Annotated in this window: 52 protein-coding genes (1 of these 52 cut by a window edge); 27 read left to right on the top strand and 25 right to left on the bottom strand. The window is 42.0% G+C overall.

Annotated elements, in window-relative coordinates; translation table 11 throughout:
* Positions 1 to 364: 364 nt before the first annotated feature.
* The 6 genes from AB3N61_RS02670 to prfB all read left to right on the top strand — a co-directional run bounded on the left by AB3N61_RS02670 (position 365) and on the right by prfB (position 7,807).
* The gene (locus tag AB3N61_RS02670; RefSeq protein ID WP_367898415.1) at positions 365 to 1,102 is read left to right on the top strand and encodes a TetR/AcrR family transcriptional regulator; all 738 of its coding nucleotides are present in this window, start codon (positions 365 to 367) and stop codon (positions 1,100 to 1,102) included.
* A gap of 31 nt (positions 1,103 to 1,133) precedes the next feature.
* The gene (locus AB3N61_RS02665; protein ID WP_020768674.1) at positions 1,134 to 1,514 is read left to right on the top strand and encodes an iron chaperone; all 381 of its coding nucleotides are present in this window, start codon (positions 1,134 to 1,136) and stop codon (positions 1,512 to 1,514) included.
* Between the two features lie 307 nt (positions 1,515 to 1,821).
* Positions 1,822 to 4,470, top strand: coding sequence for a valine--tRNA ligase (locus tag AB3N61_RS02660; RefSeq protein ID WP_367898414.1), 2,649 nt, complete (start codon positions 1,822 to 1,824; stop codon positions 4,468 to 4,470).
* Between the two features lie 31 nt (positions 4,471 to 4,501).
* A complete protein-coding gene (purD, locus tag AB3N61_RS02655) occupies positions 4,502 to 5,773 on the top strand; it encodes a phosphoribosylamine--glycine ligase (RefSeq protein WP_020768638.1) in 1,272 nt (423 codons plus the stop codon).
* Positions 5,774 to 5,775: 2 nt separating this feature from the next.
* Positions 5,776 to 6,621 (top strand): hypothetical protein, encoded by an 846-nt coding sequence (locus AB3N61_RS02650; RefSeq protein ID WP_020768587.1) that lies wholly within the window; start codon positions 5,776 to 5,778, stop codon positions 6,619 to 6,621.
* 82 nt (positions 6,622 to 6,703) lie between these two features.
* Positions 6,704 to 7,807 (top strand): peptide chain release factor 2, encoded by a 1,104-nt coding sequence (prfB, locus tag AB3N61_RS02645; RefSeq protein WP_020768639.1) that lies wholly within the window; start codon positions 6,704 to 6,706, stop codon positions 7,805 to 7,807.
* On the opposite strand, the gene AB3N61_RS02640 is transcribed toward prfB, so the two are convergent.
* Genes AB3N61_RS02640 through AB3N61_RS02625 form a run of 4 tightly spaced genes read right to left on the bottom strand, consistent with a single transcriptional unit; the run spans position 7,804 to position 11,104 of the window.
* Positions 7,804 to 8,367, bottom strand: a complete 564-nt coding sequence (locus tag AB3N61_RS02640; RefSeq protein ID WP_367898413.1) for a TetR/AcrR family transcriptional regulator — start codon at positions 8,365 to 8,367, stop codon at positions 7,804 to 7,806. The two genes, prfB and AB3N61_RS02640, sit on opposite strands and share 4 nt — an antisense overlap.
* The gene (locus AB3N61_RS02635) at positions 8,364 to 9,038 is read right to left on the bottom strand and encodes an ABC transporter ATP-binding protein (protein WP_367898412.1); all 675 of its coding nucleotides are present in this window, start codon (positions 9,036 to 9,038) and stop codon (positions 8,364 to 8,366) included. Before AB3N61_RS02635 ends, AB3N61_RS02640 begins: the two co-directional genes overlap by 4 nt.
* The gene (locus AB3N61_RS02630) at positions 9,038 to 10,285 is read right to left on the bottom strand and encodes an ABC transporter permease (RefSeq protein ID WP_367898411.1); all 1,248 of its coding nucleotides are present in this window, start codon (positions 10,283 to 10,285) and stop codon (positions 9,038 to 9,040) included. The genes AB3N61_RS02635 and AB3N61_RS02630 overlap by 1 nt, the downstream gene beginning before the upstream one ends.
* A complete protein-coding gene (locus AB3N61_RS02625; protein ID WP_020768530.1) occupies positions 10,286 to 11,104 on the bottom strand; it encodes an efflux RND transporter periplasmic adaptor subunit in 819 nt (272 codons plus the stop codon). It lies immediately after the preceding gene.
* 256 nt (positions 11,105 to 11,360) lie between these two features.
* Here AB3N61_RS02625 and AB3N61_RS02620 point away from each other — a divergent pair, with 256 nt between their 5' ends.
* Positions 11,361 to 11,732, top strand: coding sequence for a DoxX family protein (locus AB3N61_RS02620; protein ID WP_020768630.1), 372 nt, complete (start codon positions 11,361 to 11,363; stop codon positions 11,730 to 11,732).
* Positions 11,733 to 12,132: 400 nt separating this feature from the next.
* On the opposite strand, the gene AB3N61_RS02615 is transcribed toward AB3N61_RS02620, so the two are convergent.
* From AB3N61_RS02615 to add, 4 genes are all read right to left on the bottom strand, one after another.
* Complete coding sequence (locus AB3N61_RS02615) at positions 12,133 to 13,491, bottom strand: adenylate/guanylate cyclase domain-containing protein (protein ID WP_020768580.1); 1,359 nt, start codon at positions 13,489 to 13,491, stop codon at positions 12,133 to 12,135.
* A gap of 88 nt (positions 13,492 to 13,579) precedes the next feature.
* Positions 13,580 to 14,956, bottom strand: coding sequence for a hypothetical protein (locus tag AB3N61_RS02610; protein ID WP_367898410.1), 1,377 nt, complete (start codon positions 14,954 to 14,956; stop codon positions 13,580 to 13,582).
* 19 nt (positions 14,957 to 14,975) lie between these two features.
* Positions 14,976 to 15,527: a GyrI-like domain-containing protein gene (locus tag AB3N61_RS02605; protein WP_367898409.1), complete on the bottom strand. Its 552-nt coding sequence runs from the start codon at positions 15,525 to 15,527 to the stop codon at positions 14,976 to 14,978.
* A 105-nt stretch (positions 15,528 to 15,632) separates the two neighbouring features.
* On the bottom strand, positions 15,633 to 16,967 hold the full coding sequence (gene add, locus AB3N61_RS02600) for an adenosine deaminase (RefSeq protein WP_036088954.1): 1,335 nt from the start codon (positions 16,965 to 16,967) through the stop codon (positions 15,633 to 15,635).
* A 119-nt stretch (positions 16,968 to 17,086) separates the two neighbouring features.
* Here add and AB3N61_RS02595 point away from each other — a divergent pair, with 119 nt between their 5' ends.
* Complete coding sequence (locus AB3N61_RS02595; RefSeq protein ID WP_367898408.1) at positions 17,087 to 18,283, top strand: DegT/DnrJ/EryC1/StrS family aminotransferase; 1,197 nt, start codon at positions 17,087 to 17,089, stop codon at positions 18,281 to 18,283.
* 49 nt (positions 18,284 to 18,332) lie between these two features.
* Here AB3N61_RS02595 and AB3N61_RS02590 read toward each other — a convergent pair whose 3' ends face one another.
* Positions 18,333 to 18,932, bottom strand: coding sequence for a hypothetical protein (locus tag AB3N61_RS02590; RefSeq protein WP_367898407.1), 600 nt, complete (start codon positions 18,930 to 18,932; stop codon positions 18,333 to 18,335).
* Between the two features lie 94 nt (positions 18,933 to 19,026).
* On the opposite strand from AB3N61_RS02590, the gene AB3N61_RS02585 reads away from it, so the two are divergent.
* Positions 19,027 to 19,842, top strand: a complete 816-nt coding sequence (locus AB3N61_RS02585) for a carbon-nitrogen hydrolase family protein (RefSeq protein WP_367898406.1) — start codon at positions 19,027 to 19,029, stop codon at positions 19,840 to 19,842.
* Positions 19,843 to 19,850: 8 nt separating this feature from the next.
* A complete protein-coding gene (locus AB3N61_RS02580; RefSeq protein WP_367898405.1) occupies positions 19,851 to 20,660 on the top strand; it encodes an SDR family NAD(P)-dependent oxidoreductase in 810 nt (269 codons plus the stop codon).
* Between the two features lie 3 nt (positions 20,661 to 20,663).
* Here AB3N61_RS02580 and AB3N61_RS02575 read toward each other — a convergent pair whose 3' ends face one another.
* The 3 genes from AB3N61_RS02575 to AB3N61_RS02565 all read right to left on the bottom strand — a co-directional run bounded on the left by AB3N61_RS02575 (position 20,664) and on the right by AB3N61_RS02565 (position 23,930).
* Positions 20,664 to 21,629, bottom strand: a complete 966-nt coding sequence (locus AB3N61_RS02575; protein ID WP_367898404.1) for an MBL fold metallo-hydrolase — start codon at positions 21,627 to 21,629, stop codon at positions 20,664 to 20,666.
* Positions 21,630 to 21,631: 2 nt separating this feature from the next.
* Positions 21,632 to 22,162, bottom strand: a complete 531-nt coding sequence (locus tag AB3N61_RS02570) for a TetR/AcrR family transcriptional regulator (protein ID WP_367898403.1) — start codon at positions 22,160 to 22,162, stop codon at positions 21,632 to 21,634.
* A 178-nt stretch (positions 22,163 to 22,340) separates the two neighbouring features.
* On the bottom strand, positions 22,341 to 23,930 hold the full coding sequence (locus AB3N61_RS02565; RefSeq protein WP_367898402.1) for an exonuclease: 1,590 nt from the start codon (positions 23,928 to 23,930) through the stop codon (positions 22,341 to 22,343).
* Between the two features lie 336 nt (positions 23,931 to 24,266).
* Here AB3N61_RS02565 and AB3N61_RS02560 point away from each other — a divergent pair, with 336 nt between their 5' ends.
* Complete coding sequence (locus AB3N61_RS02560) at positions 24,267 to 24,803, top strand: inorganic diphosphatase (protein ID WP_036089002.1); 537 nt, start codon at positions 24,267 to 24,269, stop codon at positions 24,801 to 24,803.
* A gap of 2 nt (positions 24,804 to 24,805) precedes the next feature.
* Here AB3N61_RS02560 and AB3N61_RS02555 read toward each other — a convergent pair whose 3' ends face one another.
* On the bottom strand, positions 24,806 to 26,713 hold the full coding sequence (locus tag AB3N61_RS02555) for an adenylate/guanylate cyclase domain-containing protein (RefSeq protein ID WP_367898401.1): 1,908 nt from the start codon (positions 26,711 to 26,713) through the stop codon (positions 24,806 to 24,808).
* Positions 26,714 to 26,954: 241 nt separating this feature from the next.
* On the bottom strand, positions 26,955 to 27,776 hold the full coding sequence (locus AB3N61_RS02550; RefSeq protein WP_367898400.1) for an alpha/beta fold hydrolase: 822 nt from the start codon (positions 27,774 to 27,776) through the stop codon (positions 26,955 to 26,957).
* 64 nt (positions 27,777 to 27,840) lie between these two features.
* On the opposite strand from AB3N61_RS02550, the gene AB3N61_RS02545 reads away from it, so the two are divergent.
* Positions 27,841 to 28,791, top strand: a complete 951-nt coding sequence (locus tag AB3N61_RS02545; protein WP_020768598.1) for a helix-turn-helix transcriptional regulator — start codon at positions 27,841 to 27,843, stop codon at positions 28,789 to 28,791.
* An 88-nt stretch (positions 28,792 to 28,879) separates the two neighbouring features.
* Positions 28,880 to 29,725 (top strand): diguanylate cyclase, encoded by an 846-nt coding sequence (locus AB3N61_RS02540; protein WP_367898399.1) that lies wholly within the window; start codon positions 28,880 to 28,882, stop codon positions 29,723 to 29,725.
* Position 29,726: 1 nt separating this feature from the next.
* Here the strand turns inward: AB3N61_RS02540 and AB3N61_RS02535 are convergent, their stop codons facing one another.
* A complete protein-coding gene (locus AB3N61_RS02535; RefSeq protein ID WP_020768538.1) occupies positions 29,727 to 30,266 on the bottom strand; it encodes a DUF4442 domain-containing protein in 540 nt (179 codons plus the stop codon).
* A 358-nt stretch (positions 30,267 to 30,624) separates the two neighbouring features.
* Here AB3N61_RS02535 and AB3N61_RS02530 point away from each other — a divergent pair, with 358 nt between their 5' ends.
* A complete protein-coding gene (locus tag AB3N61_RS02530; protein WP_367898398.1) occupies positions 30,625 to 32,556 on the top strand; it encodes a ricin-type beta-trefoil lectin domain protein in 1,932 nt (643 codons plus the stop codon).
* An 18-nt stretch (positions 32,557 to 32,574) separates the two neighbouring features.
* Here AB3N61_RS02530 and AB3N61_RS02525 read toward each other — a convergent pair whose 3' ends face one another.
* Positions 32,575 to 33,780 carry an FAD-dependent oxidoreductase gene (locus AB3N61_RS02525; protein ID WP_367898397.1) on the bottom strand — a complete coding sequence of 402 codons (1,206 nt, stop codon included), beginning with the start codon at positions 33,778 to 33,780 and terminating at the stop codon, positions 32,575 to 32,577.
* A 198-nt stretch (positions 33,781 to 33,978) separates the two neighbouring features.
* Between AB3N61_RS02525 and AB3N61_RS02520 the strand changes: the two genes are divergently transcribed.
* From AB3N61_RS02520 to AB3N61_RS02500, 5 genes are all read left to right on the top strand, one after another.
* Positions 33,979 to 34,434: a MarR family winged helix-turn-helix transcriptional regulator gene (locus AB3N61_RS02520; protein ID WP_367899045.1), complete on the top strand. Its 456-nt coding sequence runs from the start codon at positions 33,979 to 33,981 to the stop codon at positions 34,432 to 34,434.
* A gap of 174 nt (positions 34,435 to 34,608) precedes the next feature.
* On the top strand, positions 34,609 to 35,349 hold the full coding sequence (locus AB3N61_RS02515) for an SDR family NAD(P)-dependent oxidoreductase (RefSeq protein WP_020768531.1): 741 nt from the start codon (positions 34,609 to 34,611) through the stop codon (positions 35,347 to 35,349).
* Positions 35,350 to 35,357: 8 nt separating this feature from the next.
* The gene (locus AB3N61_RS02510) at positions 35,358 to 36,077 is read left to right on the top strand and encodes an MIP/aquaporin family protein (RefSeq protein WP_020768605.1); all 720 of its coding nucleotides are present in this window, start codon (positions 35,358 to 35,360) and stop codon (positions 36,075 to 36,077) included.
* A 101-nt stretch (positions 36,078 to 36,178) separates the two neighbouring features.
* The gene (locus AB3N61_RS02505) at positions 36,179 to 37,135 is read left to right on the top strand and encodes a glycerophosphodiester phosphodiesterase (protein ID WP_020768544.1); all 957 of its coding nucleotides are present in this window, start codon (positions 36,179 to 36,181) and stop codon (positions 37,133 to 37,135) included.
* Between the two features lie 33 nt (positions 37,136 to 37,168).
* The gene (locus tag AB3N61_RS02500) at positions 37,169 to 39,208 is read left to right on the top strand and encodes a PP2C family protein-serine/threonine phosphatase (protein WP_367898396.1); all 2,040 of its coding nucleotides are present in this window, start codon (positions 37,169 to 37,171) and stop codon (positions 39,206 to 39,208) included.
* Here the strand turns inward: AB3N61_RS02500 and AB3N61_RS02495 are convergent, their stop codons facing one another.
* Positions 39,209 to 39,670, bottom strand: a complete 462-nt coding sequence (locus AB3N61_RS02495; protein ID WP_367898395.1) for a GNAT family N-acetyltransferase — start codon at positions 39,668 to 39,670, stop codon at positions 39,209 to 39,211.
* A 127-nt stretch (positions 39,671 to 39,797) separates the two neighbouring features.
* Here AB3N61_RS02495 and AB3N61_RS02490 point away from each other — a divergent pair, with 127 nt between their 5' ends.
* Positions 39,798 to 41,039, top strand: coding sequence for a TCR/Tet family MFS transporter (locus AB3N61_RS02490; protein WP_020768596.1), 1,242 nt, complete (start codon positions 39,798 to 39,800; stop codon positions 41,037 to 41,039).
* 1 nt (position 41,040) lies between these two features.
* Here the strand turns inward: AB3N61_RS02490 and AB3N61_RS02485 are convergent, their stop codons facing one another.
* On the bottom strand, positions 41,041 to 41,688 hold the full coding sequence (locus AB3N61_RS02485) for a hypothetical protein (RefSeq protein ID WP_367898394.1): 648 nt from the start codon (positions 41,686 to 41,688) through the stop codon (positions 41,041 to 41,043).
* A gap of 142 nt (positions 41,689 to 41,830) precedes the next feature.
* Here AB3N61_RS02485 and AB3N61_RS02480 point away from each other — a divergent pair, with 142 nt between their 5' ends.
* From AB3N61_RS02480 to AB3N61_RS02455, 6 genes are all read left to right on the top strand, one after another.
* Complete coding sequence (locus AB3N61_RS02480) at positions 41,831 to 42,832, top strand: hypothetical protein (RefSeq protein WP_367898393.1); 1,002 nt, start codon at positions 41,831 to 41,833, stop codon at positions 42,830 to 42,832.
* 338 nt (positions 42,833 to 43,170) lie between these two features.
* A complete protein-coding gene (locus AB3N61_RS02475; RefSeq protein ID WP_367898392.1) occupies positions 43,171 to 44,484 on the top strand; it encodes an imelysin family protein in 1,314 nt (437 codons plus the stop codon).
* A 249-nt stretch (positions 44,485 to 44,733) separates the two neighbouring features.
* Positions 44,734 to 46,125: a di-heme oxidoredictase family protein gene (locus tag AB3N61_RS02470; protein WP_412758401.1), complete on the top strand. Its 1,392-nt coding sequence runs from the start codon at positions 44,734 to 44,736 to the stop codon at positions 46,123 to 46,125.
* An 11-nt stretch (positions 46,126 to 46,136) separates the two neighbouring features.
* Positions 46,137 to 47,393: an imelysin family protein gene (locus tag AB3N61_RS02465; protein WP_367898391.1), complete on the top strand. Its 1,257-nt coding sequence runs from the start codon at positions 46,137 to 46,139 to the stop codon at positions 47,391 to 47,393.
* 126 nt (positions 47,394 to 47,519) lie between these two features.
* Positions 47,520 to 47,936, top strand: a complete 417-nt coding sequence (locus tag AB3N61_RS02460; RefSeq protein ID WP_020768589.1) for an MAPEG family protein — start codon at positions 47,520 to 47,522, stop codon at positions 47,934 to 47,936.
* Positions 47,937 to 48,133: 197 nt separating this feature from the next.
* Positions 48,134 to 48,853 (top strand): phosphate signaling complex PhoU family protein, encoded by a 720-nt coding sequence (locus AB3N61_RS02455; protein WP_020768570.1) that lies wholly within the window; start codon positions 48,134 to 48,136, stop codon positions 48,851 to 48,853.
* A gap of 20 nt (positions 48,854 to 48,873) precedes the next feature.
* Here AB3N61_RS02455 and AB3N61_RS02450 read toward each other — a convergent pair whose 3' ends face one another.
* From AB3N61_RS02450 to AB3N61_RS02440, 3 genes are all read right to left on the bottom strand, one after another.
* Positions 48,874 to 49,374: a DUF1554 domain-containing protein gene (locus AB3N61_RS02450; RefSeq protein WP_367899044.1), complete on the bottom strand. Its 501-nt coding sequence runs from the start codon at positions 49,372 to 49,374 to the stop codon at positions 48,874 to 48,876.
* A 65-nt stretch (positions 49,375 to 49,439) separates the two neighbouring features.
* The gene (locus AB3N61_RS02445) at positions 49,440 to 50,150 is read right to left on the bottom strand and encodes a hypothetical protein (protein WP_020768655.1); all 711 of its coding nucleotides are present in this window, start codon (positions 50,148 to 50,150) and stop codon (positions 49,440 to 49,442) included.
* Entirely contained in the window at positions 50,147 to 50,845 is a 699-nt protein-coding gene (locus tag AB3N61_RS02440; RefSeq protein ID WP_257588081.1) for an alpha/beta hydrolase, read from the bottom strand. The genes AB3N61_RS02445 and AB3N61_RS02440 overlap by 4 nt, the downstream gene beginning before the upstream one ends.
* A gap of 204 nt (positions 50,846 to 51,049) precedes the next feature.
* On the opposite strand from AB3N61_RS02440, the gene AB3N61_RS02435 reads away from it, so the two are divergent.
* The gene (locus AB3N61_RS02435; protein WP_367898390.1) at positions 51,050 to 51,823 is read left to right on the top strand and encodes a LamG domain-containing protein; all 774 of its coding nucleotides are present in this window, start codon (positions 51,050 to 51,052) and stop codon (positions 51,821 to 51,823) included.
* Between the two features lie 31 nt (positions 51,824 to 51,854).
* Here the strand turns inward: AB3N61_RS02435 and AB3N61_RS02430 are convergent, their stop codons facing one another.
* The 4 genes from AB3N61_RS02430 to AB3N61_RS02415 form a co-directional block, all read right to left on the bottom strand.
* A complete protein-coding gene (locus tag AB3N61_RS02430; RefSeq protein WP_367898389.1) occupies positions 51,855 to 53,018 on the bottom strand; it encodes a YheT family hydrolase in 1,164 nt (387 codons plus the stop codon).
* Between the two features lie 268 nt (positions 53,019 to 53,286).
* On the bottom strand, positions 53,287 to 53,661 hold the full coding sequence (locus AB3N61_RS02425; protein ID WP_020768669.1) for a TIGR04452 family lipoprotein: 375 nt from the start codon (positions 53,659 to 53,661) through the stop codon (positions 53,287 to 53,289).
* 1,179 nt (positions 53,662 to 54,840) lie between these two features.
* Positions 54,841 to 55,320 (bottom strand): ankyrin repeat domain-containing protein, encoded by a 480-nt coding sequence (locus AB3N61_RS02420; protein ID WP_367898388.1) that lies wholly within the window; start codon positions 55,318 to 55,320, stop codon positions 54,841 to 54,843.
* Positions 55,317 to 57,671, bottom strand: the final stretch of a protein-coding gene (locus AB3N61_RS02415) for a GH-E family nuclease (RefSeq protein ID WP_412758400.1). It continues 5,280 nt past the right edge of the window; the window shows 2,355 of its 7,635 coding nt (coding positions 5,281-7,635); its start codon lies off the right edge, out of view; its stop codon occupies positions 55,317 to 55,319. The genes AB3N61_RS02420 and AB3N61_RS02415 overlap by 4 nt, the downstream gene beginning before the upstream one ends.

The raw sequence follows: 57,671 nt of genomic DNA, 5'->3' as shown, positions 1-57,671 counted from the left end.
ACCGCGAGGGATCGAGCCGGGGTCATAAAAATCGTGAATACGATTTTTTGACCGAAGGCGAGAGCCCGACCCGAGCTCGCGAGGGACGCGGCCAAGAGTAACTAACGTGCCCAGGTTAGGGCAATGTATGATTCGGAAGCTGCGCGGAATTTAGATTCCGCTGGATCTCCATTCCCGGCAAGCCTATAGACCGACCGCCGGTTTTTCCGCCAGAAAGTCAGGAAACATTTTTCATTTTATTTGTTTCCTTTGTTGATTTTTTTGGCCTTTGTTTAGAAATATGTTTGACCGACGCATAGTCGGATGTATTGTCAAAACCGACTAACGGTCTATACCGACCGTCGGTTTAGCAGGAGGAACCACAATGATCCCAGCAAAAATCTCCACAAAAGAAAGAATTCTCAACGAATCCAGACGGCTATTCTTTGAAAAAGGGTACGAAACCACATCCATCCAGGATATTCTATCCGCTTTAGATATAGCTAAAGGAACCTTTTACCACCACTTCCAATCTAAAGAAGAACTTTTAGAAGAGATCGCAGTGCAATTCGCAAAAGAAGGCCACGCCGCGATGCAAGCAGAGATTGGAGATTTGGGATCTGAAGGCACCGGTTTGGAAAAACTCCGCCAAGCGCTCATAGTTGCAAGAAACTGGAAAAAAGGAAAATCAGAAGAGATCCGTTTTCTTCTAGAATCTCTTTTCTCCGCCAGCAATCTTCAATTAAGGGATAAGATAAGACGCAAATCCGTAGACTTAAGTTTTCCGTTATTCGCTTCTTTGATCGTAGAAGGCCAACAGGACGGTTCTCTCAAAAGCCAATTGAGAGCAGACCACCTGACGTCCATCGTTTTCGACCTAAGCGATGCTTTGGGAGAAAAAGTAGCCTTCTACCTTTTAGGAAAAAGTAAAGATTCGGAAGAGGATATCTACGATCTGATGCTTTCTTATCACAAGACGATAGAAGATCTGCTCGGCTGTCCGGAAGGCGGATTGGATTATTTTAGCAGAGAAGATTGGAGCGAACTCGCTCGACTTTTCAAAGGTGGTGCCGTTTCTACCCCAAGCTTGGAACCGTTACCATTAGTTGCGAACGCAGGTTAAGTGAAATAGGGTCCTGCCCCTAGGACAAAATATGTTACTTTATGCTTTAGTTCCCACACTCCCCAGATTGGATTCTAATTCAAATCCGGACGTGGAGGACTATTTAGAAAAAACTCCTTCCATGAGGAGTGAAAAATTAAAGGATTTGGTGGATTCGATCCGCGAAGAATTTTCGGATCTAAGAGAAAGTCTGAAATATGGTATGCCTACTTTCGAGAGGAATGGGCGATGGGTCGCATTCTCGAACCATAAAAACCATCTTTCTGTCTATTTCTGCGAAGAATCTTTTGTCAGGGCATTTCGTGCCAAGTTTCCCAAGTCGGAAAACGGTAAGAATTGTGTATTGATCAAGGATAAGGAGAAGTTCCCTTCTTCTTATTTGAAAACCTTGCTAAAAAAGACCTTACAATAAGGAAAGACCGACGATCTAGTATAGAGTCTATCTCAAAAATACTGTTAAATAGCATGGAATGTATTCTTAGCCTGAGAGCGAAGCCAGGATGGCAAAGCGACCCGAAGTTCTGCACAGGATATGCAGGCGAAAGGGAAGGTAGAGAATACATTCCAGAAATTGTTTTGTACAGATCTTGAGCTAGACGCTCGTCAGATGTAAGGCCCTGGAATCCATCTTGGCGTTTTATTGAGTATTCCTGCTTTATTACAGGACCAGTACGACTTGACCTCATCCTTCTACGGAAAATTCTATCCGAACGAAGGCTATGAAGAAACAAATCAGCGATCGTTACGAACCTACCAGTGTAGAACCGAAATGGATCTCTCTCTGGGAGAAGGAAAAAAGTTTTGAGCCGAACCTCAAAGCAGACCAATCTTTTACCATCGTTCTTCCTCCCCCTAATGTGACCGGAAGCCTTCATATCGGTCACGCACTCAATCATACGATCCAAGATATTCTGATCCGAATTGAGCGTAAAAAAGGAAAATCCGCTCTTTGGGTACCAGGCACCGACCACGCCGGGATCGCTACCCAAGTAGTTGTAGAGAGAGAACTCGCAAAAGAAGGCAAAAAAAGAACCGACTTCACCAGAGAAGAATTCGAAAAAAAAGTTTGGGATTGGAAGGAACACTCAGGTGGAATGATCCAAAACCAGCAAAGGCTTTTGGGAGAATCGGTAGATTGGTCCCGCGCCAGATTTACCATGGACGAAGGATTGTCCAAAGCCGTTTTCAAGGTTTTCAAGACATTATATGACGAAGGTTTAATATACAGGGGAGAAAGGATCATCAACTGGTGTCCTAAAACTCTGACCGCTATTTCCGATCTGGAAGTGGAATATAGAGAAGTAAAGGGCAAACTTTACCATTTACGTTATCCTATCGTCGGTCAACCGGGCAAATACCTGATCGTTGCCACTACAAGACCGGAAACAATGTTCGGAGACGTCGCAGTTGCGGCTCATCCTGACGATGAAAGATATAAATCCTTAAAAGGTGCGGAGTTGGAACTCCCACTTACGGATAGAAAGATCCCGCTCTTATTCGATTCTTTCGTAGATAAAGAATTCGGATCAGGATTGGTTAAGATCACTCCCGCTCACGATCCGAACGACTTTGAAGCAGGACAAAGATTAGGGCTTAAACCATTACTAGTGATGAATCCGAATGCGACCCTGAACGAGAACGCAGGAAAATACGCAGGATTAGAAAGATTTGTCGCTCGTAAAAAAGTCATCGATGATTTGCAAGCTTTGGGTCTCGTAGAAAAGATAGAAGAACATACTCATTCGATCGGTCATAACTCCAGAGGCGGGGAAATTATAGAACCTTACTTATCCACTCAATGGTTCTGCAAAATGAAACCTCTTGCCGAACTCGCTATCCAAGCGGTTCAATCCGGAGAAACCGAATTTGTTCCGAAACTCTGGGAAAAAACTTTCTTCGAATGGATGAACAATATTAGAGATTGGTGCATTTCTCGCCAATTATGGTGGGGACATCGTATCCCAGCTTACCATTGCAAAAATTGCAAACATATAGAAGTTTCCGAAACAAAAGTAAACAACTGTCCTAAATGTAATTCCACGGAAGTGGAACAAGACACGGATGTTTTAGACACTTGGTTCTCTTCTCAGCTTTGGCCATTCTCTACTTTAGGTTGGCCTGAAAATACGGAAGATCTCAAAAAATTCTATCCCACTTCGGTCCTCGTAACCGGATTCGATATCATATTCTTCTGGGTTGCCAGAATGATCATGATGGGTAAAAAATTTACCGGCAAGACCCCTTTTGCGAAAGTGATCATTCACGGATTAGTAAGAGATAAAGAAGGTAAGAAGTTTTCCAAATCCATAGGGAACGTTATCGATCCTTTGGATATGATGAATAAATACGGAACGGATTCTTTCCGCTTCTTCTTGGCCGCTACTTTACCGGAAGCTAAAGACGTCCTATTCGACGAAAGCAGGTTGGACGGTTATCGTTCATTCTGTAATAAGATCTGGAACTCCAGTCGTTTTATCCTAATGAATTTGGAGGCGGACTGGAAACTAGAAGATCTAGAATCCAAGTACGGCTCCAAATTGGAACCGATGGATAAATGGATCCTTCACAAATTTAACGAAACTCTTGCGAATTACGAAAAAGCATATTCCAAATTCCTGTTTTTCGAAATGGCTTCTCAGATCTATGATTTCGTTTGGGGAGATTTCTGCGATTGGTACATCGAGTTGGTAAAGCCCAGAATTTACGGAAAGCTGGGCGAAGAATCCAAAGAGATCGCAAAACAAGTACTTGCAAGTATTTTAATTAAGGCGTTAGGACTTCTCCATCCTTTTATGCCTTTCTTAACAGAGGAAATATACGAAGTTTTCAGCGAAGGAGATTTTTTGATCCAAACTCCTTTCCCGACTTCTTATAATGTTTCCAAAGAAGACGAAGGTGTTCTGAAAACGATTATTTTACAAGATGTAGTAACTCAGATCCGTGTCCAAAGAGCGGAGAATGGGGTTCCATTAGATAAAAAATGTAAGGTGATCTTGAAATCTTCGCAGTCATTGGTCGCATCTGCAGTAAAAGACTTTGAGTTTTCTATCCTACAACTTGCTCGGTTGGAAAGTATAGAAGTTAACGCAAACTATGCAGGAGAAAAGACGGACTCCGTAGGGGCTTTCCGCTTCGGAGAAGTTATTCTTCCTTTGGCAGGAATGATAGACTTCGAAAAAGAAAGAGCACGTATCGATAAAGAATTGCAAAAGTTGATCCAAGAAGAGGAAAAACTCGCTTCCAAATTAGGGAATGAGAACTTCATTGCAAAAGCGAATCCGGATGTGATCGAAAAAGAAAAAGAAAAACTAAAAAACGTCCGTGATAAAAAAGAAGTTCTCCAAAAAGGTTTGGAAAAACTAGGTTAAACTTTCGAACTTTAATTCGCGGTAAAATATTATGTCTAAGATCCTTTTAATCGGCTCTGGAGGTCGTGAAAGCGCCATCGCTTATAAGCTTCGCCAGTCCCCTAAACTCAGTCAATTGTATGTTTTCCCGGGAAACGGAGGATTTCCTGATTCCGAGGTTTTAGCTCCGAATTCTTTCGACCTGAAGAACAAAACTTCGGTCCAAAGCTTCATTCAAAAAAATGAATATGATTTAGTGGTAGTGGGACCTGAAGATCCGTTAGTGGACGGGATCGGAGACTGGTTGGCGGAGATAGGCGTTCCTGTTTTCGGTCCTTCCGCTTATTGCGCACAAATTGAAGGCTCCAAAGAATTTGCAAAATCCTTAATGATAGAAGCCGGAGTGCCGACTGCAAAGTACGCCTCTTTCGAAAATTATGAATCCGCTCTTTCTTATGTAGAAAAAGAAGGAGCGCCTATCGTAATCAAGGCGGACGGCCTTGCCGCAGGCAAAGGTGTGACTGTTTGTAGCGAACTTTCACAAGCAATACAAGCGTTAAAAGAGATCTTTTTAGATAATAAATTCGGAAGAAGCGGATCCAAAGTTGTTATAGAAGAGTTCATGGAAGGACAAGAAGCTTCTATTTTTGCGATCAGCGACGGCAATACTTACTTCACTCTTCCTGCGGCCCAAGATCACAAAAGAGCGTATGACGGAGATCTTGGACCGAACACGGGCGGAATGGGTGCCTATTGCCCTGCCCCTATAGTCACCAAAGAAACATTAGAAAAAGTAAATACACTAATCTTCCAGCCCGTATTTGAGATCTTTCGCAAGAAAGGGAATCCGTATAAAGGACTTTTATACGCCGGATTAATGATCGACACCAATGGTAATCCTAGGGTAGTAGAGTTCAATTGTAGATTCGGTGACCCGGAGACACAATGTGTATTACCCATGTTGGAAGGCGACTTGTTGGAAATATTCCAAGCATCTGCCAAAGGGGCACTCGGAGAAGTAAAAATCGGTTTGAGACCCGGAGCGTCCACCGTAGTCGTTTTAGCCGCGGAAGGTTACCCCGATTCTTATGAAAAGAATATTCCTTTAAATTTGCCGGAAACGAATAGTAAAGATCTAGTCGTTTTTCATGCGGGCACTTCAAAAAAGGATGGAAACTTAATATCGACAGGTGGAAGAATTCTAGGAATCTCTTCCTACGGTAAGGATTTAAAAGAATCGGTGGATAAGGTTTATTCTTATCTCAACGGTTTCAAAATTTCCAAAACCTTTTTCCGTAAGGACATCGCGAGTAAAGCTCTTTAATTATGCCCTTTCTAGTTTCCGGAAATATCGATTTAGTCGAAAGGTCCAACCTTCGCAAATTAGAAAAACATTTAGGGATCATATTATCCCCTCACCAATATCCGTTAGAGCAGTACAATCTAATTCGAGCTTCCCTAAAACAAAAATTGGATTCGGATACATTGATCCGTTCTATGACCCGCCGAGAACTATTATCTTTTATTTATATACTCACTCAATTCGGGGATGTGGTCCAAAAGGAAACTCCCGACGAATATCTGGACGTAGAGAATGTCCCGATAGTGATAGAATGGCAGACCGGTCATTATATGATCCCGTACGAGGTTTTGGATTTTCTGGCACAATCCAGAGTATTCCGAAATCAAAACTATCTTTTCGCTTTAATACCTGCGCTTCCCAGCAAAGAAAAGAAAGCATGGTTAGAATGGATCGGCGCAGGCTACGGCAGGACCTTTCCTAGAGAGATCAATCACGAACTATATTTTCAATGCAGACATCTACAGAAACCTTTCCAAGGCAAAAGTTTAGTCCAAGAGGAATCCATCCGATTGGACCAACTCTGGGCTCCGGGTAAAAACGAGACCGTGGATTGGTTCTATAAGGGGATCATGCCCTTTTATTCCTCCATGAAGGAACTCCAACGTTCCGAAAGAGATCCATTCCTCCTCCATGTTTTAGACCTGATCCGTTCCGGAAAACTTGTCCTAAAACGACTTCCGGAAGAATTTGGCAGAAAGGAAGAATACCAATTAGTCTCCACTGTGGAAGGAAACACTCCCCAACTTAGAGACACGGTATTTAGCTGGGAAGAAGCCAGAGAAGAAAAAGAAGATTTCCTCTTCCGATAAGTGTTCTCTCCTTTAGAGGACGATCTTGGGCCGCATCCGGTGTTGCAAATTAGATTAATATTGTATATTTTATTGGACCGAAATGGAAGTTAAGAACGCCAAGGAACTGAAGCGCCTCTCTAAAGAACTTCAAGAGAATTTTTTAAATCGCTGGAAACTCCTGAACCTGGACAAAGACCAGGACCAACTTAAATCTTTTAACGATCGTATCGCGGAGCCTAGTTTTTGGGACAATCCTGATCAGGCAAAATCGATCAGTCAAAGAAAAACGGAATTAGAAAGAAAATTAGATCCTTGGGTCAATATCCGCAGAGATATATTAGATTTTCCTGATTTAGTAGAACTCACATTCGATGAAAAGGGAGAGGAAGGGGTAGACGAACTCAGTTCCGAATACCAAAGGTTAAAGACTGAATTCGAAAGGTTGGAACTTCTAGGTGCGCTAAACGAACCGGAAGATATGAAACCTGCATTCTTAAATATCCATCCCGGCGCCGGCGGAACGGAAAGCCAGGACTGGGCAGAGATGCTTTTCAGAATGTATCTGAAATACTTCGATAAAAAAGGATACCAATACAGCGTTGTGGACTTCCAAGAAGGAGACGGCGCTGGGATCAAGAACGCCACCATACACGTGATAGGCGATTTTGCTTACGGATTTATGAAATGTGAGAATGGAGTGCATCGTTTGGTGAGGATCTCTCCTTTTGATGCGAACAAACGTAGACATACTTCCTTCGTATCGGTTCACGTGAGTCCCGAATTGGACGATGATATAGATATCAAGATAGAAGACAAAGATATCCGAGTGGATGTGTATCGATCTTCCGGAGCAGGCGGGCAGCACGTTAACACTACAGATTCCGCGGTCCGTATCACACATATTCCAAGCGGTATAGTGGTCGCCTGCCAGAACGAAAGGTCCCAGATCAAAAACAGGGACACTGCTTTTAAAATGTTAAAAGCAAGACTTTACGAACTGGAACAAGAAAGGTTAAAAGACGATCTGGAAAAAAAGTCGGGAGAAAAAAAGGACATTGCTTGGGGAAGCCAGATCCGTTCTTATGTATTCCATCCTTATAATATGGTGAAAGACCATCGTACGGATCACGAAACCGGGAACGTACAAGCGGTTATGGACGGGGATATAGAACCGTTTATCATGGCTTATTTAAAAACTCTCTAATGTTTTTCTTGCACTCCTTCTAAGAAGATGGTAACGATCGCATCGAATGCCATCGTATTCGAATAAGGACTTTGGAATAAGTACGTCGGATTTAATATTCCATCGACGGCAGCTAACAGAATATCGATCGTCAGTTCCGGTGTGACATCTTTTCGGATCTGACCCGCTTTTTGTCCTTCCCGGAGAAGGTCTGATAAACTCAAAATCCTTTGTTTCCTAAACTCTCTCATAGTAACGAATAGGTCCGGACGCACCATCTCGATGTCCTTGGCAAATGTTTTGGACATTTTAGATCCAAGATCCGAAATGAAAAATAAGATCTCTTTTAGACGATCGATCGGGTCCTTAGTTTTGTCCTGTAAGACCTTATCAAACTTTGATTGGACCTTAGATCTCATCAGTTCAAAAACGGAATCGATGAGTTTGTCCTTGGTATCATAATATTTATATAATGTTCTTTTACTGATACCGATATGTTTTGCGATCTGGTCCGTATTCGTCTTTGCAAAACCGGAGGATAAAAAAAGAAGAAAGGTCCTTTCTAGAATTCTTTCTATCATTTCTCCCCCTTTCCGTTGGAGATCAGACCGTCCACAAGTTTGATCCGCCTTTTTGCAGATTTAGCAAAATCAACATCATGAGTGACCATAATCACCGTGGTTCCCTCCGTTTTGTTAATATCCTTAAAGATATCCATAACGATTTTCGCGTTCGCGGAATCCAAGGCCCCGGTAGGTTCGTCTGCAAAAAGATATCGAGGCTTCATTACCAAAGCTCTGGCAATTGAAACCCTTTGCATCTGCCCGCCGGAAAGTTTGGAAGGGATATGATCCAACTTGTCTCCCAGATCGAATCGTTTTAAAAGTCGGATCGCATCTTCTTTTTTTTCATTAAGTTTACCCGCCTTTAAAGCAGGCATCAAGACATTCTCCAAAGCGGTAAACTCGGGAAGAAGATAATGAAATTGGAATACGAATCCCATGTGAAGATTTCGAAAAGAATGCAGATCCGTTTGGGACAAGGAACTGATCTTCCTTCCATCTATACTGATAATACCTTGAGAAGGGTCGTCCAAACTGCTAATCAAATACAAAAGTGTACTTTTGCCAGAGCCGGATTTTCCTGTTAAAGAAACAAACTCACCTTCTTGGATCCCAAGGCTGATCCCTTTAATCACATCAATAGGAGGTTTTCCAAAACTCTTTTTAACGTTTTCTAATATGATCCCCATTATTCGCCCCGAATGATCTCTATAGGAGACAGTTTACTCGCGGATCTTGCCGGAAAGATACTCGCGATCAAAGTTGCAATGAAGGCGAGCAAGAAAGCTTGGAAATAAATAGAAGGCGCAAAGGATACCATCATCATACCGGATTTGGTTTGCATGAGAGGATTGGAAAAAGACACATGCTCCAACCTTCTGCAGATCAGATTTCCTAAAACCATTCCTAAAACTCCACCGGCCACTCCCAGGATCAAACCCTGGATCAGGAATATTTTTAAGACATCCCCGGCCTCGTACCCAATAGATCTAAGGATTGCTATCTCTTTTCTTTTTTGACCGATCACTATGTTCAGAATATTATAAATTCCGAATCCCGCCACAAGAAGAATGGTCCCAACCAAAGCATAGCGAATCGCATCCTGCATTTTAAAAAGGGAAATAAATGTGGCGTTTACATCTTCCCAGCTCTGCACTTTTACGTCTCCGGACTCTGCCCATGCTCTAGCCTTAGGAGTCGCCTTGGAAACTTCCTTAAGACGAACCGTTATATCGCTAATACGGTTGGGAGTTTGGTTTAAACTTTGGACATCTCCCAAATTTGCGAATGCGGTACTATCATCGACCGCCTTATTTCCCATTTGGAAAGAAGCGGCAATTTTAAAAGGGATTGGTTCCGATTTTCCAGTGCTGATATAAACAGTATCCGAGATTCTGGCTCCGAGTAACAATCTCAATCCTTCACCTATCACTAATTTGTTACCACTTTCTTTAATCTCCAAAAAATCACCTTGGATAATATTCTCTTTGATCCTAGCGACTTTAGCCTGGGCTTCGGGTTTTACACCGATGATCCTTCCTGCTTCTGCAATCTTACCTCTTCTATATATTACTTTTATCTGAAGTTGAGGAGAACTCGCTTCCACATCCGAGTCGGAGGCGACTTTTTTCTGCCATCCAGCTTGGTTCTCGATCTGTTCCGTGTCCCTTCTCCCGGAAGGTGGAACGGACCAAAAAGGTATTTCCTTAGGATGGAAAAGTACCTGATCCAGATCCTTCTCTCCGATAATTTTTACCTGGGAAGAGATCCTAATATGAGCGTCGTTATTCACAAGTTGATCTATCAGATATTCTCTTAGGCCTAACATGATCCCAGAGATAACTATATAAGCGGTCGCTCCTAAGATTATCCCAAGTAAGGTAAGTATGGTTTGTTTTTTCCGAGCAGACATCTGCCTAAGAGCGATAAACAACATTCATTTATCCTCCTGGACAAGCACCTTATCTCCTAAACTTACATCTCCGGAAACAAGTTCAGCGTATTCCCCGTTCATGAGGCCCGTTACGACCTCTTCAACACGAACTTTACCGTTTTCTAATATTTTAATTTTACCGGATTTGATCCCTTTGATCGGAAGCAATATTACGTTTTGCTTACTCGAAGTTTCTATCGCAATATCCGCAGTCATACCGGGAAGGATCTCAGGCGGGATCCCGCTCGGAATGATATGCACTTGGAACTGTCCATCTGCAGGATAGACCGATTTTACTTCTCCCTCGAATTGTTTATCACCTAATGCTTCGAAACGGATACGGACGCGTTGACCTTTTTTGACCTTCACGGCCCCCTTCTCTTCCAAAGAGACGGCCAGATATCTTTTTTTTAGATCCATCACTGTGACGACCGGCGTTTGAGGGACCACGGTTTCCTTCGTCTCGTAAGCAACATTAGTCACCACTCCGGCAAAAGGTGATCTCATCGTCCCAAAACTGTCGAACTCGACAAGAGGAGTTCCTTCTTGGACCTGATCTCCTTCTTCCACAAAAATTTTTCGAATGGCAGAAGGTATCGCGATCCTAAGATGATACACCTCCGAAGAGCTGACGGTTGCAAGACCATATACGGATTCTATAATGGAGCCTTGGATGATCTCCGAAGTGTCCTTGTAGGAATTCCTAGTGCGCCAAATAAGAAGAATGAAAAGTAAGATTATAAGAAGAAAGCCCAAAACTAAAAGTTTAGGTCTTTCCTTGAACGGAAGGATCCAACGATCAAATGGAAGAGAAATTTTCATAACTTTGTCCTATTACCAGTAGGACGAAGTTTTTTCAAAAAAGTAAACTATTTTATTGCATTATAGTTTACACATTAATATGCCATTATGGCATATATCCAATATTATAAAATCTGACAAGATATAGAACCCATGATTAGACCGCAGTGTAGGAATTTCTACAATCGCATGACCAATCGACAATTCTACTTCGATTTATATTTACAGCTCGGATTAGATTAACAAATATATCGAATCTCGAAATCAGAGGATCTGTATGAACAAAACTGTTATCAAAGTTTTATATTGGGCGACCACAGGCCTGATAGCTCTTGGAAATCTTTTCGGCGCTTACGCATATACGAGCCAAAGTCCACAAGTTTTAGAAGGACTAGCTCTTCTCGGATATCCCGCATACGTAGCTTTAATTTTAGGGCCTGCGAAGGGTTTGAGTGCACTCGCTCTTCTTTATCCTAAATTTCCAAGACTAAAAGAATGGGCTTATGCAGGAATCACCTTCAATGTATTAGGCGCAGGTCTCTCTCATCTTTTCACAAAAGATCCGAACTTTGCGACTCCTTTCATTTTCTTGGCCTTGGTTGCCGTTTCTTATATCACTTGGAGAAAATTAGAAGCTGAGAAGGCTTAAGGGTTGCAGTATCACCGCTGCGATTAATAAAATAAAAATGTAAAGTCACGTGTAGGAATTCCTACATGCCTGAAAGATCGCCCCCACCCTGAATTTGGGTTTGGGGGGAGAGGCTCGTGGGAGAACCTGCACTCGTATATCAGAAATTTCCAATTCCGGCAATCGAATTTTACGGCTCTTGTTGGAACTCCTACAACGGAATTTTACTTGTATATCGACAATCTTCTCTCTGCGACTCAGGATGACCTCCGATATCATCCTGGATAGCAGCTCCGGCTATCTCGGACTCGCTCATTGTCTATGGATTCGTGCGCGAGGGATCGAGCCGGGGTTAAAAAATCGCGAAGGCGATTTTTTAACCGGAGGTGAGAGCCCGGTCCGAAGGACGCGCCAAAACATTTTAATAAGAAATGATCGGTTCTCTTCTTCCGAATTGTTTGCCGTATTCTTCCCAAAATTTTGCGTTTGGGTTTCGTGGGTTTTTGCGATCTCTGAATTCGGATTTTAATCCTAATAGAAAGTACATCGCAGTTTTTTCTTTGTTTTTCACAGGAAGTTTTCCGCGGGACTTGAATTGGAAATATTCGTCGGTCAAGTCCACGATGGATTGGGTAACGTTCACTTTGCCAGGTTCGCTATTGGATTCCATTCGGCTCGCAAGATTGACTGTGTCTCCCCATACGTCATAGGAAAATTTTCGTGCGCCGATGACTCCTGCAACCAGGGGGCCGGAGTGGACTCCTATCCTTGCCTTCCAATTGGGGCCTTTTTTTAACTTGGATAATTCTTCCAATCGTTCCAACATTTCTAATGCTGCAAGCAGGCTATCGACCGCGTGAGAAGATCTATAAGAAGGAACTCCCGCTACGCACATATATGCGTCTCCGATCGTTTTCAATTTTTCTAATCTATGCGTTTCGGTTACCGAGTCGAAATGTCTAAAACAAAAATCCAATTCTTTTACAAGATCATTGGGCGTAAGTTTTTCCGCGATAGAAGTGAATCCGTAAAAATCCGTGAATAAAACCGTAGCTTGAGTGATTAACCTGGGCTCCGAGCTTCCCGTTTTTTTAAGTTCTTCTGCGGTTTCTCTTGGAAGTATATTCAGTAAAAGTAATTCTGTTTTTGCTTTTTCTTCTTTCAAGGAACGATCCGCTTCCCAGGCCGCCTGCGCCAATTCTTTTCCGATGAAAGAAAACCATGCGACTACCAAGATCAAACTGGTAAAATAAAAGTAACTTCGGTATTTAGGATCCAAACTGAGTATAGGGTCGAAAAAATAAGGTATGATATGTACGGAAACGAATAGAAGTGCAAGAGCGATTTCCATCATGTAGATGTATTTCTTTTCTTCCGGAGGAAAGATATAAAACGGAAATGCAAAACTCGCGAGAATGTAAAGATCCAATCCCGCTTCTTGAGGTAAGATCCTTGAGATCATCAATAATTGCATTGTTCCCACGAATGCAAGTAATAATCTCGCAGCCTTATGGGAACGAACGAAATTTAGGAATAGAACGAATGCGTATCCGAATATATTTACCGTCCAAAGCAGATACAACCAGATTGGAAATATCAATCCGAAGCTAGTGAAAATAATGTAATACACTAATGTAAATAGCGCCGTGATCAATACCACTGCATTGGTAGCGACTATATATCTGGCTCCGGGAGCGTCTTCTACTCCGATCGATAATAGTTTTTTCCAGATCCTTTCCGGGATCCGACAATATTCGAACCAGGTCTTGAAAACATTCATAGGCGACTATTTCGCCGGAATTTTCGGATGTTGAAAATACTTATTTATACTCTCTCCCAAAAATCCAGAACTTCGAATACTCGACGATTTATGAAGGAGCTTCGACAGTATTTCGGATATGATCCAAAACCCTATAATGGATTTTATGCAATATCCAATGGATCCAAACATTCCAGTACGCAGTGGGTCCGAATTTATTCTGAAACCAAGTCCTTCCAATTAGAAGTGTCTCATTCTTTCCTAAAGAGACGAGTTGGAAGCTCCCCTTTTTAGAAGCGAAGTAACCATCCAAATGTGTCGGTCTGATATTTTTATAAGGACTTAGCTCTTTCATCGCATCAGGCTGTCGAACCACATTAAATCCTAATGAAGTATTTTCATCCCACTCGGTGATCTCTTCTACGAATACTCCGTTATTAAATTCACAGTAACGAATGGCGCCGATTCCTTTTCCTTCCACTCTGGCACGAACCGGATAAGAGACTCCTGCGTTAAAGATTAGTTCTTTCGGCTCAGGTATATCAGAAAATTCGAATAAACCTTTCCATACTTTTTCTTTCGATGCGGAAATTTTCAGACTGGTTTCCACCATATACCAATCGGATTCCCGGTCCATATTTGCTTCCAGATAAGCGAGTGATGGTAAGATCAAAAAGAGAAAGGGTAAAAAGGAAGATACAAACTTAGACTTTGCTTGTAGGAGATACGCGATACCTCCGCCTAAAAATCCCAAAAAATAAGCCAATGGAGCAGCCATCATCAAACAGATAACACCTTCCATCGCGACTATAAAAGTCAAAAACCCGGCGAGAGAAATGGCGCTTGCCGAGATCAATAATGCCTGTTTAAAACCGACGAATTCAGTCCTCGAATATAAAGCTACGGAAGTAAACCCGATAATAAAGGGACCTCCTATAAACAAACTAGCTCCGTATGTTTTTAATATATCCGTTGAAAAAAGACTGAAGAGAAGAGTGATACTTGCAGTGATCAGGATCGACCAAATAGAAACGATTAATTTAGATTTCGGAATAAACCCGTCGGAAGATTCGTTGCCAATAATTTTGGACGGACCATACAGACCTTCCGGAAGTAAGCACAAAAGAAAGAACATGAGAAAGTTCAATGCAGGTACGAAAAATAAAAATACCCAAAAAGGACTCAAACCGATGCTTCTCAATCTTTTTAAACAGAGAACTGTTCCCAAGTATAAGAACGGGAGCGAAAATCCGATCAAGGTGATATAAAAAGTGAAATCCTCGGAAGAAGGATCCAAAGTGAACAAGGCTGTCGGATTTTTTATATAATCCAGGGCCCACCATTCTCTGTTAAATACGAAATAGGATAAGGATCTATCCACTCCGTATTTAACGAAGAACAGGATCACTCCGGATATAAAGAATCTCTTTCGATCTATCGGAACAGATACTTTAAGGATCTCTTTGATTTGAGAGTAGAATCCCATTATTTGAGTCTCTCCTGTATTATTCTAATGGGAATAAATACTTCGTTTTCTTTTCCACGAGCGGTTCATAAATCTCGATCGAACCTTTTTCATTCATATTACAGCCTCTTTCAATACAGGCTTCCGTTAGTACGGGATATACTTTAAAAATCCCGAGAAAAATAGAAACGAAACTTTTCAGTGGAAAATCTACGGTTAAGTATTTTTTCTTTTCTATGATCCTGTATTTTAAAGGTAATGAAAATCCGGTTGGGACGTCTGCTATAGGTTCAGAGAACAATGCACCTACTTCACATCTTAATTTTTCTTCCGGAACTGTATTCGGATTATCTTTATAGATCCCAAAAAGTTTATAATTTTTGAATCCCTTCTCCGGAAATTCCTTCTGGATTACCTCGAAAGTTTCGCCTACGTTCCTATAATTCCCCATCCTTTCATGCGATAAAACATAGAATGGTCCTAAGGTCTCTTCTTTTACTTGAACGGTATCGAATGCACCCAAATAATAAAAATACCCGATCCCCGAAACGATTAAGGTAAGAACAACGCCTAAAAAAATTTTTGACTTCATCGTAAACTCCGGAAGGGAATTCTAAACGAAGAGTGATTACAATTGCAAGAAGGATTTTGACTGATTTATATCAGCCCCGCCAAACTTAACGATTTAACATTGGATCTATTGGATGCTGGGTTCTAAAAGACCGTATTTCTCTTTTACTTTTTTGATCTGTACTTCCATATCCTTCCAAAGTGTTTCTTTTTGAGGATGGAAGGTGGCATATACACCTTGTCGGATCAGATCCACGATCTCATCCAAGGAGAAATCCAAAAATCTCCAAAGTTTAAAATATTCGTATGTCAAGTTAACGTTAAATATCTCAGGGTCGTCGGTATTGATACAGAGCGGAAGACCTTGGTCATAATAATAACGAACAGGGTGATTCTGTTCCTTACGCACATATTTTCCGGTGAAAACGTTAGACGTAACACAGATCTCTATCGGGATCTTGTTTTCCCTCAAATAATTCACCAGCTCAGGATCTTGGATGGCGGAAGTTCCGTGACCGATTCGTTCCGCCTTACATAGTTCCACGGCCTCCCAGATCGCCCAAGGACCGTCGTCTTCTCCGGAGTGAGCGACCGTTCTGAGCCCGGCTTCTTTAGCTTTTTTGAATACTTCCGCGTAATCTCGAGCAGGTCCCATGAGTTCCGCTCCACCCAAACCGATACCGATTACTTCCTTGTGTTTGAGCTTCAGGACTCTGTTCAGGTTGTTCATCGCGTTTTCAGGACCGAAAGATCGGGAAACATCCACAAGAAGTCGGATCTCAATGCCGTCCTTCTCCTTCTCTTCCCTGATACCTTCCACGAGTTGGCTTACCATTTCGTCGAAATCCAAACCGTTTTGGATAAATTTAGAAGGAGCGAAGAATACTTCGGTGTATAAGATCCTGTTTGCTCTCATATATTCCGCGAGGCTTCCCACAAAATAATAAAGGTCGGCAGGTTCTTTCACCAAACTTTGGATAAAGAAAAATACTTGGATAAAACCGTTTAGATCCTTAAAATTAAACTTAGCTTCGAACTCTTCGTTACTGAGTTGAATTCCGTTTTTGGCCATGAGTTTTTTCATGGTGTCCTTATTGACGCAGGCTTCCAAATGAAGATGGATCTCCGTCTTAGGCAATTCTCTGATCAGGTTGATAACATCCTGATCTTGTAATTTTTTGGAAGAAAGATCTGCAGGTTCCAAAAATGCGGAAGCTGTTCTCTGCCCGGAATCGTAAGCATCAGTATCTCCCAGAAGCCAGCGAGGCGGCTCCGAGACCTCCAGATCCAAAAGTCGGATCCTTTCGTTCAGAAGATTATTGATCTGTTTGTCGAAAGAAATTTGAAGGGAAGAAGAGTAAGGCCTGTCTGCGGGGAGTCTGCTTTTCAGACGGTTCAATTCGGAGACATCTCGGTCTAAGATCCGGATTCTTTCCAAAATTTCGGAGAAGGTCACGCCCACGGGAGCAGGGTAAGTAAAACCCCGTCGGATTTCAATTCGGAAAAAGATTCCGAAGGTTTTCCCCTTATCTTTTCTGAAAATCTTCCGATCCTTTAAGAAGCGCCGGAGGATTTTGTCTCATGATCACAGCCAGAAAAACGTTCTTACCTTTCGCACTCCCTTCGATTTCCGAAAAAGCGATCGAAGAAGTAGCGGCGGTTCTTCGCTCAGGCTGGATCACTTCAGGACCAAAAGTAAAAGAATTCGAAGAAGAATTTGCCAAGTACACCGGAGCGGAATTTGCCCTGGCAATGAATTCGGCAACGGCCGGACTTCATCTCGCTTTAGAGTCCATAGGACTTTGTTCCGAAGACGCGGTACTTGTTCCTGCAGTAACATTTACCGCAACCGCAGAGACAGTTTGTTATTTCGGCGCGGAGCCGATTCTCGCGGACGTAGATCCGATCTTCAACCTGATGACCGAGGCCACCTTAAAAGAAACCATCGAACGAGAATGTGTGTTTTCCAAAGGGAATCTGGTCCATAAAAAAACCGGAAAAACCGTCCGTGCAGTGATGCCTGTACATCTTGCGGGCGCAGTCTGCGATATGGATTCCATCAATTCACTCGCAAAAGAATATCATCTTTATGTAATTGAGGATTCCGCACACGCCTTCCCTGCCGTTCATAAGGGAGAAAGGATCGGGACTCACGGGGATTTTACCGTATTCAGTTTTTATGCCACCAAAGGGATCACCACGGGAGAGGGTGGAATGGTCACCACTCGTCATGCTCACTTTGCCGAAAGAATAAAACTGATGAGACTTCACGGTATCAACAGAGAAACGTACGGACGTCCAGGCTGGTACTATGAAGTAGTTTCTCCAGGATTCAAATATAATATGAGCGATATTGCTGCCGCCTTAGGGCTTGTGCAGCTTGCGGAAGCGGAGGATCTTTGGAGAAGAAGGATCCAAATAGCCGAGATCTATCGCTCCGAATTTGCAGATCTTCCTTTTTTACATCTACCTCTACCTGCGATTGACGGTGAACATTCTTGGCATCTATTCAGAGTAGAAGTAGACACAGTCCCCGGAAAGATCAACCGAGACATTCTATGTTCTGAATTACAAAAACGAAATATAGGTTCCAGCCTTCATTTTATTCCTCTCTACGAACATCCATTCTACCAAAGATTCGGATTCGAAAGAAAAAATTATCCAAACTCTGATGCAATGTATAAGAGAACTCTCTCTCTTCCTCTATTCGCAGGAATGACTGACGGAGATATCGAGGATGTTGTCACTGCAGTGAAGGATATTTTTACCGGCCTGTAAGAGAAGAATTTACGTTAGAAACGCCGGAATCAATATTTCGGCGCATATTCTACTTAAAGAAAATATAAAATAAAAGGACCTTCACAAAAAGGACCAAGAACCCGTCTTCTAGATCGGACGCTTCTTCCGCTTTTTCGAAAGAAGAGAGGGCAATGATCCATTCTTCCACTTCTTCGGCTATTTCCGAATCATCGAAAGCGGAAAGATCTATCTTTTTATAACCTGCTTTCGGTATCTCTACTCCGCAAACCAAACAAAGATCAGAAATAATATCCAAGGATTCCTCTCGGACCAGTTCGGAAAATTCTCCCATCTCCTTGGTCTCGATTAAAACCGATTGTCCGAGCTCCAACACATCTTCCATTACGGATTCGGAACCTTCTTCATCGGCTAAATCTCTCCAAGAACGTAATGCTTCCAGAAGAAGGTCCGCAAGTTCCAAAACTTTTTCGGATGCTTCCTTTTTGTCCTGTTCCGACAAATTCTCCGGAAGGCCCTGTAGCCAGGAAGTTTGGACTGCTTGGATGGCCCCTTCTCCGCTGCTTAAATATCGTAAGAGTAAATATACGAGGGCCCAAACATTTTCCTTATGCTTTTTTTCAGAGTAAAAGTTTTGGATGGATTTGAATTCTTTCAGGGCGAATGCCATACTTCTCCTAAATTTTTCCGGGAAGGAGCTTAGACAAGCAGAATGTAAAGAATATCATTTTGCATTTTGTCGAAGGGTCTGGAATACTGAGTCTATGCACCGTTTTCTTTTGGGACTGATCCAACTAAACAGCGGATCCGACGTGGATTTGAATCTGCAAAAATGCGAGAACTATATTCGGGAGGCCGCTTCCGAAGGTGCAAAGCTCGTAGGTCTTCCTGAAAATTTTCCTTTTTTAGGATCCGAAAAGGAAAAATTAGAAAGAGCAGGTGAGATCGCTTCTAAAACCTTTAATCTTCTCTCTAATATATCAAAAAAACTGAATATATCTGTACTTGCAGGCGGATTTCCAAGCCCGGCTTCGAACGGAAAAGTTTTTAATACTTCTATTATTTTCGGACCCGATGGAAAAGAAAAATTCGAATATCATAAGATCCATCTATTCGATACGGATCCTGGCGACGGGATAGAATACAGAGAGTCCAGAACTGTGGAATCCGGTCAGATCGTCCCGGAAACGTATAAAAGTCCGGAGCTTGGGAATATTTCCTCGGTAATCTGTTACGATCTTCGTTTTCCTGAATTGTTCAGAGAAATTATGAAGAAGGATGCGGAAATGATCTTTGTTCCTTCCGCATTCACTAAGATCACGGGGCAAGCTCATTGGGAAATTTTATTGAGAGCAAGAGCGATCGAAAACCAATGTTTTATATTCGCACCTGCACAAACCGGAACTCATTTAAAAGGAAGAGAGACTTACGGACATTCTTTAGTCGTAGACCCTTGGGGAAACGTACTTGGGGATGCGGGCGAAGGAGAAAAATTACTCTTAACCGAAATAGATCTCGAAGAAGTGCAGAAGGTCCGCAAAAAAATACCCGCTCTAAAACATAGAAAAATACATTCTTAAATTCTAATATGAGAACCACTAGAAAAACAGCGATCATCACAGGAGCCGGAGGAGGTTTAGGAGAAGTATTAGCGATCGAATTTGCCGCAAAAGATTACGATCTCGCATTGGTGGATATCAATTCTAAAGGACTTTCCAAAGTCAGAGAGAAGGTCAGAACTCCCAAAAACTTTATCAGCACTCATATTGCGGACGTGTCTTATCCTTCCCAAGTGGAAAAAACCGTCCGAAGTGTGGAAAAACAACATGGCAGGATAGACGTATTAGTCAATAATGCGGGGATCTATATCGCCGCTCCATTCTCTCAATTGGATCTTTCGGATTTCAAAAAAGTGATGGATGTGAATTTTATGGGAACGGTCTATTTTACCAAGTATGCGCTCCCTATATTACAAAAATCGGATTCTCCCTCCGTAATCAACATTTGCAGCGATTTCGGATTGATCGGTTTTCCGAATAAGATCGCATATTCTTCTTCCAAGGCGGCAATGAGAGGATTTACGAATTGTTTATGGACGGAAGAAGGAGATAAAAACCTGCATGTGATGATCGTCTATCCTCCTGCGATCGACACAGGACTGATCAAAAACGCAAAATTCTGGAAACTGGAAAAAAGGACCTTAGAATTCGAATTCGTGCGTAAAAATTCCATCTCGGCCGAGTTCGTTGCAAAACGTATTTTGGAAGGAATGGAAAAAAAGAAGAAGATCCTAAAGATCGGATTTACGATCCGAATGATCGATATCGCCTCCAGGTATTTCCCGGAGACGACTCATACGATTCTTACTAAACTAAAGAATAGATTCGATTTTGTTTAAATACTATTCTATCCAATGAGGGTATAATCCCAAACGATCGATCACTTCTCCATCATGAGCCGGAACAACTTCCAAATTCGGATAGGCTTTTAAAAGAGAATGTACTCTGTAAATTTCTTTTCCGACCAATTCCTGATCCCTATCTACGATAGATCTCAATAATCTAATTCTATGAGACGGGATCTCGAATCCTTCTTTTGCCCAGGTAATATCTCCCGTAAAAAAGAACCTTTTCCCGGAAGGCAGATTTAGGAACATTCCGACATCTCCCGCAGTGTGACCTTCCATCGGAACGAATACCACAGAACCGTCTCCGAACCAATCCAGGCTTTTGGAATAATTCTCATAAGGTTTGGACGAAAAACCCAAATCCTTCCATATTATATTTTCAGAATCTAATTGTTTCGGCAGATAGCCCTTCTGCACCCCAAACTTTTGCAAATGTTTTCGGCCTGCCTCCGTGGACCAGATCCTAGCTTTGGGAAAGTCTTCCACTCCTCCTGCATGGTCCCAATGCAAATGAGATAGAACGATGTCTCCAATCTTCGCCGGATCGATCCCGTTCGTTTGTAATTGAGAGACCAAAGGATTCGGATTCTGATAAGCAACCATAGGTTTTACGTAAAATCTATGGTCCTTGTATTGTTCTTGGATTTGGGTCCCAAGACCCGAATCGAATAGAAAAGTCCCTTTGGGATGTTCCACAAAAACGACACTATGATAGATCTGCTTTCTGTGAAATAGAGGTCCGCCTTCGAATATGAATGCGGAAGACGCCTTCTTCTCCCCTGTTTTAAAGATCGTAAATTTGAGTTTGGTCAATCCGGAAGGATTTTCCAATCGAGGATCCTGGGATAATTTTTCCATCTCAGGGATTTCCGAAACTGCTAATTTAGGAATTCCTAATGCAGTACAAAACACCAATAGTAAAACGGCGAGAATCGCCAAAAATGTGATTTTAAGTTTCATAATTATTTCTCCGAAACGAGAAGTTTTGCCGTTTTCGAAGCGGATCGTATCGCCTTCGTATTTCGGCTGGTCCTGGAAATCAGGATGGCTCCTTCCAATAAAGAAAGAATACCTACTGCGAGTTCGCCGGACTTGTTCTCCTCGAATCCGTTTTTCCGGAAAAACGAATCCAATATGGAGATCCAATCTTGGAAAACCGCAGCGCAAGTTGAGTTCACTAAAGAAGGTTCCGAAGCGGTCTCGGAAGCAGTGGTCATGATCGGGCAACCCTTGGAAAAACCGGAGGATACAAGCCTATTTTCCAAGGCGGAAAATATCGTTTGGATCCCGGATGGAACCGATTTGGCGGAATCCAAAACCGCTTTCAGTTCCTTGGCCAATTCATTGCCCGATACCAGAAGAGCTAAAGAGGCCAATTCCTCCTTCCCACCGGGAAAATGGAAATAGATCGATCCTTTCGGGGCTTTTGCGTCTTCTACGATATCGTTTAACCCGGTTCCCGCATATCCCCCGACTTCCAGACGTTCCGCCATGGCACGGACCATCTTTTCCTTCGCGATTTCTCCCTTTTGACCCATCAGACCTTTAAATCAGTAAATAATAGACCGGTCAACATATTTTTTAGATTCGAACGGAAAACCTGAATCATAGATGAAGAATGGATCCTCGGTTTGACCGAGACCCATTCTGCCTAGCAAACGAATGGAGATTTTAGGATTTACCTTCTAGAATCCCGGCCATATTCTCCCTGACTTCTATGATCAATTCTTCTCTAAGTTTTTGTCGGATCGCACTGATCTTCTCTTCAAACTTCAGTTTTTCTCCCATTTGGCGGTATTGGATATCTCCCAACTCTCGAAAAACATCGGTTAACATATTTCCTTTAAACCCTAAAAAAAATGCCAACCTCCTATACCAAGGAAATGTGTGAGAAAGACAATTATAACCTACATTCCGAAAATCCTCCGCGGCAGATTCGTCCGATAGCAAAGGAAGAAGTTTGTCCTTGTTTTTGAATAACATCAACAGAAAGCTAAGGCTGGTCATATTGTAAAACGCGAATTTTTCGGACAATTCTCGGAGCATATTTTTGATCAAAACCTTGTCCCAAGGACAGATAAACAATTCAGGACCTTCCGGACTATAGTAAATGCAGCTTAATAAGCTGGAGTCATGTTGCACGGATTTAATCACTTCCGAATCGAATGGCAAATCCCTTCCGATGGACAAAGACATATAACGTGCCATAGCTCCTTTTCCGCTTAACACTACTTTTTTAAGGCCGTTCTCTACGCTCTTCTCTCTGGCACCTTTCAGGAACATATCACTTTCCAAAGATTTCTGGGAAATTACTCTGGCTAAACGAAAGAAGTCAGAATAGGCGCCTTTATTCCCTGAAAGTTGGGTTAACTTTGCAAATTCTTCCGAGTAAATGGATTTTCGGATCAACAATGGATCGTTGTTCAATAAACCGGATTCGTCGGAAAGTATTGCCTCTCGTATCGAGACCAATTGTTCCGCTAATTTTGGATTTTCTGAAACTAATTTAGGGACTACTTTTTTTTCGTACAATTCGGAAACTTGCGTAAACAATATATCCGCATCCTGGTCCGGAACATGAATATAACCGCAGGTAGAAGTCCTGGTAAGGATCTCCTCTTCTTGGATGAACGAATGGATGAGTTTATAATAATCATCCAACAACTCCTTCTGCATTATGTTTTTATGATATATTTTTCCTAATAATTCTTTGGCCTTATCTGTATATGCGTACTTAAAATGCGGAATATTTCCATCCGCCAAAGAATATAACACTTCGTTTAAAACGATCTCCCGATCGTTTTGGGAGGAGATCTCGAAATTTCTGATCGTGCCTGCTGATTTTCGGACGATCTGAAAGAATATATCCCTCACAGTTTCGGGATTTCCTTTTTTGGAGGATTTGGCTCCCAATACATGGAGTACGATCTCTAATTCCCCCGTGTTCTTCTTGGCAAAGATCCTAGGAACAACCAATACTAAACCCTTGGAGATCAGTTCGCTTATTTCCTCCACAAACTTGTAATCCAGTTCTGCGGTTGCCGGATAAGTAGGGATTTTACCCGAATTTAATCCTTCACTATTCGTAGATTCACCCGCAGTCAATAAAAGCCTTTCCATTTCAGGGCTGAAATAAGGCCTTTCATCGTTAGGATAAGAGTCTTTGGATTTGATCTGTAAATAGGTAGGCCTGAAAGAGGCGAATTTTCCGAACTCATTATTTGGTTGGTCTTGTTGATCAAGTGTTGTCATCGTTTCCATTTGAACATCCGAAAAGAATTCAATAAATTTCTTCCTAAAATAGGAAGACGAAAATAATACAGGGATTATTCGGAATTTTAAGATAATATAATAGATTAAATATTTATTTATGTTAAGTATAATTTCATAACCGCTCCAAAATTAGTTCCAAAGCATTACTCTTACAAAAAATATGTCTTATTACGTTTTTCGAATAGATATTGCATACTTACTTAAATAGTCAATATAAGCGCAGTTCGCCTTAATCCGTTTGAACAGCAGCTTGTTGGAATTCCTACAAATTTGTAGTGGGAATATGCTTGCTATACATCCATCCGGTTCCAAGATCTCCGCATGATACAACATCCTTGGCACGAGGCCAGCCCCGGTCCGAATCCTCCTCATGAAGTCCACGCACTTGTGGAAATCCCTTCCGGAAGTAAGGCTAAGTTCGAAGTGGATAAGGAATCAGGACTCATCAAATTGGATCGGGTACTTTTTGCTTCCGCACATTATCCTGCTCATTACGGTTTTATTCCTCAAACCTTGGGAGATGATAAGGATCCTTTGGATATCTTAGTTCTTTGCTCGGAAGAGGTTCCCCCGCTTTGTTTAGTACCTGCCAGAGTGGTCGGTGTTATGAGAATGATAGACAGGGGAGAAGGTGACGAAAAAATCCTAGCGGTCGCCTCGGGGGATAGAAGTTTCGACGGTATAGAACACGTGTCCCAACTTCCGAATTCCTTCAGGGCGGAGTTGACCCACTTCTTCTCCGTTTATAAACAATTGGAAAAAAAAGAAGTTAGGGTAGAAGAACCGGAAGGCCCCGAGGTAGCGAAAGAGCTGATCCTAAGGGCATTAGATTTTTATAAACAGAAGTTCCCTAAAAAGTGAGATCAACCCAAGACCTCGTATACTTCGCTGGACTTGGATTTTCCCTTTACTTTGACCTTACCCAATTTTTTGAAAGAATATTTCCTGCGATTCTTCAACTTACGATATGTGCTTTCACTAAGTAGAAGATTCGCATGGAACTCCTTAGTTAGTCCCTCGATCCTTGAAGCAAGATTCACCGCGTCCGAGATCACCGTCCCGTCCATTCTTTCTTCTTCCCCGATCGTTCCGAGCATCAATGTCCCCGTATGAAGTCCGATACCGATCTGTATCGGTTCATAATGTCTATCTGCCCTGGATTGGTTTAAACCCTCCAGCTCTCGGAGCATTTCCATTGCGGCGTCCAAAGCTTGATCGGGCAGACTAGGAAAGAGCGCCATGATCCCGTCCCCTAGATATTTATCTATAAAACCGCCGTGTTTACGGATAATTGGTCCCATTCTTCTCATATAAGAATTCAAAAAATCGAAATTGTCTTTGGGAGTCATCTTTTCGGAAAGTTGTGTAAAGGATCTGATATCCGAAAAAAGAATCGTCATTTCTCTTTGGACCTGATCTCCCAAACCGATCTCCGTAATATCGCTCTTGTTCAAAAACTTCAGAAACGCCAATGGAACGAATCTACTGTAGGCCTTGTTCACTTCCAATAAGTTATCGGATAGACGTTCTATATATAGGAACGCCTGAGAAAACCGGAAAGAAAGTAGATAAGATTGTACGAAGATAAAAACGAATAGTCCTAAAGGAAGATAATAACCCGTATTGATCACCGCCTGAGAATACAAACTATCGTTGATAGCGGCCACAGTTAAAGCGATCACTCCGCCGATCGCCATGAGAGAACCTTCCGCCCCGTTTCTTACCAATCGGACTAATACGAAGAAGATCCATAATATTACAAAAATCAAACATACTTGGAATGGGATCAAAGTATGAGTATAAATACTCGCCGGAGTCACGATCACCATCGTGGATACGACAAGGTTAAACCCGATAAAAAACTTTCTTAACTTAGCGGAGAATGAATGCGGATACAATGCGTCCAGATAATATATGAAGAATGGCACCGCCAGATAAAAGGAAATATATTCCAATTTATTAAAGAATTCCCAAGGCAAATGCGGAAATTTCTGGATCAGGAATCTTTCTCCCGTTACGAATATCCTAAGACAAATGCTAGCGCAGAATGCTCCGAAAAACAATCCGGTCATATCCCTTCTTCTTAAAGAATACAGACCGAAATGGTACAATGCCATGATGATAATACTTCCGAACAAGAACATTTCGCTAAAAGAGCTATTATCTCGGAAGTTCAGAAGATCCGCTTCCGTTCCCATTCTAAGGGATTCCCAAAGTCCTCCCTTATAATGATTAAAATTCGATATCTCCACTTGGATTAAGATCTCTTTAGTAGGTTGACCGATCGCAACGTAAAGAGGAAGATACTGAGGACGAGATGAATTCTTATCGGGACCCACCACACCATTTCCCATGATCTTCTTCCCATCCACATAAATGGAAGCGGCAGTTCCCGCACCCTGGAAGTGCATCATGAGCCTTCCCTGATTTTGGCCCGGAATAATTTTTAATGTATAAGTTCCATAACCGAATGCCATTAAAGGATTCATCCCTTCTAATTTAGGGATTTGATTCCAATTTCCCGGAACATTCACAATTTGAGTTTGCACGTCTTTAGGGCCGAGATCCGGTCTGGAAACGCTAAGTTTCATCCATTGAAATTTCCATTCTCCATCCAATTTTACGATCCCATCGTCCGCAAAATTCCAATCTCTCAGATCCAAAACCCCGTCTTCGGCAAGGGGAGAAATTTTAGAAGAGTTTTTGTTGCGGCAGGAGACTAATATAAGGATCAAAAATAGTAGAAGTGGAATAACTTTTAAGGCTTTCATAGGACTTTGATTCGAAATTGGACGATGTAACGTCTTTGTTTTCCTCGGGTTGGAAGCTGAATTTCCCGGCCCTTTTACGGAAAGCGGAAGTAATACTAATAAAATTCCGAAATCAATTAAATCAGAAATTCGAAAATCACACGGGATTTCCGAAATTTTTTTCCTACGATAATCTATAACTCTCGTTCGATGAAAATCTTGTAGTGGGCTCCCGGACGAACATCCGGGAGTTTTTCGTATCTTAGAATTTTTGTAGGAAGATTTCCAAAATATTGCGAAATTCTTCCGGTTGGTCCAATTGCAACCAATGCCCTGCATTTGAGATCACCCTATGAGGAAATCCTAAATGTAATCTATGCAATGCATACTGGTCGTCGTTTTCGGGAGTAACGATCGCAAGTTTTGGGCCTACAAATCTTTTTAAAGAATGGTTCGGATTATAATCCAATAATTCGGAAGTGATCTTGATCACCATATCTTTTGGAGTCCTAGTTAATTCTTTCATCAGTCTTTCTTTTACTTCAGGTTTAGAATTTGCTAACAATTGTTCCCAATAAGATTCCGTAGTTTGCACATAAGCATCCGAAAGTAAGGCGTTTTTGATCTGAGCACGAAAGGACTCAGGCAATTTTTCAGGGTCCCCATTGGAGTCTACAAGAACCAATCCTGCCACCCTACTTGGATTTTCTCCTGCGTATTGTAATGCGACACTTCCTCCCATACTATGACCGACGAGTACGAATCTTTGTAATCCCAGAAGATTTACCACTGTGGCAAGATCCTTCGTCATAGAAGAGATCTTATAATCTCCGTCCTTTGGAAATTCAGAATCTCCATGCCCTCTGAGTTCTATTCGGACTACTCTTCTGTTAGGGACGAGCGCCTCTTTTATCTCTTCCCAATGAGAAACATTTCCGCCAAAAGAATGGATAAATACCACAGGTATACCGCCGAATCCCTCGTCTCTATAGGAAATTTTTCCCGTAGGACCGTGAACGGAGGTTTTGATAATTTCACCTTTACAAAGAACGATGCCAAAAACGGAAGTTGCTAAAGTAATCATAAAAACAAGTATAGAAGATTATACATGACAAGTTCTGTCATATTTATAGATTTATACTAAATTTATGAGAGCTGATAGGCTTCTAAATATCCTTCTACATCTACAGGCGAAAGGAAGGACCACCGCTAAGGAACTTTCCAAAAAATTGGAAATTTCCGAACGAACAGTGCATAGGGATATGGAAGCTCTTTCTTCCGCCGGTATTCCGATCTATGCGGAAAGAGGGATCGGCGGAGGTTGGAGTTTAAGCGAAGGTTATAGGACGAACCTTACCGGCTTTAAGAAGGAAGAAGTAATCTCCCTGCTTCTTGTACATTCTTCTCGGGTCTTGGAAGATTTAGGAAAGAAGAAGGATTTCGATTCCGCATTCGTCAAACTGATGGCTTCTCTCCCTCCCGCATATAAAAAAGATGCGGAAACAGCCAGACAAAGAATTCATATAGACGGTCTAGGTTGGGGGCGCGCGATCCGAGAACTTCCGGTTCTTCCTATACTACAAGACGCAGTTTGGGAGGAAAAAAAAGTAAAGATCATCTACGAAAAAGACGGAGGAAAACCCGAACCGAGGATCATAGACCCGTACGGACTTGTGGCAAAAGACACTATCTGGTATGTAGTTGCCAAACGAGGAAAAGAAATGAGGGTTTATCGGATCTCTCGGATCAAAGAAGCGACAATCACAACGGAAAGATTCGAAAGACCTAAAAAATTCGATCTCGGAAAATATTGGGAAGAATGGATCAAGGAATTCAAATCCAGAGTCCCTAAATATCTGATCAAAATTAAAGTCACTGATTCCGTTGCGGAACATATCAAAAGTATTCCTTACATGAAATGCCTGAACCAAAAACCTATACAAAAAGGTTTTACAGAAATGATAATCGATATGGAAACCAAAGAATGGGCGTTAGGAAATATGCTGCAATATTGTGATTCCGTCTTTGTCCTAGAACCCTTGGAATTGCAGGAAGCAATTCGACATAAGGCTAAACAAATCCTAAAAATTTACGAATAAAATCTTCCTCCGGATCGAACCCTCGGCGACTCATAAGAAGATTGATTTTCCTGTAAATCGGGGATAATTTTTCGAATAGAATTTTTTCATGTCTTTTTCTCCTAAAAACTACTGGATCCGAAATCCGAACTTTCTGGAAAACCAGGAGGATGCGATCCTAATCTCCGATAATAAGGGAAAACTTTTGGATTCAAATTCTCAGGCGAAAGAACTTGGGTTTGTTCCCGAAAAAAATGACCTGAAACAATCTTCTTGGTATCCGAAACTCTCACAAGCGGATTCCAAAGAACATTCTCATCTTACCTTGCACCTTACTTCGGGTAAAAAAAGATTTATATGCAGGACAATTCCAATCCTTATAGATGAAAAAGAACCTGCAAAAGCGTTCTATTTTAGGGACATCACAGAAAAGACATTTTTAGAAGCCAAGGCAAAAAGATACGAAGCCCTTTTTCGACGAAGAGAAAACAAAATTAAAGAATTAGAGATCCGTGATAAACTCACAGGGCTTTTTAATCGAGAATATATGATCGAATCTTTCCTTGCGGAACTGCATAGAGCGGAAAGAAGTGGGACCACCATCGGAGTGGTTTTTTTTGATATAGACGGTGTAAAAGAGATCAACGAGACTTTCGGTAATAGCGGAGGAGACCTCCTTCTGAAAGAAATGGGTAGGATACTTTTGGAAAATTCCAGAAGAAGTGATATCGCTTCTCGGATCGGAGGTGAAAAATTCTTACTCCTTCTTCCCGGAGCGCACAAGAATATTGTTTTGGAAAGAGCGGAGAAAATCAAAAGATTATTTTCGGAGTATAGCTCCAACGGTTCTTGGGGAAAAGTGAAAATTACCGTCTCCTTGGGAGTGGCAATGTATCCGGAAGACGGTTCCACATACGATATTCTTCTGCAAAAAGTCCAAACAGGAAACTTCTAATTTAACTTCTTTTGCCGGGCTTAAAAGCGGATGTTATGTTTTTAGCGGCCAGCTTTTTCTCATAAAATTCCTTGGAAGCGGCGTAGATCGTCTTTTCGAAAGTGGCGTATACGTTTCCTTCTTCGTCCTCGTACTTTGCAGGAAGATCGAAAACAATTTCACCTTTTTCTAATATATCTTGTTTCGTTTTTTGGATCAATTCTTCCGTGATCAAAAATCGGATCTTCACTTTGTCAAGAATGGGACGGACAAATTTTACTTTTGCAGCCTTGTCCCATACCACATAATCCGGCCCGAGAATCCACATCATCATCAACATATAATACGGATCAACGGAGCTATAGATACTTCCCCCGTAAATTGTTCCTACTCGATTTAATGTACGTAAATTTTTTTTTAGGCTAACATGAAGCTCTCTCATATCGGAAGAGATGAATTGTATTTTCCCCCCGGTACACCACAAACAAGGCCAATGGTTCAAACGAAAACGTAACCACCAAGAAGATAGAGATTCATTTTTATCGCTCGGATATAATTTCATAACGGATTCTTTGCTGTCAGGATGAAAACGACATTCTTCTCGTCAAAACGATTTCCCTTCTATCCATTCCGAAAAATCCCCCTTATAGTCCGTCCTCACAACATAGACTATCGATCAACGGAGAGTAAAAAGTTCCAAGAGAGTAACCAAGGAGACTCTTATATTCCGATTATATTAAGATAATATATCTATAACCTTTTCATTCTTTAGAAAACGATCGTTATGTGAACTTTTTAAAAATATTCGAAAGGACGTTGACAGGGATAAACTTTCGAGTATTTCTTTTTCTACTCCGGATACCGGAGCAAAGCATTAAGTTTTTGTAATGCATAAAAAAGATCATTTGAATGGTGAAAAAATGAAAAGATCCACGACTCTTCTTCCTCGAATCGTTGCTGCCGCATTTATTTGCGCTGTGTCCCTAGTCGGGGCGGGATGTAAAGATTCCTCCTCAAACTACGATTCCTTGCTATTTTTAGTCCAATCCAACGGTAAATCCGGTGGTTCTCTTTCGGCTGACATAAATTACAAGGCAGAATACCTAACCCCAGCTCCTTTGGACCAACCAAGCGGGATCCCTTTCGAGGGCGGGGGCACTAAAGGCAAAAACGGGAGAAGCCCGATTCCTGTATATGCTCCAAAACTGCAAATCGATCCGCAGTCTTGGATGAGCAGCGGATACTTGTCCAAATCTAATACTCAGCTAAGAAACATTTGTATTCCAGGAACGCATGACTCGGGAACTTATGGGATCCAGGGAATTGACGAGAATATTTCACAAACCCAAGAATACACGGTAGGGGAACAATTATCTCTCGGGTATCGTTACTTCGACCTTAGGATCAAAAAAATAAACGGACAATTTCGTATCCATCACGGGTCCAGCGTTTCCGTTCCGGCTCAGGAAGTATTTCAACATCTTTCCACGTTCGTGAATAATCGTAAGAAAGAGATCGTGTTCGTACATATCCAAAACGTGAACAGTATGAACGATGCGGAACATTATGAACTGAAAGACCAGTTGGTTCTTCCTTATTTAGGTTCCAGAATGGCTCCACGTTATTTAGGAAATTCAGTTAACTTTTCCCAACTTTGGGACTTGGATAAGAACGTAATCCTGATCTGGGGCGGTGGAAATTATTCCGCTTTGTCCGAACTGTATTGGAACCAAGGCCAAACAATGAAGAGCGATTGGCAGAATACCGGAAGTGAATCCGACCTAGTCAACGGACTAAGGGCCCGCATCAAGGATAATAGAGAGGGGAAATTTTACGTAGCTCAGATGATCCTCACTCCTAATGCGGCTCAGATCATTTTCCCTCCGTACTGGGGAAGTATACAAGATCTTACCAATGATAAATTGGATCATGCAAGTTTCGTTTATGATTTGGATAGAGAAGCTAAAAAATCGGGACAACGTTTGAATATCGCGATGGTGGACTTTGCAGGCCCTCGTTTTTCACAATATGCTTTCGAAGCTTGTATGGATGTGAACGATTTGGAACCGAGATACTTTACTTTAAAAAGTAAACAATCCAATCTATGTTTAGATGTAAGCAATAGCAGCACTGAGAATAATGCTCGTGTTCAAGTTTGGAATTGTAACGGAACTAACGCTCAAAAATGGTTCTATGAACATTCCACAAGTTATCTCAGAAGTAAATTGAATACTGACAAGTGTTTGGATAATGGGGCGGAGAATTGGAACGGAGGAAAAATCGTCCTCTGGGATTGTAAAGATATGAATAATATGAGATTCGATTTTTACGACGATTCTATGCGAGTTAGGCAGAATCAATCCATCGCGGTGGATGCGAACGGTTCTACCAGCGGTTCCTTGGTCAGTCAATGGACCTGGCATGGCGGAAATAATCAACGTTGGGAGAAAAATTACGAATCTCCTTACTTCGCTTTGGTTAACCAAGCCTCTAATCTCTGTTTGGATGTAAGCAATAGCAGCACTGCAAACGGAGCAAGGATCCAAGTTTATAACTGTAACGGAACGGATGCTCAAAAATGGTATTACGATGCAGGAAACAGTTTCCTCAGAAGCAAACTGAATCCATATAAATGTATGGATAACGGTGGAGAAACTCGTAACGGAGGAAAGATCGCTCTCTGGGATTGTAAGGACATGAATAATATGAGATTCGATTTCGTGGGAGATACTATCCGAAATCGTATCAATTCGTTATATGCTGTAGACGCTTCAGCGAATAGCAACGGCTCTTTGGTTCACCAATGGGAATTCCATAACGGCAGCAACCAACGCTGGAAAAAATCATATTAATTCTAAGAACGAGGGGATCTATTTGATTCCCTCGTAATTGTACATCCAATCCTGTCCTTTCTTAGCGAAACTTGGTAAGGCCAGGGTTAGGATCCTATCTCTGATCCAACAACCCACAGGACTCAGCTTTTTCTTTCTGTTCCCATTCCTTCTAGATTCCTCTATAATTCTTTCTACTCTAGGTCTTCTGATCGTTTCGAAATCCCTAAACGCTTTCTGAATCGAATCGGATCTTTCTAAAAGTAAAAATAAAGTATGAGAATCTTCCAAAGCCATAGAAGCCCCTTGGCCGGTATGTGGACTCATTACATGAGCTGCATCGCCTATTAACAAAATTTTTTCGTTTCCCCATTTAGGAAGACTTCTCAGGTCGTGAACATTCCCTTTTAGGATAATGGAAGAAGCCTGGATTATTCTTTCTATAGGATCGTGCCATCCTTTATGTATTTCTAATATTTTCTCTTTCCAAGACCGATCGTCTAAGGAATTCATTTCTTCTCTGGATAGTTCCTTATCTCGAGGAATATTACTCCACCACATCCAGGAAGTATCTTCCGTATTTCCGCAAGCAGCGAAACCGAAAAAACCTTCCGGTCCGAAAGTAAAATGTATCGGTCCTCTTTTAGAATATTTTTCGGGGATCACATTCGCGGGAACAAATCCTCCCGCATTTAAAATTCCAGTATATTCAGGTTTTGGAAAATTAGGAAAAAGAAAACTGCGGACCTTGGAATGATTCCCGTCTGCTCCGATCAAAAAATCACCCTCAGCAATACTGCCATCCTCGAATTTTGCGATCACTCCTCCATCTAAAGGAAACTCAGCATGTGAGAATTTTTTTCCATACTCGGTCGGAATTCCTTCCTTCTCCGCCGCTTCCAATAAAAGAAGATGGAATCTTGCGCGGGAAACCACGATCGCCGGTTCTCCAAATTGTGTAACGGAACCGTTAGGGATCATTGCAAGTACCCTTCCGGCATGATTTCGGAAAATCAATTCGTCGGAAACCGTTCCTATCCTCAACATTTCAGAAGTCAGACCTAATTCTCTGATCACCTTCATTCCATTAGGTGCAATTTGAAGAGCACCTCCTATATCTTCCGCCGGACGAGAATAGGATTCCATTAGGCGGACTCCATACCCTGCCCTTTTTAGAAATAATGCAAGAGAAGGTCCTGAAATTCCGGATCCTACGATTATAAAATTGGGTCTCTCCCCTTTCATATTATCCTCCGAATGCGGTTTTGATCACCGTGAAAGCTGAGACCAAGGAATAAGCCGGAATTTCGTTCTTGCTATTTTCTGCCATGTTTGTTCTCCTTAGATCGAATTAACTCGACGATTAATTATCTTGATTATCGAGATATTTGACGGTCAAAATAATTGCAAGACAAAAAAATCCCAAAAACGAAGCCCGAATTGATGGAATCCATTATGACCGATTCCAAAAACCTGAGCACTGTATCTATTTTGTTCCACCAGACGATCGCAGATCGGCTTGGGCTACATATCACGGACCACAAATGTGTGGACTTTTTATTTACACTGGGTCCCCAAACTGCGGGAGAGATCTCTAAAACAATGGGACTTAGCACCGGTGCCGTAACTTCTCTCATTGATCGGTTGGAAAAGAAGGGGCTTGTGGAACGTAAGAATGACCCGAACGACAGAAGAAAGGTGAGAATTTTTCTAACCCAGGACATGGCGGCTATGCAAAAAATCGGAAGCCTATTCGAAGGTTTAGCCAAATCCGTTTGGGAACAGCTCTCAGGCTATACGGCTGAAGAATTAAAGATCATCTTGGATTATACTCGCAAATCGATCCGGATCATGGAAGAAGAGAGAGAAAAACTCTTACAAAACCGACCGAATATATAAGCCCTCGGAGTCTTGAAATCCACACGGCCTTTTACGAAACCTTTTAGAAAGATTCTACTAAAGCGCCGATATTTTTAAGCTTGCTCAACTAGCCGATCTTGCGGAACAATTCTGCGAAAACTTTTAGAACGAAACGAATTCCTAGTTTTTCGGGAAATTTTAGGGGAGGAAAGGATGAAAGCTTTAGTCACAGGAGCAAGCGAAGGGATCGGAAGAGAATTCGCGAAACAACTTGCTGCAAAAGGTTATATGATCACCGCAGTTGCAAGGAATGAAGCAAGACTTAAACAGCTGATGGATGAACTTGGAAAAGGTCACAAATTTATCGTTGCCGACTTGTCCGACCCGAAATCGACCGCAAAGATCCAAAAGGAATTAGAAGAAAACCATTACGATTTATTAATAAATAACGCGGGATTCGGCGTGTACGGTCCTTTTCATAAGGCGGATTTGCCCAGATTACAGGCGATGACCCGTCTTAATATCGATTCACTTGTCTCTTTATCGTATTCTTTTTTAAAAAATTCTAAAGAAGGAGATTCTTTGATGAATATTTCTTCTACTCTGGGACTTGTTCCTATGCCTTCCTCGGGTGTGTATTCTGCGACAAAAGCATTCGTAACTTCTTTCAGCGAGTCCTTATGGTACGAACAGAAAAAAAGAGGTGTCTATGTTATGGGGCTTTGCCCTGGAGTGACTGTTTCCAACTTTTTCGAAAGAGCGGGAGGAGATCCGAAGGATTTTCCGAAAGCGATCGCTCAATCTGCGCAAACTTTGGTGGAATACGCTTTAGCAGCTTTGAAAAAGAGAAGTTCCCCCACTGTGGTTTCCGGACTTCCTAATAAGGTTTTAGTAAAAGTCTCTAAGCTGATCGGAAGAAAGGCCACAGTTAGACTGATGGGAAAAATGAGGTAAAATATAAGATGACATCCCCTTTTTTTGGAGAATTTTTAGGCACGTTCGTGCTCATACTTCTGGGAGATGGAGTAGTAGCCGGGGTTTTATTAGAAAAATCTAAAGCAAAGGATTCCGGATGGATCGTGATCACGGCTGCATGGGCATTCGCCGTAATTTTAGGGGTTTTTATAGCCAAAGCATTCGGGAGTGTTGATGCCCATTTGAATCCTGCAGTTACATTAGCTTTTGCGGTACAGTCGGGAGAATATTCAAAAATCCCAATATACATTCCTGCTCAACTTATCGGGGCATTCTTAGGAGCGGTAGCAGTATATCTACATTATCTTCCTCATTGGAAAGAAACTAAAGATCCGGGAAAAATTTTAGCCGTATTCTCCACGGATCCGGCCATATCCAATCCGCCTTCCAACTTTATCAGCGAATTTTTAGGAACATTCTTATTAATTATCGGAATTCATTCCATCTTCTCCGCTCAGATCGCGGATGTAACTACGCCGATCGGAGTGGGATATGTAGGCGTTTTGGTGTGGGTAATCGGACTTTCTATGGGAGGGACCACAGGATACGCGATCAATCCCGCGAGAGATCTAGGGCCTCGATTGGCGCATTATATTCTCCCTATCCCGAACAAGGGAAGATCCGGATGGAGGTATGCATGGCTTCCCATTCTTGCTCCTTTAACTGGGGGGATAATTGCAGGCATCTTCTTGAGAATTATATTATGATCTTTATAACCATTTTTTAAAAAAGGGAAGATACGATTTTGTATTATTCAAAATTACAAAATTGTCTTTCCTTAACGACTTGGTAGTATCTAATCGACGGTATGAAATTATTTAATATAAAACAAACATTCTTAATATTCTCTTTGGTCTATCTATCTTGCTCTGGAGAACAGATCCGTAACAAACCGTTAGAAGGTGATCTGGACCTACAAGGCCATAGGGGAGCAAGAGGTCTGAAACCGGAAAATACTTGGCCGGCATTCGAAGAGGCGCTTTCCCAAGGAATGACCACACTCGAATTCGATACCGTTCTGACCAAAGATCAAAAAATCGTAATACATCATGATTCCGAACTGAACCCTGCCATTTGTATTAAGAAAGACGGATCAGAGATAGTTCCCAGATCCATCTACGAATTGACTCTTGCGGAATTAAAAGAACTGGATTGTGGGACCAAAAAAAATCCTAAGTTCCCGGAGCAGATCTCCGTTCCAGGCACGGAACTTCTGACCATCCAAGAATTTTTTGAAAAAATACAAACCTGGGAAAGGACTGGAAAAAGAAGGCAAATCCCTAAATTTAATATAGAAACCAAATTTCCCAATGATGCTGAGTCTCAGGTCTCGAATGAAATATTAGAAGCGCATGTAAATCTGCTGATCAAAGCGATCGAAACAGCTAAAGTTACTGATCGCACCACGATCCAATCTTTTTATCTTCCTGCTCTCTCTTTGGTGAAAAAGAAAAATCCTAAGATCAAAACTTCCGCGTTATTCTCCCTCACCTATCCCCAAGGAGCCGCTATGAAATTCGGGCTCGGTAATTCCAGAAGGGAACTTGTTTTAAATCAAACCAAAGAGGTAAAAGCGGATATTATTTCTCCTTATTTCTTATACGTGACGGACGAATTCGTTTTCCAGGCTCATTCTTCGGGAATTAAAGTGATCCCTTGGACCGTTAACGATGCGGAAGAAATGGAAAGATTAATTAAAGCAGGTGTGGACGGAATTATTACGGATTATCCCGATAGATTGAACTCTGTTCTTAAAAAACATTAGACACACTTCGGGTTCTGCTTATCCTAACGGGAAGTGAAGCGGTTTCTTTTACTTCTTTCCACTTTTTGCTTTTGTTTCTCTTTAGAAGCTGCGCCGATCCGGGACGGAGTATTACAAATTTCCTCTCAGGATCTTACGGAACATTCCGAGCTCATTCCGTTAAACGGAAACTGGCAATTCATTTACGGCGAGTTTGTTCCTCCGGAAAAAAGTTCCCAAACAAATTGGGACTTTTTATCCATTCCAAATTCTTGGCAGGACACTAAAAAAGGAGAACGAATACTTCCGAGAGAAGGCGCGGCCAGTTTTCGTTTATCCATTATTTTCCCGGAAGAAGATCTGAAAAAAGAGATCGGCCTATTTATGCCGGACTTCGCATCCGCTTACAGATTATACTATAACGGAAAGCTAATATATTCGTCGGGCACTCCGAGTCTGGAACATTCTTCCGAAATCCCTAGGATCAAATCCGTATATTTACCTTTAAGGATAGAGAAGGAGAATACGGAAATTTTAATCCAAGGTTCCAACTGGATCAATAATTTCGGAGGTTTCTGGCAGGTTCCAAAATTGGGAACCTTAGGGGCGATTTATAGGGAAAAACTGATTACGCAATCCAGAGAATCCTTTTTGTTCGGAGGACTTCTTCTTATCGGACTTTACCATACCGGTCTTTTTCTTTTTAGAAGGAAAGAAAGATCGGCTTTCTATTTTGCATTATTTACGTTTTTATTAACTTTACGAGTAGCGTTGATCGGAAACAGACTAGTACTGGAAATTTTTCCCGACTTTCCTTGGGAGTCCGTTTTTAGATTGGAGTTCTTCTCCTTCTATACTGCGGTTCCGATCTTCTTGATGTTCCATCGCTCCTTATTCCCGGAGGATACGTTCTCATGGGTGCCCGCAGCCGCTTGGGTATTAGCGATCGCTTACAATGTCACCCTATTATTTCCGATCGGATTTTTTACAAGTATCGTAGGTCCTTTTCAGATCGTAACCGGCATAGGCCTGTTATATGTTCTTTTTACCGTTTGTTTGGGAGTTTGGAGAAAAAGAGAAGATTCACTCTTATTCCTCATGGGATTTTTTGCATTCGGGATCACGGTAGGAATAGATCTACTTTGGGACAAATTGAATCTTAGAGGGATCAATCTTTCTCCTTATGGACTTCTAGTTTTTACTCTTTCCCAATCATTGGTGCTTTCCAGAAAGATCGCAAGAGCATTCCGAAAATCCGAAATACTCAGCGAAAATCTAAGGATCACAAACAGTGCGTTAAATATCCTAAAGGATAATTTGGAAGTTCTAGTTCGGGAAAAAACGTCCGAATTGAATCATTCCCTGGAAAGAATCCGAAAAGATCTACTCGTAGCCCAAAGAATACAGAAAAAACTTTTCCCTGAAAATGTAGAGTCTTATAAAGAATTAAAATACGCGGTAAAGTATCTTCCAAGAGACGAAGTAGGAGGAGACTTTTATGATATTTTCGAGGTTTCTCCCGGAGTTTATCGGATCTTTCTTGCGGATGCGACAGGCCACGGAGTACAGGCAGCGTTAGTCACCATGGCTATCAAAGCCGAGTACGAAGGGATCAAGTTCGGAGCAAAAGATCCGGGATTCTGCTTGGATCTTTTGGACGACAAGTTCCAAAGAAAGTTCTCGTCTTTAGGGACCATATTCTCTTCCATCATCGTGGATATTTATGCAAGAGAAAATAGGCTTGTTTACGCATCCGCGGGACATCCCGATCAGATTTTGGTACATTCTTCTAATCTTACGAACTTGAGAAGGACAGGCGCTATTATAGGTCTTAAAAACAATAAAAGTTATGAAAACCAAGAGATGGATTTTTTTAACGGGGACAGGATGTTCCTTTTTTCGGATGGAGTATTTGAACAATTCAATTCCAAAAAAGAAGCCTGGGGGGAATCCAGGCTCAGGAATCGGATCTCGGAACTTTCAAAAGAACCGATCGAAAATATCCCGGACATGGTCATGAAGGATTTGGACCTATGGTTAGAATATTCTCAACCGCAGGATGATATCAGTCTGATAGCGATAGAAAGGGTCTAACTATATCGATTTTTCGTAACACCAAGCGGTTTCGTCGGAAGCCCATTTTCCGAAAGAATCGATACGAGTATATCCGTGTTTTTCATAAAAACGTAATGCTTCCGGCTGAGGCGCGCCCGCTCTCAATCGAATGGATTTAAATCCGTTTTGTTTTGCAAATAACTCCGATTCGTTGATCAGTTTGGAAGCGAGTCCTGTTCCCCTAAATTCGGGATCCACGTACATCACATCCAATTCCGCAATCGAATCATTCCAAGGTGTGATCGCAATACTTCCGATCGGCCGATTGTCCAGTTCGGCGATCCAAAATCCATATCTAGGACCTTTAAAATATTCACCCTTCATCGGGTTCGGCGCTTGAAAACCGTATCTGGACTGTATTTCTTTCCATAGTGCATCCATCATTAAGATAGCGGAGTTTGTTTCAGGGTCTTGTAGTCTGATCTTTATTTTAGGATCCATTTTATTTCCAATTCCTTAGTACCGTTTCGGATTCTGATTTACGAAATATTTTTACCGTGAACTTATAGTCGTCGTTTCGAATTCCGAAAGAATTATTTCTGGAATACAAAACTTGAAAATAAAAAATATGACAGTCCCCAAAAAGTCCGCACTTCAATTTTTACTTTTTACATTACTCATCGATTTTATCGGCTTCGGGATCATTATCCCGGTAGTACCCAATCTTTTAAAAGACATGTTGCAAGGGGACCTGAGTAAAGCGGCGGTTTATGGAGGCCTTCTATCCTTCACTTATGCGATCACTCAATTTTTTTGCGCTCCTATCATAGGCGGTTTAAGCGATAAATTCGGAAGAAGACCTGTTCTATTAGCATCTCTCTTCGGATTAGGTATAGACTACGCATTCTTAGCATTGGCTCCCAATGTATTTTGGCTATTCGTAGGTAGGATTATTGCGGGGATCACGGGAGCTAGTTACGGAGTCGCGGGCGCAATCATCGCGGATATAAGCCCGCCTGAAAAAAGATCCCAAAATTTAGGGTTAGTAGGAATGGCATTCGGTATGGGATTCATTATCGGTCCCATCATCGGAGGTTTGTTTTCCGAGTTCGGCCCGAGAGCTCCATTCTGGGTTGCCTCTTCTCTTTCTCTTTTGAACTGGGTGTATGGATTTTTTGTTTTGCCTGAAACTCTCGCAGAAGAGAACAGAAGAAAATTCAATTGGGTTATGGCGAACCCGTTCGGTTCAGTGGTAGGACTTGTCCGTTATCCTGGACCCTTAAGCGGTTTAGTACTTTCTTTGTTTCTAATATTCGTAGCGAACCATTGTATGGAGACCAGTTGGTCCTATTTCACTATGAACAAATTTAAATGGACCGCCGCAAAGATCGGATTCTCTCTCGCCGTAGTCGGAGCCTCACTTGCGGTTGTGCAAGGCGGACTACTCAGGATTATCATCCCTAAACTGGGACAAAAAAATTCGGCCTATCTGGGGATTTTTGCAAGAGTAGTAATGAGTGCGTTATTCGCATTTGCTTGGGAAGAATGGATGCTGTATGCGTTACTCGTACCCTTTTCCTTTTGTTTTATCGCGACTCCTGCGATCCAAGGTTATATTTCCAATCATGTTTCTCCCACACAACAAGGAGAATTTCAGGGAATTATGAGCAGCATGATGAGCCTTAGTTCCATCTTAGGCCCTTTGCTTATGAGTTTCGTTTTTTCTTATTTTACTAGAGAAGGTATGCAGCCTTATTTTCCGGGAGCACCCTTTATCGTGAGTTCTTTTCTTGCGATCCTCAGCTTAATGATCGCAATTATTTCTTTTAAAAAGGAAAAAATCAGAGTAGGAGAAAAAGTGGGAGAATGATCTATTCTTCGTCTTCCTCGAGACCCAAATAAAATAACGCCCAAAGGGTATCAAAAAGGATCTGCATTAACAACGCAAATCTTTCCTCCCTGTCTTCTACGTTCATGAAGTCCTCGATCAGGAAGGTAACAAAAGGTTCTAGGATCCTTCTCTCCTCAAGATCCGGAATAGAATTCAAACTTTTGACGGAAAATTCCTTCTCAACAGGAACATTATGAAAATTTAAACGACTGTTTATGACAAGAACGGCTATCTCCAGAAGTTCCGCGTCGGACATCGTTTTTACGCCTGCGTCATTTAATCCGGAAAGAAGCCCAGAAATCGCCTCGTCAGTGATCTCCTCGCTTCTTTCCTCGTCTTCGTCGCTGTAAGCCTCCGAAATTGCGATAAGCACCGCAGTGGCTTGGTCCCAAAAATAAGACAAGGCTTCGTCCAAACGTGCCTCATCTTCTTCCGTTAATTCCCTTTTGAACCCGGAGTCTAGATCATCGTAAAAAGGTTCGGGATCATCAGTCTCACATGCTGCGGAAACGAATGTGCGGACAGCGATCCAGAACGGGGACTTTTGGTGTCCTATGCGAAGAATTTCCTCCGCATATCTTGCGACCGAGGTTCTCCAATCGGAAAGGGAATAGGAAGGGATCTCCATATTCAAATACTCTAGTTATACTCCAAACTCGTCGACACTATAAATCTTTTCGTTCTATTTTTTAAGAAGAAATTTCGGTAGGGTCTTTACTTTACTCTTAGATTCTAGTTGCCCCTTCTTAAAAAGGATCGAATATTTCCTTATGAGCATTGATGAAGATTATGATTTTCCGAGATTCAGTTCCGATTCGAATCTAGGTCATTATGAAAGCTGGTTCGTAAGAGGAAATCACCCGCTCCGTCCGCTTGCAATTTGGATCCGCTATACTATTTTTTCTCCGAAACATTCTCCCCAAAATTCCATAGGAGAATTATGGGCGATCTATTTTGACGGCGAGAACGGAAAACATTATGTTTCCAAGTCGGAATATCCTATCTCAGAATGCAAATTTTCAGGAGATCCATTCCAAGTCAGGATCGGTTCTTCTGTCCAGGATCATAAAGGACTCCAAGGAAAATCAGGAAACAAACACGGTTCTACGAATATAGAATGGGAGCTTAGCTTTTCCGGCGGGGATAAACCTCTTTTCCTTTTTCCAAAAGATCTTTATTCCGGGGGCTTTCCCAAAGCGAAAGTTTTAGTCGGAAAACCTTCCTTATTACTTAATGGATTTATAAAATTAGAAAATATTAAAATAGAATTAAGAGACTGGAAAGGGAGCCAAAATCACAACTGGGGCTCCAAACATACGGACCAATATGCTTGGGGACAAGTATCGGGTTTTGACGGAGAAGAAGGATCCTTTTTGGAGTTGGCTACTGCAAAGATAAAAATAGGCCCTATATGGACCCCTGCAATCACTCCAATCGTTTTACGTTTTCATGGACAAGAATACGCACTGAACGGGCTGTTCTCCTCTTTCGGAAGGGCAAGCTATCGGTATTTCGATTGGAAGTTTCATGCTTCTTCCGCTGAGATCAAAATTGAGGGCAGAATTCACGCGGATAAAAAGGACTTCGCCTGCCTACGTTATGCGAATCCTCCCGGTGGCTGGAAGTTTTGTTTGAATAGTAAAATAGCGAGAGCCGAAGTTTTAGTCCAGAGAAAAGGAGAAACTTCTCCCCTTCGTTTAAGATCTGCCAGAAGTGCAGCATTCGAAATACTTACTGAAGATCCTTCTCATGGTTTACTCCCTGAAGTTTAAGAATCTTTCTCTCCCGACCTTTTTCCGATTGACCGGGTTCCCTTTCTCAAAAATTTTGAGATTCAACCTCAGTTTCGTGTAGTCCCAAAGGATTAGTTTCTCTGGATGAACGAAGTCAAAACGGGATTTTATGCAAAAAAATTCCAAGGTGGCCCTGAGATGGAATGGTGAACTAGGAAAAATTCCTTCTTGACTTTTTTTGAGACTTATTCTCACTTGCAAAATCAAGCCGGTGCCTATCCCAGGAGCCGGAGGGAGTCATCCCCACAGTTCATCTCTGGCCCCGGCCGGATTTTTTTCCGGACCGGGGATTTTTCCCAAATTTAAAGGAGATTTCGATGCGAAACATCCATACAAAAATATTATCAGTTCTGTTTAGTATTCTTCTATTCGGTTCCCTGATTTCTTGCGAGGGTCCGGGTAGCGATAATTCCGCCGCGGCACTTTTAGGTTTAGATATCCCGGCTAGCGCGACCAAATCCCAATTTCTAAATCGATATGCGGATCTTGCCTTCGAGTCCTACACCCAAGCAGAATTGGATGCATCGACTTTAGCGGCTGCGGTCACTACTTTCGATTCTAACACAAATCCAAGCGCCTCCGATCTGACCAACCTTAGAAATCTCTGGGTAAAAGCTCGTGCAAGCTATTTGGTCACCGAAGCTTTTCGTTTTAGCCAAGGCCCTATTGACACCGATACAGTGCTCGATTGCGAGCCTACAGGTTCCGTATCTCAGCCTCATGACTGTGAAGGTCTTTTGAATGCATGGCCTTTGGATGAGGACGCGGTTGATTCGTATATTAACGATGGCGGAAACAGCGTCACAAGTTTTGCCTCTATCTACGGGGAGATCGGCGATACTAACTTGGGTGGAGAACCGGAGCCTCAAGAAGATAAGATCGTATTAACAGGATATCATCCGATCGAATATTTACTTTGGGGAAAAGATACAAGTAGTACCGGCGCAGGGAACAGAGCTGCGAGCGATTTTGCCGATGCTACCACTGACGGCGCTAGACGCAGACATTATCTTAAAACGATCACCGACAGATTAGTAGTTCATCTTGGCTTGATCAAGGACCAGTGGGATCCTGCGAATACCGGAAATTATAGGGAGACTTTTTTAGACTCAGCGAATGTGAATATTTCCGTTGGGAATATTTTCCAAGGATTAGGTTCTTTTATGGCAGGAGAATGGGGAGGCGAACGCCTTACTGGAGTCATCGGAGAGACCCAAGAAGAAGAACACTCTTGTTTCAGCGACACTACTAAAGCGGACTTCTATTATGACGCACAAGGTGTATTGAATATCTGGACCGGAAATTATACCATCCAAAAAGGCGTAAACATCAGCACTGGACCGGGACTTTCCAATATATTAAGTTTTAGGCAACAAGGTGCAATCCAATCCGAGATCGAAAGTTCCAGAAATATTTTCTGTATCAATCTTTCCGATACGGAATCCGAAGATCCTAACTTTAGAACAAGCTGTCCTTCCGGAAGTTTAACTCATAGATTCGACCAAGCGATCTCTTCTGCGGATAGCCAACACGGAATTTTGGTAAATGTTCAGAGATTAATCGGTTCTACATTGAACAGGGATTTTGTGGCGGCTGCCGCAGCCATCGGGTTCTCAGTAGTTCCAGAATGATGAAAGGTCTTTAGTTAAACTACAGGTTCGGTCCCTGTGAAAACTTCCGAAAAATATAAAAATATGAACTGTGATAAAAATTTAAACTTCGATTCCGGATCCGCAAATCCGGAATCGAATCTCTCTCGGGGACGTTGGACCAAAACGATCCCGATCTTAACCTATATTTTACTTAACGTTCAATTCTGCGGCGGAAAAGAAGGAACGGATCCTCTTGGAATCGCAGCGGTCATCGCGAGCCAAACAAGTATCGCGCCCGATCCAGGCGAAGCCTTCTCCGGAGGATACGGTACCCGATTTATTTCCAACCCGACCTCTTTCGATACTCCTGTCGTAAACTTGAGTTCGGACGGGATCCAATTCAATACGGGAAATAACTTTTTTAATAGGGCTTGGGTGGCGGAAGGTAACAGTGCTTCCGCCGGTTTAGGACCGACTTTTAATACGAGTTCCTGCCAGAACTGTCATGCAGGAGACGGAAGAGGAGCTCCGCCCGATAGCGGGTCATTATTCGGCTCCGTCGGGATTCTGATACGACTTTCAAAAGTAGGGGTTTCCGATCCGACTACAGGCGGGCCTGTCGGTTTGGATTCTTTCGGCCTACAGCTGAATCATAAAGGGATCGGATGCACTTCTCCTTTATCTTACGATTCCAATTTTAATTGTATCGGTTCGACAGGACCGAATTTTACTCCACCGGAGGGGAACGTTTCCGTTTCTTATACGGGCACAACTGTCGTCCGAAATTATACGTCAGGCGGAACAGTAACTTTAAACACTCCTATATATTCTTTTAACTGGAATGTGAACTTCGGAGGAGCCCCTTCTTCCTTTCATTTTTCCCCCCGAACCGCTCCTATAATCCCCGGTTTGGGTCTATTAGAAGCAATTCCCGAATCAACTATCTTGGGCTGGGCCGATCCGACCGATTCAAATGCGGATGGAATATCAGGAAAAGTGAATATGGTTTGGGACGCAAAAAATCAGAAGAAGGTTCTTGGACGTTTCGGCTGGAAGGCAAACGAGCCTAATTTGTTCCAACAAAACCAAGGAGCTTTTTTAGGGGATATAGGGATCACAAGTCCGTTATTCCCTACGGATAATTGTCCAACGAATCAAACACAATGTTCGGCTGCTGCTTCCGGAACTGTAGATCCGGAAATCACTGCGTCCATTGCAGAGTCGGTGAATTTTTACACCAAATTAGTCGCAGTTCCTGCCAGAAGGAATTTATCGGATCAGGATGTGATCGACGGAAAAACAATATTTTTGTCCATCAAATGTGACGCATGTCATAAACCTCTCGTTCTTACCGGGAATGTTCCGGGGCTTCCGGAACTTTCATACCAATACATCAAACCTTATACGGACCTACTATTACACGATATGGGTCCTGAACTTGCGGACGGAAGACCAGATTTCGATGCGGACGGACAAGAATGGAGAACTCCTCCTCTTTGGGGACTAGGCTTGATCCAACAAGTAAACGGACATTTAAAACTTATGCATGATGGAAGAGCCAATGGGATAGAAGAAGCAATCCTATGGCATGGAGGAGAAGCCGACGCAGCGCGTACAGGTTTCCAAAATCTATCTCTCACAGACAGACAAAAGCTGATCAAATTTTTGGAATCTTTATAGGAGGATCTACGATGAGATCCATATCACCTTATTCTTTAATTAAAAAAACTTTATACTTTATTCTGGCATCGTCCTTTGTTTACTGTGGCGGCGGCGGCAAAGATCCATTGCTTTTTTTAACTGCCGGGCCTGGAAGTTCCGCTTTTTTAGAACATACCGGTAAATTCGTGATCATTCCGAGTTTGGAACAATTGACTACGGATACAGCGGCATTAGAAGCAGCTGCAGTCACTTATACCACTTCGGGAAGCACGAATGTGACGAATCTTGCAGCTCTGCAAGTAGCTTGGGACCAAGTGCGTGTTTCCTTAAAAAAAGTGGAGCCTTATTATTTCGGACCGGCCACGAATCCGAACGAGTATTATACAAAGATGGACGGTTTTATAAAATCAGGCGCAAGGCCAAGCAGTAACTTAGTAAATCAGATCCTAACAAGCTCGGTTACCGTTTGTACAGCGACGAATACCACTCTCAATAAGACCAACTTATCCGTTTGCCCTCCTAAATACAAAGGAATCGAGTCTTTGGAGATCCTACTTTTCGATTCCGATCTGAGCAGGACCACGATAGATTCGAACTCCAGCATCAATACCGCAAACATGGGAAATACGAGAAGAACGGATTATATCTTAGCTCTTGCCCAGGTGATCAACCAAGATGCATTAGATTTATATAATAAATGGCTTCCTACGGGAGGAAATTTCCTAAATGAATACATTAACGGAACCGGGATCCATTTTCGCTCTCAAGGAGAAGCTTTCGATACCTATATCCAATCCCTAGGAAATTTAGTGAATCAAATCCAAGATATTAAATTAGGGAACGCTGCATGTTTAAGTGTTTCTTGTTCCGGGGCAGGGAAAAGACAAGAGCCGGATCCGGTCTTTTTGGAAGCGATCTATTCCAGAGTTGCGTATAAAGATCTAAGAGATAATCTATTAGGGATCGAATTCGCTTACTTAGGTGATCCTGCAGATACGAAAATCAGCTCTATGTCCAAATTAGTCAGGGCCCAAAATTCTTCCTTGGATGACGAAATCCAAGCCGAGATCACAAACTTCAAAAATATGATCGATGTTAAGATCGGCGGTGGCGCGGATCTATATGCTGAGATAGACGCGGATGGGACCACTATGAACGGGACAAGCGTTATGACGAATGTAAAACCGATCTGGGATCAGGCAAAGATCTTAAAGAACCTGATGACAATCGACGCGTTCTCCGTTTTAGGGGTCCCGAATCTTCCTTCTTCCAACGACGGGGATTAATTCTTTTATAAAATGCTAATATATATTGTTTGAGATAAAAACGATATGTATTAGCGTTCCGTTCTTTTTACAATCCGTTAAATTTGTCTTGCCAAACATCGCCGATAGACTTTTCTCTATCGGACTATGTTTAATTCCCTATTCCCATTGATCGCTTTTACTGCCTGGACCATTCTCCTAGTACTTATAGTGGTATCCTTTCGAACAGTTCAGGTATTATCCGGAGCCAAAAAATCCAACGAGTTCCCTGCTTGGATACAACATGGCTCCGATCTGTATTGGAGGATCCATCGTGCTCATTTAAACTGTGTGGAAGGTCTTCCTGTTTTCGGAGTTTTAGTTTTGACGTTCATTCTTTCAGGATACCAAAACGACACTTTTGATCTGCTCGCTTGGATCGTATTCGGAGCCAGGATCCTGCAAACCGGAGCACATCTAAGTGGCGGCGGAGTTTGGAACGTGAACATCCGATTTACCGGGTTTATAATCCAATATATTTGTTTCACTGCGATGTTAGTGATATTAGTACGTACTATTCTTTAATCTACAAACAACCGGGAAGCCTTCTTCCCGGTCTGAACGCGACAGCGATGTGCAGACCTTTAGTCCGGGCCTTGCCCGGATGAGCGCGAAAGCGCGAAGTCGGAGCAGCGCGGTTCCCGCGAAGCGGGAAGTCGCCATAACCAATTTTAAAAACCTCTTGACCGTTGTGTATATTCAAGGTTAACCTTCGGAGATACATGGCATCCAAGTTCGATTATCTCCGCAAAAATCTGTATGCGATGGCGGAGCTATGTTTAGAACAAATCCTGATCCTGGACGACGCAATCGAACAGGAAAACCCGGACCTTGCCAAACAAGTTATCGAAAGAGACGATCTGATCGACAGTTTGGAAAAACAAAACGATAACTTATCCCAAAACGCAATCTTAGAAGCGATCGCAAACCGAAACTTACTCGGCATGGATCAAATCGATGGAGAAGTTGTACTCAAAAAAGATCCGTTACGATTCGCACTGTCTTCCATTCGTATCAACAGAAGTTTGGAAAGAATGGGAGACCAGATCGTAAACTGCGCTACCTGCTATAGAAGAGGGCTTCTTCCTAAAGGATTTTTCAGACAGGAAGAAATTTTGGACAAGATGCTCTCTAGGGTCGTGACCCTTGTAGGAATGGCAGTTGAATCCTTGGTGGAAGAAAAAAACAGATTTTACGGTTCGGTCCATACGGTGGAAGAAGAACTCAACAATCTATGTCATGCGGCATTTTTGAAATTCGTAATGGACCCGCGATTGGATAAAAACCAGTTTGCCGACTTATACAGAATTATATTGGGAATAGAAAGAGCGGGAGACTATGCGGTAAATATCGCAGAAGAATTAGTGCGATTGAACACAGGCATGGACATTCGTCATCTTTCGGATCCGGTACAAGTCACCGAAAAAACTAAAATCTCCTGAATTATATTAGAATATTTGAATTATTGCTGAACGCATACGACCGATTTCGCCACAATACAGAAGTCCGGAGTACCGGCGGATATGCCGCCGACGTTCGGATCTCCGGAGCTTGCAAAATTACCTTGCTCTAAATCGGAGTTGGAAGCCCATCCTTGGCATACATTTCCTGTAGTCCAATCCGTTTGTAAACCGGTCCAATACCCGGCACCAGTAGCAACAATCCCGCTTCCCGTTCCAAAAACAAATAAAGCGTTCGCATCCGTATCGAATGCTTTAGTAAAAGCACCGCTGTTAAAGTCTATATATTCTTTGTTAGGTTTTAATACCCAGTCGATCTTAGAAGGCATTGCTCTTCGCCAAGTTCCGGCTACTGCAAACGTTTTGTAAATTCCGGACGGAAGCCCGACCAAAGAGTCAGCTGCATTCTGACAAACAAAATCGGCAAAACCACCCGATCCGAAGTTCCCGGCAAAGGAGGGACTTGTAGCAAATAAGAACTTATCATTATCTTTCTGTAATATAGAATAAGGGATCGTTTCCGAATCCGGAGTAAGAATAAAGAAATCCGTGAAAAACTCATAAAAACTTAAACCGGGTCCTTGTAATGAGAGGTTTCCGCACCGTTCGTTTCGAGACCTTCTCCTTGATCTAGATAACTTTCCAATTCTTCTTTTAAACCGTGAGGAAGTTGAAGTCCCGAACTTTCTATCCTTTCGTTGTATTTACTGAAAGAAAATCTGTGTCTAGAAGTTCCCAGATACACACTCAAAGCTTCGGACCCCCATTCTAAAATGTCACGAATATATTCTTCGTTCTCTTCCAACTTCTCCGCGTATGGGATGAAGAGAGGTCGATTCACAGGACGACCTATAGTTCTATAAAATAAAAGTCTTCGGAGGACCTCGTGATCCTTCCAATTTCCGGTCTCAAGGGCTCTTTCCACCATTCTAAGATTGATACAATCCAAGAATTCGATCTTCAGATTTTCATTTTTCAATCTTCTGCGTAGACTTGCCTTGATCTCTTCGGATTCGTATAAAAAATTTGGACAATACTCGGGACATTCTTGGTCCTTATGCAAATCACAATAATGCAATAGAATACAATCGATATCGGAGGAAGGTTCAACGATCCCGAAATTGATCGAACCTAAAATTTCTACCCCTGTGCGAAAACCTTTATCCTCCAATTCCTTTAAAGCAATACGACATGCTTGCATTCTTCTTAAAGCTTCTTTCGTATCGTAGTTACGGTATTTGTTTTTTAGGGCTACGTATTTTTCAATCAAGTAGGTCATTCGAAAAGTTCTCGCAAATAGCGGTTCATACCGTTTAATACTATCTCCGGGATTTCATGTCCACCCGGAAATGCCAGTAACTCACCTACCCAGCCTGCATCTTTTAAGACCGTTTCTAATCTTTTCGCGGCAGGATAACCGAGCACAGGGTCCATTCTACCATGACTTTGAAAAAATTTATAGCCCGGAGTTTGTTTCGCATACCTGGACCAATTCGTTTCGTCCAGCAAAGTCCCCGACAGAATGACAAGACCTTTGGGCTTTTTTTCCGCTTTAAGAGTGATCTCCGTTGCAAGCATGGACCCTTGAGAGAAACCTCCCAAGATAATCCGGTCCATAGGAACATTTAAGGTTTGGATCATTTCTTCTATCTTTTGTTTGGCCTCGGCTAGACCCGCGGGATAACGTTCGAAAAGTTCCCGAGAACCTCCTGCGACCATCGCTCTTTGCAAAGCCTCCATATCGATCGGGAACCAAGCCTTGCCGTTATAACCAGGCATAATCGGAATATCCAAAATCCCTTCCGGAAAAATGAAGTTTGTTCCTTCCGGAACGTCCATATAGGAATATAAGGGAAGAAGGTCGAAAGCATTTGCACCATAACCGTGCAGAAAAATCACATAGGGTCCTTCCGGATCACCTTGGATACAAGCAGCTTTGACAGGACCTAGTTGGACGAGAGGGATATCATACATGATTTCCTTGTAAGGAAATCGAAGTGAATTGGCAATGTTATAATTTAAACGTGATCCAACTTTAAAGCCGTTTTCCTCGAAGATCGATCTCTAATTTATAATGTAGTGAGAATAAAAAACGTTTTCCCTACAACTCCAATCTGGTCCATTGAGTTAAATGAAAAAGACCCGGGATTGGCCGGTTATATATAATACGAAATCTCGATGCGAATTCTAATTTTTGCCATTCTTCTTCCCTTCTATTTTATCAATTGTGGGACTTATCTTCTTTTAAAAAACCAAGAACAAAACGACAATCCTGCGTTCTTAAATTTTGTTCAACTCACACTATTGGATTCCGCCATAGGGTTGGTGCACTATTGGCCCTTGGACGGAGACACAAAGGATATAGTTGGCGGCTTGGATCTAACGGCAACAGGTGGAGCCCCTATATTGACTGCGGATCGATTCGGGTTTCCAGGAGGAGCTTACTATTATAGCGGCGGGGGAGCTTATCACCAATCTTCGACTAACGGCCCCTCTTTTTTAAACGGAAATATTTCCTCATTTACGATCAGCGCCTGGGTAAAAGGAAAATTTCCTCCCGGGAGCAACGGAAGCGAATTTATCTATGTAAGTCAGGGCCCCGGGATAGGCCTCCAATTATATGCGCTCTCAGCAATTTCTTGTAGCGGAAGGCTCAGGGCATTCACGAACAATGGAGGCTCGGGAGATGTGGACGTAGGAACTGCCTGTGGACAGTATCCGGAAGACATCTGGTATCATATGGTCTTTACTTGGGATATCCAATCGCTGACCGGATCCTTATATGTGAATAACGTTTTGGTTTCTTCCGGAACTTTTGGAACCAATCGCCCTTGGGCTACAAATAGTTTTTTCCAATTGGGCCGCTCCGATATATCTTCTCAACTTTTCGAAGGCAGTGTGGATGATGTGAGGATATATAATCGGGTGATCTTTCCGGTTTCGAGTTTGTAGAAGCCCCGCCTCATAAAACACACAAAAGCGACTAACGCTTTTTCGCCGGTTTTGTTTTTGGTTTCTTTTTCTTTTTAGGTAATCGGTCTTGGACAGCTTTAAAATATTCGCAGACAAGATGATCCGACCAGGATATCGCTTTCCATCCTTCAAAATAAGCGATATGGCTTCCTCTTTTTGTATAAACATGGATCGAATTAGGAAGATTTTCCAACCAATGCAAATTTTCTAAAACATTCTGGTTTACGCAGATGGGATCGTCCTTTGCATTCAAAATCATAATTGGAGTTCGGATATTTTTCATTACCAAAGCTGGGTTCGAATACCGGTAATATTCTTCCTTGTCGTCAAAACCGGAGAGCGTGTGCAAACGATCCTGGAATTCACCCAAGGTTTTGGATTCCATGACTTCCTGAAATCCTCCAAGGGAAGATAAGGTTTCATAATGGCGTTTCAAAAAGTAATTTATGAGTCTTTGGCCCATGATCTTACTATAAACCGGATGAACCCTATGAAACGCTTTTTCGATATCATAGGCGGGTGAAATTGCAACCGCAGCATCCAATAAACTTTTCGCTCCCGATTCACCCAGGTAACGAGCAAGCAATCCGGAACCCGCGGAAATCCCCACTCCAAACAAAGGACTATTCGGAAATTTTTTCTTAATGTAGAGGAGTTGTTCTTTTAAATCCGAACTAGACCCCATCGTGTTTATTTGCGGTTTCGGAAGAGGAAGATTCCCATGTCCTCTCCTAATACAAACCACGGAAGCCCATTTCAATTGAGACCCGATCGCTTTCACGATAGATTTAACATCTTGCTCATCCCCGCTGATTGTATGGAAGACAATCGCGATCGGATCGGAATCGGTCTTTTTCTTTTCCTTAATATTGGACCAAGCAAGTCCAGTGACACCACCATCTTTCATTTTAAGATGTTCCAGCTTATCGTAATGAAAAAATTTGGAACGATGTTCTCTAAAAAGTAAGAGAGCCAACATTAGATGATTATTAAAACACCAGAATGTAGGAAAATATTTCCGAGTTAAACGGGGGCAATTTGCAAGTACACTCTTTACAAACTCTCCTTCACTGAACTGCAGAACAGGTTTTTCCACTACTTCCAGAAAATAATAAAATAGAAATGCGAGAATAAGAAATAAAACAAGATAAACAAAGACGAGGGGCGGTAGCATTCAATTATCCAAATGAAAATACTTTGGGAAAGATTGAATGGAGAAAGATTTGAGTCTATTACTTTATTATTTACCCAATCGAGTGATCAATAGAGAGCAAAATTCCCAAGGACTATTTGGTATGTAATCCCAATTGCTATGGGTTGTGAAACCGAGCTACTGAACGAAATGAAGTCAAGTAAATGATCAAATAAGTTCCAATGGTATCAACTCCAATATCTCCGGGAATTCACTGCTTGCGAACCCCGGAGACAAGGCATTCTGAAGTTTAGATAATTTCCCCGTTTGGTTTTAAGCCGCTGCAATTATCACTTGTAGCTACGGTTGTGCTCGGATCCAAAACCAAAAGTCCGATAATTTGAACGTCCTTTACGCATTTGTCTACATCTGATTGTTTATAGTATTTACTATCATCGATCTTTAAATACAAATCGGTAAGAAATAAATCGAGAGCGGTAATAATTCCTGCGTTAGCCGGATCCACGGATCCATAATATAAAATATTGGAAGTCGTCGCAGCCGCTTTAATTTGAGATCTCGCTTCGGAACCTTTTACACTATCCGAAAGACCCAGGGAATCTGCTACAACACAATTGGCAAAAGACAAAAGGGAAACCATCGCAACAAACAATATTTTTCTCATACATTTTCCTCATCGATAAACATTATGATATCGTTTTCAGAAAATCGATATCTACAATGGATAACTAGCAGAGAAGAATGTCGGACATTTGGTTCCCAAAAAATTTCCATTGTTGTCAAAAAAAAATTCGGAACAAATACGTTATTCGTGATTTTGACCAACTCATTTGTGGCGACAGGTAATACAAATGGGATATGGGATGGAAGAAGTTTGCTAAAGGGGGTAGTCTCCCCCTCGCTCCAGCCGCAATGGCGGCTTACGCTACCCAATCGAACGACCCGTAGGGAGTGAGATCCCCGAAGCGACTCCGATCGTTTTGTTTCAAGCGTATGGTATGGCTCATCCTACGGATGATAACGACTCGCTTCGCGGTCGTATGCTCGCTCTTAAAGTCGCTGCGCATGGATGACTGAGTAAAGCGAAGTAAAATTTACAATCAAACAAGCTGCAATGGAATCAACTCCATATCTCCAGGAATCCTCAGCTACGAACCCAGGACCGGATTTACCTTAAGCTATTTTTTTCGCACAGAGACACTAAGACACGGAGAGGTTATACGTTAGATTGTTCTCTGTGTCCGTCTGGAATTCTGTGTAAAATTTCTTTAGGGGTTCGCACAGAGACCACGGAGTTCACAGAGAAGGGAGAGTGGTTTGATTTTATTTAGCGAAGTCTATTTGGAGTTTACCGGTTTTAGGACAAGCTTTTTTGCTCCCCGCCTGCATGGGCGAACATGCGCAAAACCACCCACATGTAGGAGCTCCTACAAAATGGGGGCCGGATTTTCTAGTTGCAAAATTAGATATTTATGATACAGGATTTTTTATCGAACACTATAATCCGCCACCGTCCCCCTCCCAAGACGGGTGGGAATTTCTCCAAACGCACCCACGGAACCGAATTTCGAATCCGCGCGACTTAAAATCCACCACAGGACTTCCACGTTTCTTCTGGCTTCAATGGGTTCTCCTTTTTAAAATTTGTTTGGTCGAGATCTTTGGTCTGGATGGAAGGGATTTCTTTGGATTGCTAAATGTAAGAAAGATTTAGGATGTTATTAGGTGCTCACTATGAATGTAAAAAACTTTCGATCAAAAGCATAGAAAACGGAAAGAAAGTATTAGAGATCCTAACGCTGAAAAAGAGAAAATCTTGAAATTTAAATAAACAATTTAAATTTCATCCAAAAAACTTAGCAACATCATAATTAGCTATCGATTGAGCCAATTCTAAAGGGGAAACTCCATGAAAATTTTTAAGCTTAGGCTTTGCACCAGCTTTCAAAAGCAATTTAATAATATCCCCTTTACCTTCGTATTCAAATACAGCATTTGACAATGGTGTGTTTCCATTGGCGTCTTGAATATCAATTTTAACATTACTTTTAATCAGCGCTTGTACATTCTTGACCTGAAATCGATCGACTGCAAAATGCAAAGCTGCATACCCATCTTTATCTTGTGCATCTGCATTTGCTCCATTTTTCAACAAAATAGAAACAACTTCATCCAATTCTTCAATAATAGCAACCATCAGTGGAGTTCGTCCATACGAATCTCTTTCCTCAATCAATTGTTTTTTTGCAGCTAATTGTTTCACTAAAGCAATATCGTGTGATAATATTGCATCGTGCATTTCTAGAACTTCTTTCTTCTTCATTTTAATTCGAATTTATGACTCCGATTAGAACTCGGATCTTCTATTTGGTAATATTTTGAATTATTCATCTTGTCGTTAAATTCCTTCTGCGTCAATCCTTCTTTTCGTGCCTTTTCAGCTTCCCGTTTGAACTCATGTCCTTTTTTATGACCTAAATCGTATTTTCCCGATATTGGCTTTCTAGTGTTTGGGTCAATAAACTGGCCCTTAGAATTTTTTTTGGCGCGCCTTTCCACTTCCTTTCTGACAGCCTTTCGAATATAAGGTCTCCTATAACCAAATTGTTTATTTGATTTTTTTATTTTCCCTATTGATGAAGTTCTTTTGTTCTTAACAGACTTGGTAGCCTTCTTTATAGACCCCTTAACCTTCTCCTTAATTTTACTCGCTTTCTTCGAGAATTTAGAAACTCCGTCTTTAACCTTCTTCCCAATACCGGATTTCGAAAGTTTTTCAAATGCAGCACCTGCGAGTTTTTTACCAGCTTTACCTACAATTTTAGCAGCTTTTCCGCCAAGGGCACCCTGGAGACCCTCTCCCGCTGATTGTTTATAATCTATATTAGAGAAACCTTTGGTCAATCCCTGATGAAGTGCATCTTCCACCGCTGCACCAACTGCCATACCGCAGGTAGGACCGCAGGTTGCCGTAGCTACCCCTTGCGCAAAACCACCTCCGGCCGTTGCAAGGTATTTTTCTTTCGGGCTAACCTGTCCGGTAACAAGGTCGGTTCCTGCTTGGAAAGCTACGTTTACGACTGCGCCTGCAGCTCCTGCAATTAGGTGAGCAACAATATGCCCTGTCGGATCCTTATAAAGGATCGGATTTCCTCTTACGTAAGAAAACCTATTCCATGCTTGTGTATCGTTTTCTCCCGCAATAATCGTGTCCGCGGTGAGAAACCTGGCAAGAGCTGGATCATAATATCTTGCATTATAAAAATAGAATTCGGATTCTCTATCTAGTTCCTGAGAGTTATATTTGGGCGCGAGATCGGTATTCCCGACCTGGACAAACGTTTCTCCATAAGGTTGGTATTCGTTTCTAGTTAAGGTATGTGCTTCTTCATCTAATACATGAGATACCGAGTCTACCTGATCATTCAGGTAATATAATGTAGCTCCGTTTTCGGCAATTGCTGCGATCCGTACCCCGTTCAGGTATACGTTATTGATCGAAGCAAGTATGTTATTTTCTTCTGAATATTCGAGTCCGTAAAATTTATTCGGATAATATAGTTCGCTGTTTCTTGAAACCGCTCCGCTTGGAATAAGTGCGCTTTTTCGAATTCTAAATCCCCCCTCGTCGTACCAATATCTTCCGAGTATTGCACCATTATGATCTGTGATCCTTTTGATCCTGTTTTCCGCATCGTATTCTAGATTTTTCGTAAGGTCCCTAGTATTATTCCTCTGGGTAATCATATTCCCAGCCGGATCATAGGTCATGATTTGGGATTCATTTCCGTTTTGGCTGGAATCGATCTGAACTACCTGATGGTTAACATATTGGTAGGCCTGCTCGTCGATTAAGTTCCCATCCGCAGGATTATGTTTTCTTTTGGCAGTTAAGTTCCCATTCTTTGCATAAGAATAAGTTTGGTGGAATTTTCTGGGGGAAGGATCGGAAGTTTCCGTATAAGTCCCGGTAGCGGAAATTAGCCTGCTGATCCCATCATAATTATAATTGTATAATGTAGAAAAATCCGAAGTGGTATTTTCTATTCGTTCTATACTATTCTTACTATTGAAGGAATAGACCGCATTTTGGAGGGTTTTTGTCGTCCCATCTACCTCGGCGGAAGATTGGATTTTTGTGAGCCTCGCTTTTACATCATATTCGTAATTTGTCTGGGTCCCGTTTCCCAGTCGGAAAGATGCAGTCTGTCCGTTTTCATTATAAGTGATATTCTCTACGATAGTTTTGTTGCAAAACCCGGGAATGACTCCGTTCGTATTAACTTGAACGGATAATCCGTTGATATACCCCTCGCTTCCATACGTATAACAAGCTTTTAAACGAGTATGGTTAACCGGATGTTCCGGATAATCTATGCTGATAAGCCTATCTAATAGATCGTATTTATATTCAGTGACATAGGGACCGTTTACTCCTTCCAAAGGAATATTTTTTAAAGTCCTTACTTCTTTTTTGGTCCTCCCTAATTTATCATAACTGAATTTTTTAGTTTGATTGGAATCTTCAACGAATACCAGTTTCCCAAGCGAGTTTTCGCTGCCGGAATAACTGTCATAGGTAAAATAGACGTCCTCATCCGGATAATGGCGTGCAATTACTCTTCCTAGCGAGTCGTATTCAAAAGTTGTAATTAGCCCTCTTGCATCCGTTTG

Origin of the sequence: Leptospira sp. WS58.C1 (assembly GCF_040833995.1) — a bacterium.
GTDB classification, from domain to species: Bacteria; Spirochaetota; Leptospiria; order Leptospirales; family Leptospiraceae; genus Leptospira_B; species Leptospira_B cinconiae.
Note: the sequence above shows the minus strand (reverse complement) of the source record. Positions and strands in the feature narration are given on the sequence as shown.

What these genes read in the sequence shown, in the direction of transcription:
- AB3N61_RS02670 (WP_367898415.1), top strand. Translation starts at nt 365, where the DNA reads ATGATCCCAGCAAAAATCTCCACAAAAGAAAGAATTCTCAACGAATCC.
- AB3N61_RS02665 (WP_020768674.1), top strand. Translation starts at nt 1,134, where the DNA reads ATGTTACTTTATGCTTTAGTTCCCACACTCCCCAGATTGGATTCTAAT.
- AB3N61_RS02660 (WP_367898414.1), top strand. Translation starts at nt 1,822, where the DNA reads ATGAAGAAACAAATCAGCGATCGTTACGAACCTACCAGTGTAGAACCG.
- purD (WP_020768638.1), top strand. Translation starts at nt 4,502, where the DNA reads ATGTCTAAGATCCTTTTAATCGGCTCTGGAGGTCGTGAAAGCGCCATC.
- AB3N61_RS02650 (WP_020768587.1), top strand. Translation starts at nt 5,776, where the DNA reads ATGCCCTTTCTAGTTTCCGGAAATATCGATTTAGTCGAAAGGTCCAAC.
- prfB (WP_020768639.1), top strand. Translation starts at nt 6,704, where the DNA reads ATGGAAGTTAAGAACGCCAAGGAACTGAAGCGCCTCTCTAAAGAACTT.
- AB3N61_RS02640 (WP_367898413.1), bottom strand. Translation starts at nt 8,367, where the DNA reads ATGATAGAAAGAATTCTAGAAAGGACCTTTCTTCTTTTTTTATCCTCC.
- AB3N61_RS02635 (WP_367898412.1), bottom strand. Translation starts at nt 9,038, where the DNA reads ATGGGGATCATATTAGAAAACGTTAAAAAGAGTTTTGGAAAACCTCCT.
- AB3N61_RS02630 (WP_367898411.1), bottom strand. Translation starts at nt 10,285, where the DNA reads ATGTTGTTTATCGCTCTTAGGCAGATGTCTGCTCGGAAAAAACAAACC.
- AB3N61_RS02625 (WP_020768530.1), bottom strand. Translation starts at nt 11,104, where the DNA reads ATGAAAATTTCTCTTCCATTTGATCGTTGGATCCTTCCGTTCAAGGAA.
- AB3N61_RS02620 (WP_020768630.1), top strand. Translation starts at nt 11,361, where the DNA reads ATGAACAAAACTGTTATCAAAGTTTTATATTGGGCGACCACAGGCCTG.
- AB3N61_RS02615 (WP_020768580.1), bottom strand. Translation starts at nt 13,491, where the DNA reads ATGAATGTTTTCAAGACCTGGTTCGAATATTGTCGGATCCCGGAAAGG.
- AB3N61_RS02610 (WP_367898410.1), bottom strand. Translation starts at nt 14,956, where the DNA reads ATGGGATTCTACTCTCAAATCAAAGAGATCCTTAAAGTATCTGTTCCG.
- AB3N61_RS02605 (WP_367898409.1), bottom strand. Translation starts at nt 15,527, where the DNA reads ATGAAGTCAAAAATTTTTTTAGGCGTTGTTCTTACCTTAATCGTTTCG.
- AB3N61_RS02595 (WP_367898408.1), top strand. Translation starts at nt 17,087, where the DNA reads ATGATCACAGCCAGAAAAACGTTCTTACCTTTCGCACTCCCTTCGATT.
- AB3N61_RS02590 (WP_367898407.1), bottom strand. Translation starts at nt 18,932, where the DNA reads ATGGCATTCGCCCTGAAAGAATTCAAATCCATCCAAAACTTTTACTCT.
- AB3N61_RS02585 (WP_367898406.1), top strand. Translation starts at nt 19,027, where the DNA reads ATGCACCGTTTTCTTTTGGGACTGATCCAACTAAACAGCGGATCCGAC.
- AB3N61_RS02580 (WP_367898405.1), top strand. Translation starts at nt 19,851, where the DNA reads ATGAGAACCACTAGAAAAACAGCGATCATCACAGGAGCCGGAGGAGGT.
- AB3N61_RS02575 (WP_367898404.1), bottom strand. Translation starts at nt 21,629, where the DNA reads ATGAAACTTAAAATCACATTTTTGGCGATTCTCGCCGTTTTACTATTG.
- AB3N61_RS02570 (WP_367898403.1), bottom strand. Translation starts at nt 22,162, where the DNA reads ATGGCGGAACGTCTGGAAGTCGGGGGATATGCGGGAACCGGGTTAAAC.
- AB3N61_RS02565 (WP_367898402.1), bottom strand. Translation starts at nt 23,930, where the DNA reads ATGGAAACGATGACAACACTTGATCAACAAGACCAACCAAATAATGAG.
- AB3N61_RS02555 (WP_367898401.1), bottom strand. Translation starts at nt 26,713, where the DNA reads ATGAAAGCCTTAAAAGTTATTCCACTTCTACTATTTTTGATCCTTATA.
- AB3N61_RS02550 (WP_367898400.1), bottom strand. Translation starts at nt 27,776, where the DNA reads ATGATTACTTTAGCAACTTCCGTTTTTGGCATCGTTCTTTGTAAAGGT.
- AB3N61_RS02545 (WP_020768598.1), top strand. Translation starts at nt 27,841, where the DNA reads ATGAGAGCTGATAGGCTTCTAAATATCCTTCTACATCTACAGGCGAAA.
- AB3N61_RS02540 (WP_367898399.1), top strand. Translation starts at nt 28,880, where the DNA reads ATGTCTTTTTCTCCTAAAAACTACTGGATCCGAAATCCGAACTTTCTG.
- AB3N61_RS02535 (WP_020768538.1), bottom strand. Translation starts at nt 30,266, where the DNA reads ATGAAATTATATCCGAGCGATAAAAATGAATCTCTATCTTCTTGGTGG.
- AB3N61_RS02530 (WP_367898398.1), top strand. Translation starts at nt 30,625, where the DNA reads ATGAAAAGATCCACGACTCTTCTTCCTCGAATCGTTGCTGCCGCATTT.
- AB3N61_RS02525 (WP_367898397.1), bottom strand. Translation starts at nt 33,780, where the DNA reads ATGAAAGGGGAGAGACCCAATTTTATAATCGTAGGATCCGGAATTTCA.
- AB3N61_RS02520 (WP_367899045.1), top strand. Translation starts at nt 33,979, where the DNA reads ATGGAATCCATTATGACCGATTCCAAAAACCTGAGCACTGTATCTATT.
- AB3N61_RS02515 (WP_020768531.1), top strand. Translation starts at nt 34,609, where the DNA reads ATGAAAGCTTTAGTCACAGGAGCAAGCGAAGGGATCGGAAGAGAATTC.
- AB3N61_RS02510 (WP_020768605.1), top strand. Translation starts at nt 35,358, where the DNA reads ATGACATCCCCTTTTTTTGGAGAATTTTTAGGCACGTTCGTGCTCATA.
- AB3N61_RS02505 (WP_020768544.1), top strand. Translation starts at nt 36,179, where the DNA reads ATGAAATTATTTAATATAAAACAAACATTCTTAATATTCTCTTTGGTC.
- AB3N61_RS02495 (WP_367898395.1), bottom strand. Translation starts at nt 39,670, where the DNA reads ATGGATCCTAAAATAAAGATCAGACTACAAGACCCTGAAACAAACTCC.
- AB3N61_RS02490 (WP_020768596.1), top strand. Translation starts at nt 39,798, where the DNA reads ATGACAGTCCCCAAAAAGTCCGCACTTCAATTTTTACTTTTTACATTA.
- AB3N61_RS02485 (WP_367898394.1), bottom strand. Translation starts at nt 41,688, where the DNA reads ATGGAGATCCCTTCCTATTCCCTTTCCGATTGGAGAACCTCGGTCGCA.
- AB3N61_RS02480 (WP_367898393.1), top strand. Translation starts at nt 41,831, where the DNA reads ATGAGCATTGATGAAGATTATGATTTTCCGAGATTCAGTTCCGATTCG.
- AB3N61_RS02475 (WP_367898392.1), top strand. Translation starts at nt 43,171, where the DNA reads ATGCGAAACATCCATACAAAAATATTATCAGTTCTGTTTAGTATTCTT.
- AB3N61_RS02465 (WP_367898391.1), top strand. Translation starts at nt 46,137, where the DNA reads ATGAGATCCATATCACCTTATTCTTTAATTAAAAAAACTTTATACTTT.
- AB3N61_RS02460 (WP_020768589.1), top strand. Translation starts at nt 47,520, where the DNA reads ATGTTTAATTCCCTATTCCCATTGATCGCTTTTACTGCCTGGACCATT.
- AB3N61_RS02455 (WP_020768570.1), top strand. Translation starts at nt 48,134, where the DNA reads ATGGCATCCAAGTTCGATTATCTCCGCAAAAATCTGTATGCGATGGCG.
- AB3N61_RS02445 (WP_020768655.1), bottom strand. Translation starts at nt 50,150, where the DNA reads ATGACCTACTTGATTGAAAAATACGTAGCCCTAAAAAACAAATACCGT.
- AB3N61_RS02440 (WP_257588081.1), bottom strand. Translation starts at nt 50,845, where the DNA reads ATGTATGATATCCCTCTCGTCCAACTAGGTCCTGTCAAAGCTGCTTGT.
- AB3N61_RS02435 (WP_367898390.1), top strand. Translation starts at nt 51,050, where the DNA reads ATGCGAATTCTAATTTTTGCCATTCTTCTTCCCTTCTATTTTATCAAT.
- AB3N61_RS02430 (WP_367898389.1), bottom strand. Translation starts at nt 53,018, where the DNA reads ATGCTACCGCCCCTCGTCTTTGTTTATCTTGTTTTATTTCTTATTCTC.
- AB3N61_RS02425 (WP_020768669.1), bottom strand. Translation starts at nt 53,661, where the DNA reads ATGAGAAAAATATTGTTTGTTGCGATGGTTTCCCTTTTGTCTTTTGCC.
- AB3N61_RS02420 (WP_367898388.1), bottom strand. Translation starts at nt 55,320, where the DNA reads ATGAAGAAGAAAGAAGTTCTAGAAATGCACGATGCAATATTATCACAC.